This is a genomic window from Enterobacter cloacae complex sp. S2 (assembly GCF_015159675.1).
Taxonomy (GTDB): domain Bacteria; phylum Pseudomonadota; class Gammaproteobacteria; order Enterobacterales; family Enterobacteriaceae; genus Enterobacter; species Enterobacter intestinihominis.
Genome location: NZ_JADDTS010000001.1, coordinates 82,042 through 131,199 on the forward strand (window position 1 = coordinate 82,042; position 49,158 = coordinate 131,199).

The 49,158-nt window shown below is 55.6% G+C and carries 38 protein-coding genes; 13 read left to right on the forward strand and 25 right to left on the reverse strand.

The window, feature by feature from the left end; translation table 11 throughout:
• Nucleotides 1-108: 108 nt before the first annotated feature.
• Nucleotides 109-1,362, reverse strand: a complete 1,254-nt coding sequence (gene amiC / locus IPZ49_RS00390) for an N-acetylmuramoyl-L-alanine amidase AmiC (RefSeq protein WP_022649226.1) — start codon at nt 1,360-1,362, stop codon at nt 109-111.
• A 227-nt stretch (nt 1,363-1,589) separates the two neighbouring features.
• Here amiC and argA point away from each other — a divergent pair, with 227 nt between their 5' ends.
• Complete coding sequence (gene argA / locus IPZ49_RS00395) at nt 1,590-2,921, forward strand: amino-acid N-acetyltransferase (protein WP_022649227.1); 1,332 nt, start codon at nt 1,590-1,592, stop codon at nt 2,919-2,921.
• Between the two features lie 33 nt (nt 2,922-2,954).
• On the opposite strand, the gene recD is transcribed toward argA, so the two are convergent.
• The 12 genes from recD to rppH all read right to left on the reverse strand — a co-directional run bounded on the left by recD (nt 2,955) and on the right by rppH (nt 21,318).
• Nucleotides 2,955-4,775, reverse strand: a complete 1,821-nt coding sequence (gene recD, locus IPZ49_RS00400) for an exodeoxyribonuclease V subunit alpha (protein ID WP_063929120.1) — start codon at nt 4,773-4,775, stop codon at nt 2,955-2,957.
• Complete coding sequence (recB, locus tag IPZ49_RS00405) at nt 4,772-8,314, reverse strand: exodeoxyribonuclease V subunit beta (protein ID WP_063146481.1); 3,543 nt, start codon at nt 8,312-8,314, stop codon at nt 4,772-4,774. The genes recD and recB overlap by 4 nt, the downstream gene beginning before the upstream one ends.
• The gene (gene ptrA, locus IPZ49_RS00410; RefSeq protein WP_063146482.1) at nt 8,311-11,193 is read right to left on the reverse strand and encodes a pitrilysin; all 2,883 of its coding nucleotides are present in this window, start codon (nt 11,191-11,193) and stop codon (nt 8,311-8,313) included. The genes recB and ptrA overlap by 4 nt, the downstream gene beginning before the upstream one ends.
• Nucleotides 11,194-11,332: 139 nt before the next feature.
• Nucleotides 11,333-14,707, reverse strand: a complete 3,375-nt coding sequence (gene recC, locus IPZ49_RS00415) for an exodeoxyribonuclease V subunit gamma (protein WP_063146483.1) — start codon at nt 14,705-14,707, stop codon at nt 11,333-11,335.
• Nucleotides 14,708-14,719: 12 nt separating this feature from the next.
• The gene (locus IPZ49_RS00420) at nt 14,720-15,043 is read right to left on the reverse strand and encodes a prepilin-type N-terminal cleavage/methylation domain-containing protein (protein ID WP_023298509.1); all 324 of its coding nucleotides are present in this window, start codon (nt 15,041-15,043) and stop codon (nt 14,720-14,722) included.
• Nucleotides 15,028-15,426 (reverse strand): DUF2509 family protein, encoded by a 399-nt coding sequence (locus IPZ49_RS00425; protein ID WP_063146484.1) that lies wholly within the window; start codon nt 15,424-15,426, stop codon nt 15,028-15,030. Before IPZ49_RS00425 ends, IPZ49_RS00420 begins: the two co-directional genes overlap by 16 nt.
• Entirely contained in the window at nt 15,423-15,983 is a 561-nt protein-coding gene (locus tag IPZ49_RS00430) for a prepilin peptidase-dependent protein (RefSeq protein ID WP_063146485.1), read from the reverse strand. The genes IPZ49_RS00425 and IPZ49_RS00430 overlap by 4 nt, the downstream gene beginning before the upstream one ends.
• A complete protein-coding gene (locus tag IPZ49_RS00435) occupies nt 15,974-16,438 on the reverse strand; it encodes a prepilin peptidase-dependent protein (protein ID WP_063146486.1) in 465 nt (154 codons plus the stop codon). The genes IPZ49_RS00430 and IPZ49_RS00435 overlap by 10 nt, the downstream gene beginning before the upstream one ends.
• Nucleotides 16,439-16,622: 184 nt before the next feature.
• Entirely contained in the window at nt 16,623-17,417 is a 795-nt protein-coding gene (thyA, locus tag IPZ49_RS00440; RefSeq protein WP_006811817.1) for a thymidylate synthase, read from the reverse strand.
• 6 nt (nt 17,418-17,423) lie between these two features.
• The gene (gene lgt, locus IPZ49_RS00445; RefSeq protein WP_022649236.1) at nt 17,424-18,299 is read right to left on the reverse strand and encodes a prolipoprotein diacylglyceryl transferase; all 876 of its coding nucleotides are present in this window, start codon (nt 18,297-18,299) and stop codon (nt 17,424-17,426) included.
• 229 nt (nt 18,300-18,528) lie between these two features.
• On the reverse strand, nt 18,529-20,775 hold the full coding sequence (gene ptsP / locus IPZ49_RS00450; RefSeq protein WP_023306854.1) for a phosphoenolpyruvate--protein phosphotransferase: 2,247 nt from the start codon (nt 20,773-20,775) through the stop codon (nt 18,529-18,531).
• Between the two features lie 12 nt (nt 20,776-20,787).
• Complete coding sequence (gene rppH / locus IPZ49_RS00455) at nt 20,788-21,318, reverse strand: RNA pyrophosphohydrolase (RefSeq protein WP_032622373.1); 531 nt, start codon at nt 21,316-21,318, stop codon at nt 20,788-20,790.
• Between the two features lie 684 nt (nt 21,319-22,002).
• On the opposite strand from rppH, the gene mutH reads away from it, so the two are divergent.
• The 3 genes from mutH (at nt 22,003) to IPZ49_RS00470 (ending at nt 24,215) form a co-directional block, all read left to right on the forward strand.
• The gene (gene mutH / locus IPZ49_RS00460) at nt 22,003-22,695 is read left to right on the forward strand and encodes a DNA mismatch repair endonuclease MutH (protein ID WP_022649239.1); all 693 of its coding nucleotides are present in this window, start codon (nt 22,003-22,005) and stop codon (nt 22,693-22,695) included.
• A 128-nt stretch (nt 22,696-22,823) separates the two neighbouring features.
• Entirely contained in the window at nt 22,824-23,042 is a 219-nt protein-coding gene (locus IPZ49_RS00465) for a YgdI/YgdR family lipoprotein (protein ID WP_063146487.1), read from the forward strand.
• Between the two features lie 132 nt (nt 23,043-23,174).
• Complete coding sequence (locus tag IPZ49_RS00470; protein WP_063929116.1) at nt 23,175-24,215, forward strand: NADP(H)-dependent aldo-keto reductase; 1,041 nt, start codon at nt 23,175-23,177, stop codon at nt 24,213-24,215.
• Nucleotides 24,216-24,320: 105 nt separating this feature from the next.
• Here IPZ49_RS00470 and lplT read toward each other — a convergent pair whose 3' ends face one another.
• On the reverse strand, nt 24,321-25,514 hold the full coding sequence (gene lplT, locus IPZ49_RS00475) for a lysophospholipid transporter LplT (protein ID WP_063146489.1): 1,194 nt from the start codon (nt 25,512-25,514) through the stop codon (nt 24,321-24,323).
• The gene (gene aas / locus IPZ49_RS00480) at nt 25,507-27,666 is read right to left on the reverse strand and encodes a bifunctional acyl-ACP--phospholipid O-acyltransferase/long-chain-fatty-acid--ACP ligase (protein ID WP_063146490.1); all 2,160 of its coding nucleotides are present in this window, start codon (nt 27,664-27,666) and stop codon (nt 25,507-25,509) included. Before aas ends, lplT begins: the two co-directional genes overlap by 8 nt.
• 617 nt (nt 27,667-28,283) lie before the next feature.
• Here aas and galR point away from each other — a divergent pair.
• Nucleotides 28,284-29,306, forward strand: a complete 1,023-nt coding sequence (galR, locus tag IPZ49_RS00485) for an HTH-type transcriptional regulator GalR (protein WP_003862806.1) — start codon at nt 28,284-28,286, stop codon at nt 29,304-29,306.
• On the opposite strand, the gene IPZ49_RS00490 is transcribed toward galR, so the two are convergent.
• From IPZ49_RS00490 to IPZ49_RS00505, 4 genes are all read right to left on the reverse strand, one after another.
• The gene (locus IPZ49_RS00490) at nt 29,261-29,737 is read right to left on the reverse strand and encodes a GNAT family N-acetyltransferase (protein ID WP_032626051.1); all 477 of its coding nucleotides are present in this window, start codon (nt 29,735-29,737) and stop codon (nt 29,261-29,263) included. The genes galR and IPZ49_RS00490 overlap by 46 nt on opposite strands.
• Entirely contained in the window at nt 29,734-30,507 is a 774-nt protein-coding gene (locus tag IPZ49_RS00495; protein WP_022649243.1) for a GntR family transcriptional regulator, read from the reverse strand. The genes IPZ49_RS00490 and IPZ49_RS00495 overlap by 4 nt, the downstream gene beginning before the upstream one ends.
• A 78-nt stretch (nt 30,508-30,585) precedes the next feature.
• Nucleotides 30,586-32,013: a glycoside hydrolase family 1 protein gene (locus IPZ49_RS00500; RefSeq protein WP_063146491.1), complete on the reverse strand. Its 1,428-nt coding sequence runs from the start codon at nt 32,011-32,013 to the stop codon at nt 30,586-30,588.
• A 7-nt stretch (nt 32,014-32,020) separates the two neighbouring features.
• On the reverse strand, nt 32,021-33,346 hold the full coding sequence (locus tag IPZ49_RS00505; protein ID WP_006811828.1) for a PTS sugar transporter subunit IIC: 1,326 nt from the start codon (nt 33,344-33,346) through the stop codon (nt 32,021-32,023).
• A 299-nt stretch (nt 33,347-33,645) separates the two neighbouring features.
• Between IPZ49_RS00505 and IPZ49_RS00510 the strand changes: the two genes are divergently transcribed.
• Nucleotides 33,646-34,683 (forward strand): LacI family DNA-binding transcriptional regulator, encoded by a 1,038-nt coding sequence (locus tag IPZ49_RS00510; protein WP_023298518.1) that lies wholly within the window; start codon nt 33,646-33,648, stop codon nt 34,681-34,683.
• On the opposite strand, the gene lysA is transcribed toward IPZ49_RS00510, so the two are convergent.
• Nucleotides 34,653-35,915, reverse strand: coding sequence for a diaminopimelate decarboxylase (lysA, locus tag IPZ49_RS00515; protein WP_017692727.1), 1,263 nt, complete (start codon nt 35,913-35,915; stop codon nt 34,653-34,655). The two genes, IPZ49_RS00510 and lysA, sit on opposite strands and share 31 nt — an antisense overlap.
• A gap of 120 nt (nt 35,916-36,035) precedes the next feature.
• Between lysA and IPZ49_RS00520 the strand changes: the two genes are divergently transcribed.
• A complete protein-coding gene (locus IPZ49_RS00520; RefSeq protein WP_022649247.1) occupies nt 36,036-36,962 on the forward strand; it encodes a LysR family transcriptional regulator in 927 nt (308 codons plus the stop codon).
• Here IPZ49_RS00520 and IPZ49_RS00525 read toward each other — a convergent pair.
• Complete coding sequence (locus tag IPZ49_RS00525) at nt 36,957-37,649, reverse strand: aspartate/glutamate racemase (RefSeq protein ID WP_022649248.1); 693 nt, start codon at nt 37,647-37,649, stop codon at nt 36,957-36,959. The two genes, IPZ49_RS00520 and IPZ49_RS00525, sit on opposite strands and share 6 nt — an antisense overlap.
• Nucleotides 37,650-37,784: 135 nt before the next feature.
• Between IPZ49_RS00525 and IPZ49_RS00530 the strand changes: the two genes are divergently transcribed.
• Entirely contained in the window at nt 37,785-38,108 is a 324-nt protein-coding gene (locus tag IPZ49_RS00530; protein WP_022649249.1) for a cupin domain-containing protein, read from the forward strand.
• Between the two features lie 33 nt (nt 38,109-38,141).
• On the opposite strand, the gene wzz(fepE) is transcribed toward IPZ49_RS00530, so the two are convergent.
• Entirely contained in the window at nt 38,142-39,278 is a 1,137-nt protein-coding gene (wzz(fepE), locus tag IPZ49_RS00535; protein ID WP_063146492.1) for an LPS O-antigen length regulator Wzz(fepE), read from the reverse strand.
• 542 nt (nt 39,279-39,820) lie between these two features.
• Between wzz(fepE) and IPZ49_RS00540 the strand changes: the two genes are divergently transcribed.
• Genes IPZ49_RS00540 through IPZ49_RS00555 form a run of 4 tightly spaced genes read left to right on the forward strand, consistent with a single transcriptional unit; the run spans nt 39,821 to nt 44,046 of the window.
• Nucleotides 39,821-40,711 carry a carbohydrate ABC transporter permease gene (locus tag IPZ49_RS00540; protein WP_003862825.1) on the forward strand — a complete coding sequence of 297 codons (891 nt, stop codon included), beginning with the start codon at nt 39,821-39,823 and terminating at the stop codon, nt 40,709-40,711.
• The gene (locus IPZ49_RS00545) at nt 40,704-41,606 is read left to right on the forward strand and encodes a carbohydrate ABC transporter permease (RefSeq protein ID WP_022649251.1); all 903 of its coding nucleotides are present in this window, start codon (nt 40,704-40,706) and stop codon (nt 41,604-41,606) included. Before IPZ49_RS00540 ends, IPZ49_RS00545 begins: the two co-directional genes overlap by 8 nt.
• Before the next feature lie 12 nt (nt 41,607-41,618).
• Nucleotides 41,619-42,746, forward strand: coding sequence for an ABC transporter ATP-binding protein (locus IPZ49_RS00550; RefSeq protein WP_023306863.1), 1,128 nt, complete (start codon nt 41,619-41,621; stop codon nt 42,744-42,746).
• 13 nt (nt 42,747-42,759) lie between these two features.
• A complete protein-coding gene (locus IPZ49_RS00555; protein ID WP_063146493.1) occupies nt 42,760-44,046 on the forward strand; it encodes an ABC transporter substrate-binding protein in 1,287 nt (428 codons plus the stop codon).
• Between the two features lie 70 nt (nt 44,047-44,116).
• Here the strand turns inward: IPZ49_RS00555 and IPZ49_RS00560 are convergent, their stop codons facing one another.
• From IPZ49_RS00560 to kduI, 3 genes are all read right to left on the reverse strand, one after another.
• Entirely contained in the window at nt 44,117-45,532 is a 1,416-nt protein-coding gene (locus IPZ49_RS00560) for a sugar porter family MFS transporter (protein WP_022649253.1), read from the reverse strand.
• 312 nt (nt 45,533-45,844) lie between these two features.
• On the reverse strand, nt 45,845-46,606 hold the full coding sequence (gene kduD / locus IPZ49_RS00565; protein WP_003862835.1) for a 2-dehydro-3-deoxy-D-gluconate 5-dehydrogenase KduD: 762 nt from the start codon (nt 46,604-46,606) through the stop codon (nt 45,845-45,847).
• Nucleotides 46,607-46,669: 63 nt separating this feature from the next.
• Complete coding sequence (gene kduI / locus IPZ49_RS00570; protein WP_017382863.1) at nt 46,670-47,506, reverse strand: 5-dehydro-4-deoxy-D-glucuronate isomerase; 837 nt, start codon at nt 47,504-47,506, stop codon at nt 46,670-46,672.
• A gap of 300 nt (nt 47,507-47,806) precedes the next feature.
• Here kduI and IPZ49_RS00575 point away from each other — a divergent pair, with 300 nt between their 5' ends.
• Nucleotides 47,807-48,982, forward strand: a complete 1,176-nt coding sequence (locus IPZ49_RS00575) for an oligogalacturonate lyase family protein (RefSeq protein ID WP_023298524.1) — start codon at nt 47,807-47,809, stop codon at nt 48,980-48,982.
• The last annotated feature ends 176 nt before the right edge of the window (nt 48,983-49,158 follow it).

Here is a 49,158-nt window from a genome sequence, read left to right on the forward strand (position 1 = left end):
AATCCGGCCCCCGCAACCAACACTTCTTAAAACAATAAACACCCTTAAGGGTGTTTTTTTGTATCTGCCGTTTGTGAAAGTGCCGGGCGAGATACCCGGCGTAATACCCTATCCCCGCCGCGCCAGCGTTTCCCCGTCTGAGAAATAGGCCCGAATACCCGCCAGAATCGACTCCGCCACTTCCTGCTGGAATTTAGCCGTCTTGAGCTTGCGTTCCTCTTGCACGTTACTGATAAACGCGGTTTCGACCAGAATGGACGGAATATCTGGCGCTTTCAGTACCGCAAATCCGGCCTGCTCGACGCTGTTTTTGTGCAGCTTGTTGACCCGGCCCAGTTTGCCCAGCACCGCTTTACCAAACTTCAGACTGTCGGTAATGGTCAGCGACTGCACCATATCAAACAGCGTATGGTCGACATAACGATCCCCGCTTTTGCTCACGCCACCGATTAAATCCGAGGCGTTCTGCGTGTCCGCCAGGTATCTCGCGGCGGTACTGGTCGCCCCTTTCGTTGACAGGGCAAACACCGACGATCCGCTCGGCTGGCGGCTGGTGAAGGCGTCCGCATGAATAGAGACAAACAGATCCGCGCGCTGCTTCTGCGCTTTCGCCACGCGGACCTTCAGCGGGATAAAGACATCTTCGTTGCGCGTCATGTAGGCGCGCATATTGCCCTCTTTGTCGATTAACGCCTTCAGACGACGGGCAATTTGCAGCACCACATCTTTTTCACGGGTGTGATATTTCCCAACGGCGCCGGAATCTTCTCCGCCGTGGCCAGGATCGAGCATAATCACAATCGGACGATCGCGCCCCGCCCTGCCCGGCTTAGGACCACTTTGCGCAGGTGGGACCTGCCGCTGGAGATCGCCTTTGTTGTAATCTTCAAGTAACGCCAGGAGCGGATCCTGAATATCCGTTGCATTCGCCGGATAGAGATCCATTACCAGGCGCTCCTTAAAGGCGGCAACAGGCGCAAGGGCAAAGAGCTGCGGTTTCACGTTCTGCTTCAGCTCAAACACCATGCGCACGGTTTGCGGATCGAACTGCCCGACACGCGCCGATTTGATAAAAGGATCGTCGCCACGGATCTGCGCCGCCATGCCTTTAAGCACGGAGTTGAGATTCACACCTTCGAGATCAACCACCACACGTTCAGGATTGCTGAGGGCAAATTGTTTGTATTTCAGCACGCGGTTGGACTCGACCGTCACGCGCGTATAGGTCGACGACGGCCAGACGCGCACCGCGACTACCTGGCTTGTGGCGGCAAGACCCACCTGGCTGACGCTAAGCAACCACATCGCCCCGGCCCCTTTTAACAGGCGGCGGCGGCTTATTGCTGAATTGGATCCCGACATGCTTCTCCCGAGCAAGAAATCTGATTGATGAACAAAACGCCCAAATTGACCGAAAACTTTAACGAATGACGCATAAACTGTCATCTATAAAAGGGTAAACAATCATACGTTAACGCACGGATTACTTATTATTTTCTGTGTGTCGCAGAAAATTTTGGCTTGCACACGCGGCCACAATCGAATAAAAATACATAAATAACGAATAAACATTCATTAAGGGTTGTGTCATGGTTAAGGAACGCAGAACCGAACTGGTCCAGGGATTCCGCCATTCTGTTCCCTATATCAACACCCATCGGGGGAAAACCTTTGTCATCATGCTTGGCGGCGAAGCCATTGAGCATGAGAACTTTTCCAGTATCGTCAATGATATCGGCCTGCTGCACAGCCTCGGCATCCGTCTGGTGGTGGTGTATGGCGCACGTCCGCAAATCGAAGCCAACCTGGCCGCCCATCACCATGAGCCGATCTACCACAAACATACCCGCGTGACGGATGCGAAAACCCTCGAACTGGTCAAACAGGCGGCGGGTCTGTTGCAGCTCGATATCACCGCCCGCCTGTCGATGAGCCTGAGTAATACGCCGCTGCAGGGCGCGCACATCAACGTGGTGAGCGGCAACTTTATCATCGCTCAGCCGCTCGGCGTGGACGATGGCGTGGATTACTGCCACAGCGGCCGCATCCGGCGCATTGATGAAGAAGCCATTCACCGCCAGTTAGACAATGGCGCGATCGTCCTGATGGGACCCGTTGCCGTTTCCGTAACGGGTGAAAGTTTTAATCTGACCTCAGAAGAGATTGCCACCCAGCTGGCCATCAAGCTGAAAGCGGAAAAAATGATCGGCTTTTGCTCCTCACAGGGTGTCGTGAACGATGAGGGCGTGATTGTGCCAGAACTTTTTCCGAATGAAGCCCAGGCGCGCGTCGAAGCGCTGGAAGCACAAGGCGATTACTATTCCGGTACCGTGCGTTTTCTGCGCGGCGCCGTCAAAGCGTGCCGCAGCGGGGTACGCCGCAGCCACCTGATCAGCTATCAGGAAGACGGCGCGCTGTTGCAGGAACTGTTCTCCCGGGACGGGATCGGTACGCAGATCGTAATGGAGAGCGCCGAGCAGATCCGCCGTGCCACCATCAATGACATCGGCGGCATTCTGGAGCTGATCCGTCCGCTGGAACAACAGGGCATTCTGGTTCGCCGCTCCCGCGAGCAGCTGGAGATGGAGATCGACAAGTTCACCATCATCCAGCGAGATAACCTGACCATTGCCTGTGCGGCGCTTTATCCGTTCCCGGAAGAGCAGATTGGCGAAATGGCGTGCGTTGCCGTGCACCCGGATTACCGTAGCTCCTCGCGGGGGGAACTGCTGCTTGAACGCGTGGCGGCACAGGCACGCCAGATGGGTCTGAGCAAGCTGTTCGTGCTCACCACGCGCAGCATTCACTGGTTCCAGGAGCGCGGCTTCACGCCGGTGGATATTGATTCGCTGCCGGAAAGTAAGAAAGAGATGTACAACTACCAGCGCCGCTCGAAGGTGTTAATGGCGGACCTGGGATAACAATCACCCTCTCCTGTCGGAGAGGGTGATTACTCAGACAGATTCAAAAATCGCGCTTAATCCGCTTCTGCGCTCGGTGCGAGTGGCAATCGCCTGACCCAGCACGCGCTCATCCGCATACAGCGACAGACGCTGGCGCGCACGGGTAACGGCGGTGTAGACCAACTCACGGGTTACGACCGGCGAAAGCTGTGTCGGCAGGATCAGCGCCGCATGGTTGAACTCTGAGCCCTGAGACTTGTGTACCGTCATCGCCCATGCCGTTTCATGCTCTGGCAGACGGCTGGGCTGGACGGACTTCACGCTGCCGTCCGGTAGCTGGAACCAGACGCGCAAACCGTTACCGCGATCGAGCGCAATACCGATATCCCCGTTGAACAGCCCCAGCGTACTGTCGTTGCGGGAGATCATCACTGGCCGGCCTTCATACCATCGCGAATGCTGCTGACGGTTAATTTTGCGTTTCTGCACGAGCAGCTGCTCCAGCCTGTCGTTCAGGCCCGCAACGCCGAACGGCCCTTCCCGCAATGCGCACAGAAGCTGGTATTCGCCAAATGCGGCAATGACCTGCCCGGGCTGACTGCGCTGCTGCACGCAGCTCAGAAAACGCTGGTATCCCTGGAGAGCCTCCTCAAGCATAGCCTGATACTCTTCCCCGCTTTGCAGCGATTTCTTTTCAATGTCAGTGAAAGAGCCGTCAAACACCGTGCGCGTGGCATGCCGATCGCCACGGTTGACCGCCGCAGCCAGCTGGCCGATGCCGGAGTTGCTACCGAAACGGTAGCTTTTTTGCAGCAGACACAGGCTGTCACGCAGTGCGCCTGCGACCGGCGAGTGAACGGGTTCAAGCGAGCAGCCGGTCAGGCGGGCAAGCTCCTGCGCCCGCGCGGCGGTATAACCGTAGCTGGCGTAGGTACAGATATCCCCCAGTACCGCCCCGGCTTCCACGGAGGCGAGCTGGTCGCGATCGCCCAGGAAAACCACGCGCGCATGCGGCGGCAGAGCATCGATCAGGCGCGACATCATGGTCAGGTCAATCATGGAGGCTTCATCCACCACCAGCACGTCCAGATGCAGCGGATTACCCGCATGGTAGCGCAGCCGCTGGCTACCCGGCTGCGCGCCGAGCAGACGGTGCAGGGTACTCGCTTCACCCGGGAAAAGCGCAAGCTGCTCCTGAGTGAGCGGCAGCTGTTGCATCGCACCGCCCAGTGATTCGGTCAGTCGCGCCGCTGCTTTACCGGTGGGCGCCGCCAGACGAATACGACATCGCTGCTCGCCTGATAGCTGGATCAGGGCTGCCAGCAGCTTTGCGACGGTCGTGGTTTTCCCGGTCCCCGGGCCACCTGAAATCACCGAAATCCGCCGCGTCAGGGCGACGGCCGCCGCCACTTTCTGCCAGTCTGTAGGCTCACCGGAGTCAAACAGCCTGTCCAGTGTCTGGCGAAGCTGCGCTTCGTCGCAGGGAAGCGGCGCGTTGGTCTCACTAAAGAAACGCGCTACCGTCAGTTCGTTTCGCCACAGACGGTTCAGATATAAGCGCTCCCCCGTCAGGATCAGCGGCGCCTGGTTTTCTCCCGGCCCGACGGCCAACGATTCGCGCAAAATTTTCTGCCAGTCCACCCTCTCCCCCAGCAGCGCAAAGCAGGACTGGAGGACAGGCGGCATTTTCTCGTCAACAACCAGACGCGAGAGCGGCAGACACACATGCCCCTCTCCGGCGTCTTTACTCAATAGGGCAGCGGCAAGCATCACGGCGGGCTGGTCAGCGGCAATCATCATGGCAAACTGCACATCCAGCTGACGCAGCACGCGTTGCTCTACCGCTTCCAGCAATAAGTCCTGCATCGTCATGCCATCTCCTCCGTGTTTGCTGCAAACAGGTTATCCATTTTATTAATCAATTCCGCATCCGGACGGGTGCTGAAGATCCCGGAGCGCGGATCGGCAGCGTCGACCCCGCGCAAGAAGAGGTAGATGACGCCACCAAAATGATCGTCGTAGCGGTAATCCGCAATACGGTGGCGTAAATAGCGGTGCAGCGCTAGCGTGTAGAGCTGATATTGCAGATCGTAGCGATGCATTTGCATGGCTGCCGCCATCGCCTGCTGGGTATAGGCTTCGCTGTTCTCGCCCAGCCAGTTCGATTTGTAATCCAGCAGGTAGTACCGTCCTTCGTGACGGAAGACCAGGTCGATAAAGCCTTTCAGCATGCCCTGCACTTGACGGAAGTTCAGCGGCGGGCAACCGGCTGAGAGCGGATCGTACTGACGGATAAGCGCATCGAGCGCGTCGGCCTTAAGCGGGCCTGCGACAGGCAGATAAAACTCCATCTCAACCTGTTTATTTCTGGCCGTTAGCTGACGAAGAGCGAAGCCCTGCTCAGTCAGCGGCGCCTGCAAAATGGCGTTGATCCAGTCAGTGAGAACGGGCTGCCAGTGCGCGTCATAGCCCCCGCTCTGTAACATCTTCAGCACCCACTCCTCACTGACAGGCTGAGTAAAATCAAGCTCTTCAAAGAGGCTGTGCAAAAAGGTGCCCGGCGACGCGCCGCGTGGGAACTGATGCGGAGTTAACGTCGGTTCAACCGGAATATCACCCACCCCTGCGGCATCCACGTCCAGCTTCGGCATGAGATCCAGCGCAATACTTTGCCCGTGCTGTTGCAGGCCAGAATAGCTGGTGACGCGCCAGTCGTCGGTAAGCACCCGCGTGATCTGGCGCGCATTAAGGTCGGTCGCGGGCTCTTGCGCCATTTGCCAGCGGCTATTGTCTGGCATAGACGGGATATGCAGCGCGATATCGTCACCGGAGAGCGACTCAATGCAGAGGCGCAACCCCGCCGCATCTTTCGGCTCGCCACGCTGAATAAGCCGCCCTAACGCGCTTAAATGGAAATCGCTTTCCCCTGTTTTCTCCCCGCGACGGCGGAAAACCGGGGCGACGCCCAGGCTGCAATGCCAGACAGAACGGGTCAGCGCCACGTAAAGCAGGCGCAAATCCTCCGCCAGACGCTCCGCTTCTGCCAGTTCAACGCTGGTCTCCGCCTTGCTGAGATCGAGCACCGCATCGAAAGTCTCGCGGTCATGGTAAAAGGCCTGATCCTGAACCCGGTAGTTCGCGATGAAAGGCAGCCAGACCAGCGGATATTCGAGACCTTTGGATTTGTGAATGGTGACGATTTGCACCAGATGCTTATCGCTCTCAAGACGCATCTGCTGGCTTGAAGAGTTACTGTTTGGATCCGCGATTTGCTGCGCCAGCCAACGCACAAGGGCATGTTCACTTTCAAGCTGGGTACCCGCTTCCTGTAACAGTTCGCTGATGTGTAAAATATCGGTCAGACGCCTTTCACCGCCGGATGTCGCCAGCATATTTTCGGCAATCTGACGCCGTGTCATCAGCTCGCGCAGCATCGCCATGACGCCGCGCTTTTGCCAGCGTTCACGGTAATGGACAAACTCTTCTACCACCGCATCCCATGCGTTTTCGTCATGGTTGAGTTCATCAATATCCCGTGCGTTCAACCCCAGCATAGAACTGGCCAGCGCGCTTCGAAGCGTATTTTCGCGCTCCGGCGCCAGCACCGCCTGAAGCAACCAGAGCATTTCCTGGGCTTCCAGCGTGTCGAACACGCTGTCGCGGTTAGAGAGATACACTGACGGAATATCCAGCAACGTTAGCGCATCGCGGATTAACGCCGCTTCCTGACGACTGCGCACCAGCACGGTAATATCAGAGGCCTTTACAGGATATGCCTGTTCCCCCTTCCACAGTAGTGCCTCGCCGCGCGCGCCTGCGCTTAGCCAGTCACGGATTTGCGCGGCGCAGTGCTGGGCCATCGCCGCCTGATAATCGGCAACGCCATAGCCTTCCCCCTCAAGCAGCCAGAAGGTCATGGCGGGTTGTACCGCACCGCTGACTTCGAAGCGCAGGGATGCGTTTTTTGGGGCGGATTTCACCGGCAGGAAAGGGATTTCATTGAACATAAACGCCGTCTCCATACGGCTGAACAGCGCATTGACGCTCTCAACCATCCCCGGAGCGGAGCGCCAGTTGGTATCTAACGTGTAATGCGCGACCACCTCACTACGGGCTTTCATATAGGTGAAGATATCTGCCCCACGGAAGGCGTAAATGGCCTGTTTAGGGTCGCCTATCAGCAGCAGGGCAGTGTCGGGCTGCTGTCGCCAGATGCGGCGAAAAATGCGGTACTGCTGGGGGTCGGTGTCCTGAAATTCGTCAATCATCGCCACCGGAAAACGGGTACGGATCGCGCTGGCGAGCGCTTCACCATTCTCGCTGGACAGGGCTTCGTCCAGGCGGCTCAGCATGTCATCAAACCCCAGCTCGCCCCGGCGACGTTTTTCGCGCGCGACTGCCTGGCGGATCTCCGTCATGGCGCGGGTGATCATCAGGTCATTGAGCGTTAATGGCTCCGCAAGCAACGCTTCAATCGCCACAAACAGGGGATGCTCAGGCACAATACCGTCGGCTTTGGTTCGCTCGGTCAAAAAGCGCTGCGAAAATTTTTCCAGTGCGTCCGGAAGCTGGTAACCCCGCGTCTCCTCATGGGCCCAGGCGCTGATCTTTTCGATCCACTTCCCCTGGTTCCCACGGTTGAACTTGCGTCTGTCGATGCCTGAGTTTTCGATGATTGCATCAATTTCACCAACCGACTCATTCCACTTCTGCTTAAGCGCGGTAATTTTGGCGACGATCTTTTCATGGCGCGAGGCCAGCGTTTCATCGGCAGGCGGAGGAGATTTAATGACCGGCGCTTCGCCTTGCAGGTAACGGTCGATGGCGCGAAGAAGCTCTTCCGGACCTTTCCACAGGGCGTGAACCGCTTCAGCAATGTCGCGCTGCAACGGATAACAGTGACGACGCCAGAAATCCGCACAGGCCTGATAGCGAAGCTCGGATTCATCTTCAATAAGCTGCTGCTCAAAGAGCATGCCGGATTCAAACGCATTCAGGCTCAGCATGCGCTGACAAAAACCGTGAATGGTGAAGACGGACGCTTCATCCATTTGCCGTTCGGCCAGCAGCAGCCATTGCGCAGCCTGTTGCTTATCCGCAATCTCGTCCAGCAGGCTCGCGTAGAGGGGGTTATCCGTCGTCTGACGCAGACAGGCGATGCGCAGCTCATGAATGTTGCTGCGAATACGGCCACGCAGCTCGGCAGTGGCCGCTTCGGTGAAAGTTACCACCAGCAGCTCTTCCACGCTTAACGGGCGCGAAAAAGCGGCGTTGCCGCCGAGCCCCAACAGCAGACGCAGATAGAGCGCGGCGATGGTATAGGTTTTTCCCGTTCCCGCTGAGGCTTCAATCAGTCGCTCACCCTGTAGAGGTAAACTTAGGGGATCAAGCGGCTCAGCGGTATGGGTCATTCTTTCTTACTCCAGGGCATAGTTTGTTGCAGCGCGCTGACGCTCTTCCAGACGGTCCACTCTTTTGATTTTACGTAGTCCGTTTTCCCGTTCTGGCTGCCAGAAACCTGAGACAGGATGGCCATACCCTGCGGTTTTACTACCGCCTGATGGAAGAAATCGGCAACTTTTTGTGGCGTCAGCTGTTTTATTTCGGCCACTATTTTATCACGCGAATCAAATTTCATATTACCGCGATCAAAATCTTTGCTCAGCTGCGAGGCCTCTTCACCCAGCGTCTGCGGCGGTTGCATCACCTGGGCGATAACCGCCTGCTGGATCTGGGCAAACTCTTCCGGCTTCATGGCGCGCAGTTTTGCTTCCGCCTGCGGGAAGAATGCCTGATAACGTTGCCACAGGTAAGCGGGTTGCTTGTCGCTGCTTTGCAGAAGGAAGCCCAACCCCCACTGACGGCCCACATTCATCGAGAAAGCGAATACCGCATAACCCAGCTGCTCTTCGGTGCGCAGCTGGTTGTAAAACCACGGCTGAATAATTTGACCGAGCACCGCACTCTGGGCAGAGCTGGTAAATTCGTCATATCCGACAGGGACAAACACCGCGGCCAGCGCGGAATCCGTGCTGCTTCCCGCTTTTTCGAAGATCGCATTCTGCTTTTTCTCTACCAGCACATCCTGGTTACGGCACCACTCATCGCCTTTTGAACCCAGTTGCGCACGCACGTTTTGTGCCAGCTTTTTAGCCTGATCTTCGCTCATGTTCCCTACAACCAGGAACTCCGGACGGGTATTGGTTTTCAGCGAATCACGGTAAGCCAGCACCTCTTTTAAGGTGACTGAGGGCAATAACGCGCGGCGATCTTCGCGCTGGAAATAAGGAATTTGGGACAACATCTGTGCTGGCATAATCGCCTGATCGTAGGCTTTACCCTTCTCGGCAGAATCCATCATCTGGGCATACCAGGACTTAGCCTGCTCGAGCTGTTCTTCCGTAGGCGTATAGCTGAAATAACCGTCCAGCAGCGCCTGGAACAGCTGCGGCAAACGCTGGGTATAGCCGTTGGCATTCACCATCAGGCCGTTATTGGCATTGGTGGAGAAACTGATACCGCCAACGGCAGCCTGGTTGCTGAGCTGATCGAGGGCAATACCGGCCAGATAATCGTTAAGCGCAAACAGCACCTGGTTTCTGGCGCTGTCCATTGCTTTAGGATTACGCAGCACTACGCTGACATCCGCTTTTGGCTCGTCGCCGAAATAGCGGCTTGGGGTGTAGACCACGCGCAGCGTCGGCTCATCAACAATCAGCTCCGGATGCGGATAGGCCTTTGCGGGTTTGATCAGCGAGAAATCGTCCGGGATGTAGGGGTTAAGCTCCGGTAACTTCAGCGCAATTTCCCCCGCCTTTTTCTGCCAGCCCGCGAAGGTCTGTTCGCTGATTTTTTCAACCTGATACGGGGCATCAACGAAGTAGGCCATTTTGTTATGCGGTTCGTTCGGGCTGATATACCAGACGCGGGCATTCTGCGGAGTCATCATCGCCAGACGCGCTTTGAGCGCCCCGGCGTCATACTGATCGGCAATATTTACCGCATCCAGCGTATGTTCCACCGGCACGCGGATCATGGTATCTGCCAGCCACTCGACGTAGTCCATATCACGCGTAATAGAGGGATAGCGGAAATCGAGATCCAGCACGTGCGCCAGCTCGTCGAAGTAGCGTTTATCGACGCCTTTGTCGCGCAGCAGAGAGAGGTAACTGAAAATGGCCGCAACGACGTCGTCACGGTGAGCCAGCCCTTTATCGGTCAGCGTCGCGGAGATGGCCAGCACGCCGCTATTCCCGTTTACGACGGGATCGGAGTCAGCGCGAATACCTTCCACCAGCCCCTGCTTTTGCAGCCAGTCGGAGAGCGTACCCGGGCTGCGGTTACCGATAAGATAAGTCACCAGCTCGTCGGTTTTGCTGCGGAACTGCGCCGTGTTGTTATCAATACGGAATTCAACGCGTAACACCTTGCGCGGCAAGGCCGGCACATAGTGAATAACAATGCCTTTTTGCGCGTCCGTGACAACCGGCACGTTAATCTGCGGCAGATCGATATTTTTATTTGGCACCCTGCCATAGGTCTGCGCAGCCATGTTTGCCAGCGTCGGCAACGGTTTATTGCTGTAAATAACCGCTTTCATCAGATTGGCGGAATAGTATTTTTCACGAAACGCATGCAGCGCATCGAGCACCGGGCTACCCGGCTTGTCGCTCAGCGTTTCAAGGTTGCCGCCTGAGAAGCGCGAACCCGGATGCGCCGGATTGATGGTTTCAGCGCTAACCTGCGCCATGCGCATACCGTCTCGCGTGCGCGCCATCGTCAGTTCGGCGTTTACGGCGTTGCGTTCCCGGTCAGCATATTTTTTATCCAGCAGCGGTGCGGCGATGGCATCCGCCAGACGGTCCACCGCCCCGTCAAGCGCATCATTTTCCACTTCCAGGTAAAACGCGGTACGATACGGCGCAGTGCTGGCGTTGTGGCTGCCGCCATGCATTTTCAGAAATTCGGACAGGCTGTCAGGCTGTGGGTATTTTTTAGACCCCATCAGCGTCATGTGCTCAAGGTAGTGCGCCAGTCCCGGATGGGCGTCAGGATCTTCCAGCGACCCCACCGGCACAACCAGTGCGGAGAGCGATTTAACCGCCTGAGGATCGGAAACCAGCAACACGGTCATCCCGTTATCAAGACGAATCGCCTGATACTGACGGGTGTCCTTATCGCTCTTACGGATTGTTTCCTGGACAGGTTGCCAACCGGAATCGGCCTGAGTGACGGGAGCCCAAAGGGCGATAAACAAAACAAATGCTTTGAACAAGGTGCTGCCTGGCATTACGACCTCTTTATCACGGCTACATCATTAACAACGTGCGTGCTGGACACGCCAGCATCTCTTTCTTTGGGTACATCAGTCCGTGATAAGAGGTGCATCATAAATGAACACCCCGTGCTGTGCAATTTTTATACAACACTCAGGACTGCTTAAATTTGAACAACGGTAACAGGTAGCGTTGCGCCTCTTCCGTGATAATGTCGAAATATTCTGGCTCCAGCGTTCGCCATAAACGTTGATACCAGACATCGTCGCCCTCGCCACGTACCATCATGTTCCCTTCGTAGGCCTGCAAAAACTTGCTGCGCGCTTTCTGGAGCGAAGCCTCATCCGTTAACATGGCATCATTCTGCGCGTCGTAACAGGCTTTTATCCATGCCCCCCCACTTTCAGGCAGCAAAAGCAGAGGCTTGTTCATGCCCTGACGATAACCTTCTATATAAAGCGACAGAAACGTCAACGCCTGCTCAGGCTCCATCGGCGGGAAGCGCCACTCGCCGTCCTTACGTACAAACAACCGGCTTTCGCCTTCGTGACCACTCGCACTGTAGACAAGATGTTCGAGCCAGAGTTGCAGGCCATGTGAAACGCTGAGCATAGATGGGCGCCAGCGTAGCAGTCCGTCAGACTGCACGTGCGTGAGCCAGCCGCTGAGGTGCATACCGTTACAATCGAGATCAATTTCAATGCTGCTCGCCGGTTGCCGACACGCGATAACCCGGTCAGCAAGCGCTTGCATCTCCTCACACTGGGCATCCCAGACGATTTCGCCGAACGCACCATACGGCAGTAATCCCGACGCCCTGTAACGTCGGAACAGTTTACTGGCGTCTTCTTCGTCAACCAGCGCATTCAAAAGCTGGGAATTAAGCTTAAAACGCTCCAGTCCATCAAGAATAAACGGTTCCGCATCAGGGATTTCGCTCTCTTCCGAGCGGAAGTTCACCTGCAAGCGTTGCTGGAAAAAAGCCCGAACCGGATGGGCCCAAAAGCGCTGCAGCTGCTCAAACGTAAGGGTGTCTATGGCGCGCGGTTCGAGCGCCTGAATGAAATCGGTTTGCGGTGTGCCCGCGTTCTTCGCAGCGGGAAGCCACTCGCGGGCGTAGCTTTGCAGTTCATCAGGAACGTAATTGACAGGATCAAACGGCATACGGCTATGGTGACAGGTAATATGCGCTTTCACCCGACGTTCGCTTTCGTCGCAGTTACAGGCCTCATCGCCCGGCAGATAGTGACTCTGCCCGATGTAGTCCACCAGCTCCTGCACCAGCACGGACGGGAAACGCTCGCTGTTGTCCTGAATTGAACGGCCGATATAGCTGATATAAAGCCTGCTTTGCGCAGACATCAGCGCCTCAAGGAAGAGATAACGGTCATCATCGCGGCGGCTGCGGTCGCCCCGCTTCGGCTGTGCGCTCATGAGATCAAAGCCCAGGGGTGGCAGCGCACGTGGATAAATACCGTCGTTCATGCCAAGCAGACAGACTACTTTGAACGGGATTGAACGCATCGGCATCAGGGTGCAGATATTCACCGGCCCAGCAAGGAAGCGCTGGCTGATGCGCTCCTGATCGAGACGTTGCGTCAGCTCATCACGCAGAAGCGAAAGGGGTACCGCCTCGTGATAGTGCGAATTAACCCCCTCATCAACGATGGCCTGCCACTGCTTCTCGATAAGCGCCATGGCGGCTTCCGTTTCGCTGTCCGGCAGGAAGAAGTCATTTAGCATTTCGCGGCAAATCGGCAGCCACTCTTCGAGTGGACGGGGCTGCATCAATGCACGGCGCCAGCGGTTGAGCTGCATCAGCAGCGAGGCTAAGTGACCAACCAGTTCCGCAATTAACCCACTGGACTCATCGTACGGCAGCACGTCATTCCATTCGCCGTGGATGCTCTCCATCGCATACCCCAGCAGCATACGCGTCAGGCCAAACTGCCAGGTATGCTGGCCAGTCGCGGGCAGCTCAAACTCCTGGACGTTATCATCGTCGATTCCCCAGCGGACGCCGGATTCGTTGACCCACTGGCGCAGGTAGCGCAAGCCCTCTTCGTTAATGCTGAAGCGTGCGGCCAGAACAGGCACATCCAGTAATGCCAGCACATCCTCAGAGATAAACCGGCTATCAGGCAGCGAAAGCAGGCTGATAAAGGCCTGTAGCGCCGGGTGTGACTGACGAGCACGGCGGTCAGAGATCGCGTAGGGAAGATAGCGGTCGCCCGTTGCGCTGCCAAATACAGCCTGAATAAACGGGCTGTAGCTGTCGATATCCGCCACCATCACCACGATATCGCGGGGTGTCAGGGTTGGGTCGTCCTGCAACATGGCCAACAGGCGGTCATGAAGAATTTCAACTTCACGCTGTGGGCTGTGGCAAACGTGGATCGCGATACTGCGATCGTCAGGATCCAGTTTTCGCTTCTTATCGCTTCGCGCAAACTCCTCGGCAGTGATCCCGGCCACGGCACGGTTTTCTAAATCCAGAATATCAAGCTGAATATTGTGCAGCAGGCTGTCCGGCGTAATATCCGCAAACGCGTCCACGTCCCCCTCTCCCGAGGAGGTGATATCTGAAAGTAGATAAATATAGTCGCGCCCCAGCTTGCCCCACGAGGCAAGTAGCGGGTTCGGCAGGTTCTGAATCCCCTCTTCATCGAAAAGCTGCGCAGCGTTTTCAGTGTCTTTAAACAGCGGCACGGCGCGTTCCTCAAAGAGGCGTTTACGCTGGCGGGTGACCAGCCGTGAAAGCCAGCGCGGATCCTGAATATCTCCCCAATAGTGCCGACATGGGTTGGTAAAGAGGATATGGATATCAATGTGCTTACCGAGCGCTTTTAGCGCGTTCAGGTAGACAGGCGGCAGCGCGGAGATACCGCAAATGAACACGCGTGACGGCAAACGGGCTGGCCGTTCTGCGGTGTTCTCAAGTGTTGAGATAAAGCGATCGTACAAGTTAGCACGGTGCCATTTAGGCTGACCGAGCTGCCCGGTATGCTCGACCAGCGCTTTCCAGAGCGGCGCCTGCCAGATTTGCGCTTCCGGTAACCCATCGACTAATTCTCCCGCTTCCCAGCGAATCAGCCATTCTGCGCGGTAAACCAGATACTGGTCATAGAGGTCAGCAGTGCGTGAGGCCAGCTGAAAAAGTTTGCGCTTGTCGGTGTCGTCATTCAGATAGTGGCGCAGTATGGCGAACTCATCATGCGCCAGCATGTCCGGCAGCAGCGTCATCAGTTTCCAGGCCATGCTTTGTTTGTTGAAGGCACTCTGCTCAGGAATATCCGGCAGGACGCGTACAAACATCTCCCAGATAAAGCTCGCGGGCAGCGGAAAATCGATATTCGCCGCAATGCCAAACTTCTGCGAAAGGGACATTTGTAGCCACTGCGCCATACCGGTGCTCTGCACCAGCACCATTTCTGGCTCAAACGGATCGTCAAGACGCTCTTGCTCAACGATATACTCCATCAGTGCTTCCAGCACATCCAGACGATTTGAGTGGTAAACCCTTAGCATAAACGCTCCCGACTAGCGGCTAACCGGGCAATGCAGACGCGTCAACGCGCCCTGCCGCCCCAGAGGAGAAATAAGTGTGACCGTGATGCTGACACATCCGGACTGTGTTGTCTGCCCCCGACTGACCTGCCAGCCCGGCGGGAGCGTTAATGTTGAGATCTGCGACTGATTCCACGCATGATGCCATAGCTGACGATACTGGCTAAGCGCCGCATACCGGGCTGCCAGCGCGCGATGATATCCGGATAACGCCGTCACAACTACAACCAGCAACATCATTGCCAGCAAAACCTCAACCATGCTAAATCCTTTTTGTCTGCTCAGGGTAACTGACATAGCGCACTTTCCTTAAGGGGGCAGAAGTCGCTCCAGCCGTGGGCAGAAAAGCGTATTTGTCCTTCCGCGATATCCCCGCCTCGCCATAGCAACAGATCGTCATTTCCGGCAATAAGCAAAACACGCTCCCCAAACAGCCTTACACAGACCCTCAGACCTTGTGTCAGTTTGCACTGAACCTCTGGCCGTAAAGCCCAGTCCTGAACGCGTCCCCACTCCAGTGCAGATTGCAAGGCAGCCTGCTGGCGAACAGACAAACTCTCGCCATTCACCAACGTACTAAAGGTTTGCAACTGCTGGTTTAATCCGGTGAGGATCAGCGTGCCGAGCACCAGCAATAGCAGGACCAGCGCCAGCGATGACATGCCCCGCTGACGATTCACAGATTAAACCCCGTTACGGTGTGGCGAGCCGAAAAGGGTGCAGTCAGTTCACCTTTGCGGCGGGCACGCAGCTCGATACTGATGACCGGCGCAAAGCCAGCACGATCGGTTTTAGTGACCATAAACTGCTCTATCAGGACCCGATCCGGGTCAGTGAGCTTATCCCTTCCCTTACCTTCACAGGATGTCGCGCCCCGCAGCGTTTCGAGCGTTCCGGACTCAAGCCGGAATCCCGTGCTGTCATTTTCTGACGCGGTGCTATCCCACTGGCCGTTGCTGTTTGCATCCCATTGCACAATTGCACATCGCCCTTGCCTGCCGATAATTAACCCTTGCCCCTGACAATGCCCTGCACAGTATCCTGCTCGCTGGAGCTGTTTACCCATCGCAAGCAGGCGTTGCCACACCTCATCTTCCAGCTCCCGTTGCCCGGATTGCAGTAAAACACCCCGCTGTAGCCCCGGTAAAAAACGTGACGTGCTGAGTAACAGAATACTGCTTATCGTCATCGCAATCAGGACCTCCAGCAGGGAAAACCCTTTTTGTTTTACTGGCATAGACTTTCTCCTGCGGCATTACACAGCCTGATACGTCCGCCATTTGAGACAATAACCCACCACGCACCGGCGCGGCTCTGCACGCGAATATGTCCGGCCCATGCGTTATCCCTTAAGCCGTAAAATCCCAGCGCAGGCGTTACGTCGCTCAGCGTGACCTCCGGCCATAACGGTTTCATCACGAACGGGTCGCCGCTGTCGCAGCCCGGGACCACAGCGCTGACAAGGCAGGCCTGATTCCCGTCAGCGTGAAGCGCGATCCTGTGCTCGCTGTTGTGACGATTTGCGTCGTTTCGTAAGAACGCCAGGTAATCCCGCACCTGACAGGCTGTCTGCCAGAGCCGCTGCCGCTGTTGCCAGCTGTCCCAGCCATAAAGACCCGTCGCGCTGAGGATCACAACCAGCGAGATGGCGAAAAGGGTTTCGATAAGCGTAAAGCCATGTTCGTTTTTCATGGCGGAAGTGTGGCGGAATGGCAGAAAAGGCGCGAGCGTTAAACCAGAACATTACGAGCCGCTTTCCGGAGATTTTCACCCGTTGCAACGCGTTACATCGTCTCTGGAAACAGGCTCGAAGAACAAAACGAGCGCGAAAAAAAACCGGCGCTAAAGAGCACCGGTTGTGTCAGGATTCGCCGTATCAGATGGCGACAGGGGCTTTGATGCCAGGATGCGGGTCGTAGCCTTCAATCTCGAAGTCATCAAAACGGTAATCGAAGATCGAGTCCGGTTTGCGTTTGATCACAAGCTTCGGCAATGCACGCGGTTCGCGCGTCAGCTGGAGATGCGTCTGTTCCATATGATTGCTGTAGAGGTGGGTATCACCGCCCGTCCAGACAAAATCGCCCACTTCAAGATCGCACTGCTGCGCCATCATGTGCACTAACAGCGCGTAGCTGGCGATGTTAAACGGCAGGCCGAGGAACACGTCGCAGGAGCGTTGATACAGCTGGCAGGAGAGTTTGCCGTCCGCCACGTAGAACTGGAAAAACGCGTGGCAAGGCGCCAGCGCCATTTTATCCAGTTCACCCACGTTCCAGGCAGAAACAATGATACGGCGCGAGTCCGGGTCATTTTTCAGCTGGTTCATGACGGTCGTGATCTGGTCGATATGGCGGCCGTCCGGGGTAGGCCACGCGCGCCATTGCTTGCCGTAAACCGGCCCCAGGTCGCCGTTCTCATCTGCCCACTCGTCCCAGATGGAGACATTGTTTTCATGCAGATAAGCAACGTTGGTATCGCCTTGCAGGAACCAGAGCAGTTCATGAATGATCGAGCGCAGATGGCAGCGCTTCGTCGTCACCAGAGGGAAGCCTTCTTGCAGATTGAAGCGCATCTGGTGGCCAAAAATGGAGAGCGTACCGGTGCCGGTGCGGTCGTTTTTCGGCGTGCCCTCGTCGAGCACTTTTTTCATCAATTCAAGATACTGTTTCATGATTCCTCAGGAAAGTTGTTGCTGTGGACGACGACGATACGCCCAAATCATCATAATGGCACCCGCGACAATCATCGGAATGGAGAGGATCTGCCCCATGCTGATGTACTGTACCCACTCGCCGGTAAACTGTGCATCCGGCTGGCGGAAGAACTCGACGATGATACGAAACGCGCCGTAGCCAATCAGGAACAGACCAGAGACTGCCCCCATTGGGCGCGGTTTGCGGATATAGAGATTCAGGATGATAAACAGCACCACACCTTCCAGCGCCAGCTCATAAAGCTGAGACATATGACGCGGCAGAACGCCGTAGGTATCGAAAATGGACTGCCACTCAGGATGCGAAGGCAGCAGCGCGATATCCTCTGCGCGGGAGCCCGGGAACAGCATGGTAAACGGCACGCTCGGATCGACACGCCCCCAGAGTTCACCGTTGATGAAGTTGCCCAGACGCCCTGCACCCAGCCCAAACGGGATTAATGGCGCAATAAAATCAGCCACCTGGAAGAAGTTACGTTTGGTGCGTTTGGCGAAGATCACCATCACGAGGATCACACCAATCAGTCCGCCGTGGAAGGACATGCCGCCGTCCCAGACGCGGAACAGATAGAGCGGGTCGTTCAGGAATACCGGGAAGTTGTAGAACAGGACATAGCCGATGCGCCCGCCCAGGAATACGCCAAGAAAGCCAGCATAAAGCAGGTTTTCCACTTCGTTCTTCGTCCAGCCGCTGCCCGGACGACTGGCGCGACGACCAGCAAGCCACATGGCAAAGACGAAGCCCACCAGGTACATCAGTCCGTACCAGTGAAGCGCTACAGGTCCTATTGAGAAAATAACCGGATCGAATTCCGGAAAATGCAGATAACCACTGTTCATCTGTCACCACAAGATGTTGTTATTCCGCTGAAAGTGGACAGCGGCTGAATTGCATTCCCGCCGTTGGCAGGTGCTCCAAAGTTGCGAATCATAGCATAAGGCAGGCGCGGAGGATGCGCCTGAGATGTAAAAGATGTGTATAGGGTTTTATGCGCGCTGTTCCCCCTCACCCCATTCCTCTTACTCAAGGGAGAGGGGGTCGTCCGAGCAGTCATTATTTTGTGGGGGATCAGCGGCCGCCGCGGATCAAACCGCCCATGCCGCGTCGCTCCATAAACGCCGCCACCTGATGGCGCACTTCGGCTGCCAGCTGTGCTTCCAGGCTACGCGCGGCCAGCTCATGCGCCTCATCTTGTTCGATGTGACGTAACAGGTATTTCACACGCGCAACGGAACGTCCGTTCATTGACAGGTGACGGAAACCGAGGCCAATCAGGATCGCCACGCACATCGGATCGCCGGCCATTTCACCGCACAGGCGCAGGTCGATATTATGCTGCTCGGCTTCGCGGGCGATCATCGCCAGGGCACGAAGCATCGCCGGATGCAGGCTGTCGTAGATACTGGCCACGCGGGTATTGTTGCGATCGACCGCCAGAATGTATTGCGTTAAGTCGTTGGTGCCAACGGAGATAAAATCAACGCGGGTCGCCAGCTGCGGCAACATAAAGACCATCGAAGGCACTTCCAGCATCACGCCAATACGGGGTTTAGGGATCGCGTAGCCGATCATCTCTTCCACTTCGCGCCCTGCACGTTCAATCAACCGCCGCGCTTCGTCGATCTCGTCAATACTGGTGACCATCGGCAGCAAAATGCTGAGATTCCCCGTGGCCGCGTTGGCACGCAGCATCGCACGAACCTGGATAAGGAAAATTTCCGGCTGATCGAGGGTAATGCGGATCCCACGCCAGCCGAGGCAGGGATTCTCTTCACTGATGGGCATATAGGGCAGTTGCTTATCCGCGCCGACGTCGAGGGTGCGCAACGTGACGGGTTTGTCGTTAAACATCTGCAACATGCCCTGATACTGCGCAACCTGCTCCTCTTCTGACGGGAAGCCGCTTTGCAGCATGAACGGTATTTCGGTGCGGTAGAGACCAATGCCATCGATGCGGCTGCCGAGCTTCTCTTCATGCTCGGGGCTTAATCCCGCGTTGAGCATCACCTTTACCCGCTCACCGCTCTTGAGCTGCGCGGGCAGGTTGACATCATCTTCCGCCAGCTTGCTTAATTCATTCTCTTCGCTGATAAGACGCTGGTACTCCTGAAGGAGAACAGGCTCAGGATCCACCAGCAACTCACCGCGATATCCGTCCACCACCAGCGTGCGGCGATGCAGTACGGAGGGCTGAATATCCGCCCCCATCACGGTCGGAATACCGAGCGCACGCACCATAATGGCGGCATGAGAGTTAGCTGCGCCATCGCGCACCACCACGCCCGCCAGCCTGTCCTGCGGTAATTCCGCCAACGTCGTCGCCGAGAGTTCATCGGCCACCAGCACAAACCGGTTCGGCCAGGCATTCGCCCCCTGAATAGTATCATCGAGGTGGAACAGCAGACGTTGCCCAAGCGCGCGTAAATCGCCGGCGCGCTCTTTCAGATAGCCGTCAGTCAGTACCGCAAACTGCTCGGCAAATTTTTCAATGACCTTTTTAACCGCCCACTCTGCCACCGACCCCTTATCGACCTCGGCAAATAACTCACGACGCAAACGCGCATCGGAAAGCAGGTGTGAGTAGAGATCGAAAATGGCCGCCGTCTCTTTTTGCGCGCCAGCGGCAAAGCGTTTGCTGTAGCGACGAAACTCATTCGCCGCCTCTTCCAGCGCAGCGGTGAGCCGTTCGCGCTCAAGCGCCTCATCCAGCGTAGAGGCTTCGTAGACCTGCTCCATCAGCGGGAGCGTGGCATCCATCCAGCCTTCGGCAATAGCGACCCCCGGCGAGGCCGGAAGCGCGCGAATACGCGTATGACGATACTGACCAAAAAGAGCTGTCAGTTGGGACTGAGAGAGGATCGCCGCCATCTGCGTTGCCAGCGTGACGAGGAAGGACTCCTCGCTTTCATCGTACTGGCGCAGCTCGCGCTGCTGAACAACAAGCACGCCAAGCAGCTGGCGGCGCTGAATAATCGGTACGCCAAGAAACGCGCGGAAACGCTCTTCTTTGACGGAAGGGATATATTTGAAGCTGGGGTGTTTTTGCGCATCGGCAAGGTTGATTGGCTCCGCCAGTCGCCCGACCAGGCCAACAATACCTTCATCAAACGCGAGCGTGACGGTACGTCCCCGTGGTTTTTTTAATCCGCGGGTTGCCATAAGGTAGTAGCAACGTCGGTCATGGTCGGCCAGGTAGACCGAACAGACCTCGGTTTCCATCGCAAGACAGATGTCCGTCACCAGAATATTCAGCGCCTCGTTGAGGCGAGGCGCACTGGCGACCTTTTCAACTATTTCTCGCAAGCGGGTGAGCATGATTTGCGTAGCTTAACCTCTTTTACGTCGCCAGGCAGGTGCGCTCTGTGGCTTCGGAGTCGTCTCCTGAAGCTGCATCACGACACTTGCGAACTCTTTCATCACCCTACGGTATACATCGCGCTTGAATGACACGACCTGACGAACCGGATACCAGTAGCTTACCCAGCGCCAGCCATCAAACTCTGGCGTGCTGCTGGTTTGCATATTGATATCTGAATCGTTGCCCACCAACTGCAAAAGAAACCACTTCTGTTTCTGGCCGATACAAACCGGCTTTGTGTCCCAACGCACCAAACGTTTCGGTAACTTGTAACGCAACCAGTTGCGGGTCGAAGCCAGGATGCGAACATCTTTTCGGCTTAAACCAACCTCTTCAAACAGCTCCCGGTACATCGCTTGTTCTGGGGACTCTCCAGGATTGATCCCGCCTTGCGGGAACTGCCAGGAGTGCTGACCATATCGCCGGGCCCACATCACCTGGCCCTGACGATTACAAATTACTATTCCTACGTTTGGGCGGTAGCCATCGTCATCAATCACCGGACTACCCCAAACTAAATCTGATATATGAATGATTGTTTCACACTACAGGGAGGCGGTAAACCACTCTCTTACAGGCCTGCAACCTAATAACATTTGAATAACTCACAATTTTGTGAGGAGTTATAAACAGATGAGGGCGACTGAGACCATTTTTATTCACCTTTTCTGTGGATATAGTTGTGAAGAAGTATGGAATTACCGATGAACAACCTTGTGGCCCGGCGAATCGGCAATTTTCATCACTTAAAATAAATTATTTAAATTCATCTAGTTAAACGTAAATTTAGGGTATCAAAGGCGATTAACGTGACGATCGTCACATCAAAGATCTTCCTGGTGATGAAAGATCGAACAGCGTCGGTTTTATCCACAGATTGTGCCAATAAGTTAGGCACAATTTGTGTGAAAATTCGATTTTCATCGCACGTCAAGGCTGTAAATTGAAACAGTAGTGGCGGTTATTCGCAGTTATCCCATTTTTCTGTGGATAACATGGTGTAAGATCCTGTTTATTGTCAGTGACCAGAATTGCACAACCTGTTTTTTAGCCATGGCGCGACGGGATACATTCCTAAAAAACATAATATAAATCATCCACATGGAATATATACTCAGAAAAAAGTAAACTCTATCCACAAGGGATAAAATATCAGTTCATTTTTTAACCAAAAGGTTGTCAGCATGCATTCTCTCGCCCCACTGCTCTCTCCTCCCGTCAGTGAAGCCCAGTTACTCCAGCAGGCACAACGTTTGGCAGGCTATGCACTGGGCGAGCTGGCCGTGATGGCGGGGTTGACGATACCCAACGATCTGAAGCGCGATAAAGGCTGGATCGGCGTGTTGCTTGAACGTTGGCTGGGCGCAAGCGCGGGCAGTAAACCCGAGCAAGATTTTGCGGCGCTGGGGGTGGAACTGAAGACGATCCCCATTGATAGCCTGGGGCGGCCACTGGAAACTACCTTTGTCTGCGTTGCGCCGCTAACGGGTAATAGCGGAGTGACATGGGAAACCAGCCACGTCAGGCATAAGCTGAAGCGGGTGTTGTGGGTACCCGTTGAGGGTGACAGGCAGATCCCGCTGGCAGAGCGTCGCGTTGGCGCCCCGCTGCTCTGGAGCCCGGATGAAGAAGAAGAAAGACAGCTTTCCCAGGACTGGGAAGAGCTGATGGACATGATTGTGCTGGGACAGGTTGAGCAGATCACCGCCCGGCATGGCGAAGTGCTGCAACTCCGTCCCAAAGCCGCCAACAGCAAAGCGCTCACTGAAGCGGTAGGTGCACAGGGCGAACCGATCCTGACGCTGCCGCGCGGCTTCTATCTTAAAAAGAATTTCACCGGTGCACTGCTGGCACGACACTTCCTGTTGAAAACATAGTTTTTTAACAATTTTGCGCTCCGGCTAACATAATCTCCTCCTTTTTAAGATTTCCCCCCTTTCACCTGTCGTAATATCAGGTTATTACTACACTATGATTTGATACGAGCCAGGTGAGGATGAGAACGATGAAAAAATGGGCAGTAATTATCTCAGCAGTCGGTTTAGCGTTTGCGGTATCGGGTTGTAGCAGCGACTATGTCATGTCAACGAAAGATGGTCGTATGATCCTGACCGATGGCAAACCCGAAGTCGACGACGATACCGGTCTGGTGAGTTACCGCGATCGCGAAGGCAATCAAATGCAAATTAATCGCGACGAAATCTCCCAGATCATCGAGCGTTAAACAGATAAAGGTCAGTAGCTTGCTGGCCTTTTTGATTTTTTCCTTCCCCTTTTGCCTTCCCTCTGCCATGTTTATATTCCTTTGTCGGGAGGTTCCTGACGCGGTCTGTATGTCTAAAAAAGGAAACCGGCTATGCATTATCACCGTATCCCCCATAGCGCTCTGGAGATCAGCCAGCTGGGGTTAGGCACCATGACATTTGGTGAACAAAACAGCGAAGCCGATGCCCATGCACAACTCGATTACGCCGTCAGCCAGGGCATTAACCTGATTGACGTGGCGGAGATGTACCCAGTTCCTCCCCGCCCGGAAACTCAAGGTCTTACCGAAACGTATGTCGGCAACTGGCTGGCGAAACGCGGCAATCGCGAAAAGCTGGTCATCGCTTCTAAGGTTAGCGGCCCTTCCCGTAATAACGATGCCGGGATCCGCCCTAACCAGATCCTCGATCGCAAGAATATCCGTGCTGCGCTGGATGCCAGCCTCAAGCGCCTGCAAACCGACTATCTCGATCTTTATCAGGTGCACTGGCCGCAGCGTCCGACGAACTGCTTCGGTAAGCTTGGCTACACCTGGAACGAGAGTGCTCCGGCCGTCACCCTGCTGGAAACACTGGAGGCGCTTACGGAATGCCAGCGCGCGGGTAAGATCCGCTACATCGGCGTTTCCAACGAGACGGCGTTTGGCGTAATGCGCTATCTGCATCTGGCCGATAAACACGACCTGCCGCGGATCGTGACCATCCAGAACCCGTACAGCCTGCTGAACCGCAGTTATGAAGTGGGTCTCGCGGAAGTGATGCAGTACGAAGAGGTGGAGCTGCTCGCCTACTCTTGCCTGGGCTTCGGAACCCTGACGGGCAAATACCTGAACGGCGCGAAACCGGCTGGTGCGCGTAACACGCTTTTCAGCCGCTTCACCCGCTATAGCGGCGAGCAGACACAAAAAGCCGTGGCGGCCTATGTGGATATCGCGAAGCGTCACGGACTCGATCCGGCGCAGATGGCGCTGGCCTTCGTGCGTCGTCAGCCGTTTGTGGCGAGTACCCTGCTCGGCGCAACGACAATGGATCAGTTAAAAACCAATATTGAGAGTTTCCACCTGAACCTGAGTGAAGAGGTCTTAGCGGAGATTGAAGCGGTGCATCAGGTTTATACCTACCCGGCACCTTAAGTTGACGATTTGCCCGGTGGCGGCGTTGCCTTACCGGGCCTACAAAATCCGCCAACATCACGAAACGTAGGCCGGGTCAGGCGGAGCCGCCACCCGGCAAAGATATCACCGCCGACGCTGCCAGACCCACAGCCCGGTAATCGCCAGCGCAAACAGTGCGCCAAACCCCACCCCGATTGCCACAACCGGCGCACCTGCTTTTACCGCCAGCGAGTAAATCCCCAGCATCAGCAGCATCGCCATGTTTTCGCCAAGGTTTTGCACCGCAATGGCGTTGCCAGCCCCGACGGTCTGCTTGCCGCGCTCCTGCAAAAGCGCGTTGAGCGGTACCACAAAGAAACCGCCTAATACGCCGATCAGTAACAACAGGGCATAGGCTGGCAATATGGCATGTTGCAGGGAAAAGAACAGAACGCCGACGCCGATCAGGATCCCTGCAGGCATGCAGCGCGCAACGGTTTCAAGCGTTACCAGTTTGGCCGCAGCCCCGGCCCCGACCACAATCCCGACGGCGACCATGGCATTCAGGTAGGTCGGCGTGGCGTTGTCTGTTATACCCAGCGCCACCGGCACCCACAGCACCAGCAGGAAACGCAGCGTAACGCCGGCCCCCCAGAACATGCTGGTGCCCATCAGCGAGAAGCGTGTTTCACCGTTACTCCACAGTACGCGGCAGGCGTTAAAGAAGCTGCCGGTCATTGGCCCAAAGCGCCAGGATTGTCCCGGACGCGCCACGGCCAGTTTGGGGATAAACAGGTTGGCGATCACCGCGCCACCGTACATCAGGGCACAGATGCCAAGCGCGGCGAGCACGTGCCAGTCTGCCAGCACGCCGCCCGCCACCGAACCCAGGAGAATAGCCGCAATGGTGGAGGACTCCATCAGGCCGTTGGCCTTCACCAGCTTATCGCCGGTGGTGAGCTCACCCAGAATGCCGTACTTCGCTGGGGAGTAAGCTGCCGCGCCAATGCCTACCAGCGTGTAGCCAACAAACGGGTTGATACCAAAGCAGATGCTTGCCGCGCCCAGAAGCTTAAGACTGTTGGCAAACATCATGACCCGACCTTTGGGGAAGCTGTCCGCCACCTGGCCAACAAACGGCGCAAATACAATGTAAGCACCCACAAACACCATCTGTAGGATCGGCTGGCTCCAGTCGGGATAAAACTCAGCTTTCAGCAACGCCAGCGTAGCAAACAGCAACGCGTTATCGCCGAACGCGGAAAGAAACTGGGCGGCGATAACCGCCATCATGCCTTTCGACCAGATTGAAGTGTTAGTGTGTACTGACTCACGCATTATGCTGTTCCGCCTCTTCAACCATGCCCTTCAGGGTCACAAAATCGGGTTTACCGCTGCCCAGCACCGGTAACTGTTTGAGGTAACGAATATCGCGGGGGACCGCCAGCTCGGGGATACCATGTTCGCGCGCATACCTGAGAAGCGCATCACGCTTCAGTTCACCGTCAGTAGTAAAGAGCACCAGCGCCTCGCCTTTACTGGCATCACTTTTCACCACGGTCGCATGCATTTTCTCCGCCGAGACTGCGGTCGCCAGCGTCTCGACCATTTCAAGAGAGACCATTTCCCCGGCGATCTTGGCGAAGCGTTTTGCACGTCCCTGGATCTGCACGAAGCCCTGATTGTCGAAGCGCACGATATCGCCCGTGTCGTACCAGCCCGTTTCAACCTCGCCATTGACGTTCTCGGCCGTCGGCGCCTCAAGCACGCCCGGGTTTTCCACACGCAGATAGCCGTTCATGACGTTCGGCCCTTTCAGCTGAAGACGTCCGCCGTCTTCAATACCCGGTACCGCCAGCAGACGCGCGTCCAGCCCCGGCAGAATGCGGCCAACCGTTCCCGGTTTCGCCGCCATCGGAACGTTGATGGAGACCACCGGCGCGCACTCCGTCACGCCATAGCCTTCCAGAATCCGCAGGCCAAACTTGTCCTGCCAGATCTGGCGCGTACTGTCCTGGAGTTTTTCCGCCCCCGCCACCACGTAGCGCACGCGGAAGAAATCATACGGGTTGGCGAAGCGCGCGTAGTTTCCGAGGAAGGTGGACGTCCCAAACAGCACCGTGCAGTTACGGTCATAAACCAGCTCCGGCACAATGCGGTAGTGCAGCGGGCTTGGGTAGAGGAACACCTCGGCACCGGTCAGCAGCGGCGTAAAGAGACCCACGGTCAAACCAAATGAGTGGAACAGCGGCAGCGCCGACATAAAGCGATCGTTGGCGGTAAAGTCAGCGATGGTTTTAATCTGTTCGACGTTTGCCAGAATGCTTTTGTGGCTATGAACCACACCTTTCGGGTTGCCTTCAGAGCCGGAGGTAAAGAGGATAATGGCATCATCCTCCGGCTGCTGCTTAACCTGCGCCAGACGCGGCATCAGCAGGTGCGCGAAAATCCACAGCTTGTCGGCGGTCGTGACGTCTGCTTTCAGATCTTCCAGGAACACCCAGCGCACCTGCGTCAGCTGTTCCGGCAGGTGCCACAGCTTGCCTTTGTCCAGGAACTGGCGGGAGGTAAAGATGGTGTTGATTTGTGCTGCGGTAATCGCGCTGGAGAGCCCTTTCACGCCCGCCGTGTAGTTCATCATCGCCGGAATGCGGCCCCGGGAGACGGCACCAAAGATCACCGCCGCGCTGATACCCGCGTTTGGCAGCATCAGGCCGATCTTTTCGCCCTGTTTGCTGTACTTTTCCAGGATACGCCCGACAAACAGCGTTTTGGTCAACAGCTTACGGTAGGTATCCGGCGTAAAGTTGATGTCTTCGATGCAGTTTTTCTTCGCACCGTAGCGATACTGCGCCGACAGCAACGATTCATACAGCGTTTCGCGCGGGCGAACGGCCATGCGCGCTTCCATCATAATCTGGTGCAGCATTTCCCCGGCGATTTTACGGCGGTCGCGCGCGCGCGGCGCCTCGGGCATCGGCAGTGACGTCGGCGGTAATATATGCAGCGTAATTTTCGGGAACAGACGCTGCTTCACCAGCCCTTTCAGACGGCTGAAAAAGGTCAGCTCAGCCCCGTCGATGCGTAGCGGCACGACGGTGGCCTGAGACTTCGCCGCGACAAAACCGGCGCCGTCGTAAATTTTCATCAGGGAGCCCGTCACTGAAATCCGCCCTTCCGGGAAGATAACCACCGGACGCCCCTGCCCAATCAGACGCACCAGATGTTTAATCATCATCGGTTTGGTAGGGTCGAGCGGGACAAAATCAATCAGCGGCCTGAGCCAGCGCATGTACCATTTTTCACTGATGGAGCTGTACACTGCGAAGACGGGCCGCACGGGCAAAAAAAGCGCCAGCAATACGCCATCAAGAAAAGAGACGTGATTCGGTGTGATAAGAACACGCTCGCCATAGAGTGCCTGCGTATCGCCAGTCACGCGAATGCGAAACATGACACGAAACAGTGTGCGGAAGAACCCAAAAAGCATTTCAACTCCCTTTGCCAGCCAGTGTGAAAGGTATAAATGGTGGCAGATTACACGAGAAGTAGTGAGGGAGCGATAGCAAAAACAGAGGCGAAAAAAAACCTGCGCATCCGCGCAGGTTGGTGCAAGTGAAGAGTACGAAAACGTACCAGGAATTCTCACCAATCAATACCTCTGGGATCTTGATTGTGGCCTCCGGCGACAGGCTTCGCCAGCAGGAAAACGCAAGGGAATGAGCCGAAGTGCAACCAGGTGTGAATAATCTCTTTTGCTGTTACAGGTTGAACTTACAGGCAAAAAAAAACCTGCGTAAAACGCAGGTTGGTGTAAATCGTGTTAATCAACCGAAGTTGATTCCACCTATCAATACCTCTGGGATCTCGACTCTAGCAATTCACAACGCATCGTTGCCAACGGACAATCGCAACAGCCTGAGGCAAAGTGTAACTAAAGGTTCAGATTGACATTATTCAGACATGACTGGCCGTGTAACGATTACACCGCGAGGGATGTTCTGCTTCACGTTTGCAGAGGACGCTCACCCGCTCCCCTTGAATGCGCGCCGCTTTTCCGCAACACTAGTTAGTGTGTAAACGCTTACCCCTATAAGAAGGTATTGAATGGCGACAATTAAGGATGTGGCTCGTCTGGCCGGTGTTTCCGTCGCGACCGTCTCCCGCGTGATCAACAACTCCCCTAAAGCGAGTGATGCATCACGCCAGGCCGTGCAGGACGCCATGGAAAACCTGAATTATCACCCTAACGCCAACGCACGCGCCCTTGCCCAACAGTCGACAGAAACCATCGGGCTGGTGGTCGGGGATGTATCCGATCCGTTTTTCGGTGCGATGGTCAAAGCCGTAGAACAAGTTTCTTATCACACCGGTAATTTCCTGCTGATTGGTAATGGCTACCACAATGAACAGAAAGAACGCCAGGCCATTGAGCAGCTGATCCGTCATCGCTGTGCGGCGCTGGTGGTCCATGCCAAAATGATCCCCGACGCCGAGCTGATCCATCTGATGAAACAGATGCCGGGGATGGTGATTATCAACCGTATTATTCCCGGATTTGAAACCCGCTGCGTGGCGCTCGACGACCGTTACGGCGCATGGCTCGCAACCCGTCACCTGATCCAGCAGGGCCATACCCGAATTGGTTATCTGTGCTCCAACCACCCAATTTCCGATGCGGAAGATCGCCTTCAGGGCTATTATGACGCGCTGCGCGAAGCCGGTCTGCCGTGCAACGATCGTCTTGTGGCGTACGGAGAACCGGATGAGAGTGGCGGCGAGCAGGCGATGACCGAGCTGCTGGGCCGCGGGCGGAATTTCACCGCCGTGGCCAGCTATAACGACTCCATGGCCGCCGGCGCGATGGGCGTGCTGAATGATAACGGAATCGACGTCCCGGCAGAAATTTCGCTGATTGGCTTTGATGATGTGCTGGTGTCGCGCTACGTGCGCCCTCGCCTGACCACCGTGCGCTACCCGATCGTGACCATGGCAACGCAGGCGGCAGAACTGGCGTTAGCGCTGGCCGAGCATCGCCCGCCACCGGAAATTACCCACCTGTTCAGCCCAACCTTAGTGCGCCGTCACTCGGTGGTATCGCCCGCGGAAGCCGTGAGCGAACAGCGATAGAGATGGACGGTTTTATCCGGGTATTCCAGCGCATCACCGATGTAGTGCCAGCCGTAACGTTCGTAGAAGTCGCGGCAGGCAGACCAGAGATGAAGCTCGTGATACCCGGCGCGTCGCGCGTAGCCGATAACATGCTGCTGAAGTTTTCCCGCCAGCCCGTTTCCCCGCGCGGCTTCATCGACATACAGCGCAGCCAGCCAGGGATGGAGATCCTGCCGGGAAATTAAATCGCAACGCCACAACCCAACGGTGCCCAGCAGCCGGTCTTCCTCAACAGCAATAAAGGTGAGCGGTAACTCGCCCGGCGTCAGGCTGTGCTCGACAATGCTCTGGAAAAAGGCACGCGGCATACCTTCACCAAACGCGTTCCAGATCCAGTCGATCACCTGCTGTGTAAACTGCGGCGCAGCGTGAAGCGGCAGTATATTCACACCAGCTTCCCCTGGAAAAGAGGGACCGATTCGAAGAGATAGCCGTCAAAATCGGGCGCGTCTTCGTCTGACAGCTCGAGCAGGCTCTTTTTGACGTTTTCAAGATGCTGGAACATCGCCTGCCACGCCCCCATCACGTCGCGGCGGCGGAGCGCAGCGAGAATGGTTTGCCTGTCTCCGAGCCACTTCAGGCGCCAGGCGCGGCTGGCGATATGGCCATTGAACTGCTGCCACAGCGGACTGCTGTCCATGTGATGCCAGACGCTCTCAACCGTCGCCAGCAGCATCTGGTTTTGTGTGGCCCCAGCCAGCACCAGGTGGAACATTTTGTTGTTGTCCTGGCTGCGATCGTCGACGGCAATCGCCCGTTGCTCTTGCTCGATAATGCGGCGCAGGTTGTCGATGTCCGCCCGTGTCGCCATTTTTGCGGCAAAGGCAGCGATGTTGCTTTCAAGCAGTTGACGCGCCTGGAGAATTTCAAACGGCCCAACGTCACTGTTCAGAAAACGCTCTTCCTCGTTTTCATGCTCTTCCGGAATGCGCATCACGTACACGCCTGACCCCTGGCGAATATCCACCGTTCCCTGAAGCTCAAGCATCAGCAGCGCCTCGCGCACGATAGTGCGGCTGACGCCATACGTCTCGGCGATGTTGCGCTCCGGCGGCAGACGCGATCCCACGGGATAATGCCCCTGGATAATCTGCGCCCGTAAATCCTCGCCAATCTCCTGGTACTGTTTTTTTTCCGGCAGGATGACAGCCTTATCCACGTTTTCACCTGTGTTTTTCAATTAATGCGCGGGCCGGACGTCCTCCCGGCCAGTTTGTGCGCTATTTTACCAGAAGGCTTACTTCCATTCATCGTCTACCCTGAGCGTCAGCACACGCTCATCGCGCAGCTGGCGGAACCAGGACGCTGATTTCTTTGCCCGCCGTGCGCGTTGATTTTCAAGGTCGATCTCAATCAGCCCGTAGCGGTTTTTAAACGCGTTCATCGGGGAGACATTGTCGGTGAAGGCCCACAGCATATAACCGTGACAGTTCGCCCCCGTCTCCCGCGCCAGCAGCGTGTAGTAGAGATGTTCGCTGATAAACGCGATGCGGTACGTGTCGTCAATGACGCCGTCACGATTGCGATACTGCGCTTCGTTCTCCACGCCCATCCCGCTTTCCGCCACAAACCAGTCAATGTTGCGATAGTCGTTTTTAATCCGCATCGCCATGTCGTAAATAATGCGCGGAAAGATCTCCCAGCCGCGGGAGGTGTTCATTCGCCGTCCGGGCAGCTCAAACGGCTCGTAGTAGTACGCCGGATGGAACGGCGTCTCCGGGTGCCAGGCGCGGGACGGGGCTTTGACGCGATGCGGGTAATAGAGGTTAATGCCCAGCTCATCGACGGTGTTGTCGGCAATCAGCGCCAGCTCGTCAGCCGTGTAGTCCCACTGCACCTGATGCTGCGCCAGCAGGGTAAAGAGCGCCTGCGGATAGCGCCCGTGCACCAGCGGGTCGAGAAAGACGCGGTTGTAGAACAGATCGTACATCTCTGCCGCTCGCACGTCATGCGGCGAGCGGGAGCGCGGATAGGTCACTTCCGGGTTAAGAATACAGCCCACCGTGCCGTCATACCCTTTCTCGCGAAACAGCTTCACCACTTTCGCCGTCGCCAGCACCTTATGGTGGTTCCACTGCATCCAGGTGCTGGTGCTCTGCTCATAGGGCCAGCGCAGCGCGTCAAGGTAGACGCGCGTCTGGACCACAATCGGTTCGTTGAAGGTAAACCAGCGGGTGACTTTGCCGTGAAAGCGCTCAAATACCTTTTCCGCATAGCGAACGAACAGCTCGACGACGTGCTTTGACGCCCAACCGCCGTAGGTCTCCAGCAGCACGCCCGGCAATTCGTAGTGTTCCAGGCAGATCATCGGCTCAATGCCCTGACGGTGCATTTCATCGAACAGCGCGTCGTAATACGCGGCGTACTCTTCATCTACCGTCGCATTTTCATAGTCGGTTAAAAAGCGCGACCAGTTGATCGAAGTGCGATAGTGCGTCAGTCCCGCCTGCTTCATCAGCGCTACATCTTCGCGGAAGCGATTGATAAAGTCGGTTGCCACCGCCGGACCATAGCCGTTGTGCCAGACGTGACGATCGTTCATGTACCAGAGATCGATCCACGAATCCTGCCCCGACTTTTTGCCGCTCCAGCCCTCGGTCTGCCAGGCCGATGCCGCCGCGCCCAGAATAAAATCTTGCGGTATGGCTATCTGTTTTGTGCTCATCGTATCCTCATGCGTTATCGGTGGCTTGTTGCAGTGCGGCCTGCTCTGCGCGGCGTGAAGCAATTTTCACAAACGGCAGATAGATAATCACCGCGGTCACGATGCAGATAAACTGGGTGATGACCGCCCCCATGGAGCCCGCCGTTGACAGCCAGGCGTTGATCAGCGGCGGCGTGGTCCAGGGCACCATTACCACGGCTTTCCCGGCAAATCCGGTCACGGTGGCAAAGTAGCCAATCGAGCCCGTCACCAGCGGCGTGATGATGAAGGGGATAGCCAGGATCGGGTTGAGCATGATTGGCATACCGAAGATCACCGGCTCATTGATATTAAAAATACCCGGCCCGATGGAGAGCTTGGCTATCTCCTTCATCTCTTTACGTTTGGTGGCAATCATGACGGCTATCAGCAGGCCGATGGTCAGGCCGGAGCCGCCGATGCTCATATAGACGTCCCAGAACGGCATGGTGATGATGTTTGGCACCTCTTTGCCCTGCTCGAACGCGCTCATGTTAACGGTGATTGCCCCCAGCAGCAGCGGCTCGCGGATCGGCTTGATCATCTGGTTGCCGTGAATACCAATCACCCAGAACAGCTGGGCGACAAACATCAGCAGCAGGATCCCCGGCAGGCTTTGCACCACGCGCTCCAGCGGCTGTTGCACCACCTGATAAACCGCGTCGTAGAGATACATGCCGGTAACCTGATGAAACACGAAGCCAAAGGTGGCGATGGCGGTGGTGGTGATAATGGCCGGGATCAGCGCAGAGAACGACGCGGCAACGTTCGGCGGCACCGTGTCCGGCATCCTGATTTTCAGCCCCTTGCGGTTTTCCAGCCAGCAGTAGATCTCCACCGACAGGATGGCGATAAACATACCGAGGAACAGGCTGCGGGTATCTGAGAACTGGCGCAGCAGCACATCTTTCACCACGTGCATCTCACCGTCCACCAGCATTTCCACCGTAGTCGGCGTCACGCAGATAAAGCAGATCACCGCCAGCAGGCCGGGGAACAGGGACTTAATGCCGTTAATACGCCCCAGCTCAATGCCGATTAAAAACACCGCGCCGATGTTGAGAAAGTTCAGCGTGGCGTAGTTGAGCGCGCTGGTGATCGGCTTTAAGGCCGCGAGAAACGACAGCGACTGAAAGCTCGCCAGACCGTTTTTCGGATCCAGCACCATATTGGAGATCAATACCGAGAACGCCCCCACTATGATGACTGGCATTAAGGTAATAAACGCAGACTTGATCGCCTGGATATAGCGATAGCTGTTGAAGGTAGTGGCAAAACTGCCCAGAGCGTCGATCAGTTTTTCCTGAAATGCCATAGGGTAATACCTCAGTAAAAGGGCTTTTATTGAATAAGGTGTACAGCCGGATACTATTGGTATGCCAAAAATAGCGTCCACAGGCGATTTGTTCTGTGATTAAGCTCCCAACGCCGTTAGAGGTATTCCAGATTATGATTTATCACCATTTTGGTATACCAATGGCAGGCATTTATTCCGCGGGCGATGATCGTTACTGAAAAGCGTGATCGTTATGGGGTTTTGTCCTTCCCACGTCGCTTATGCGCCGGATGGTCTGTGTTAAACTGCAAACCATTACGTGGAAACAGGAATTTCGAATGGCAACAATGCTGGATGTCTCACTGCGTGCGGGCGTGTCGAAGGCCACCGTTTCGCGCGTGCTGAACGGCACAGGTCAGGTTAAAGAGAGCACGCGCCAGCAGGTATTTCGCGCGATGGAGGAGCTGGGCTATCGTCCGAACTTTCTCGCGCGCTCGCTGGCTAACCAGACCAGCAACAGCATCGGTCTGGTCGTCTCGACGTTCGACGGTTTTTACTTTGGTCGTTTGCTACAGCAGGCGTCACGGCAGACCGAAACGCACGGTAAACAGCTGATTGTTACCGACGGTCACGATGCCCCTGAACAGGAAGAACTGGCGGTGCAGATGCTCGCCGACCGCAAGTGCGACGCCATCGTGCTGTACACGCGTTACATGAGCGAAAAGACGATCCTGAAGCTGATCAACAGCGTGCAGACGCCGCTGGTGATCATTAACCGCGAAGTGAGCCAGGCGGCGGATCGCTGCGTCTTCTTTGAACAGCAGGACGCAGCCTTCAAAGCGGTGGATTACCTGATAAGCCAGGGCCATCGGGAGATCGCCTGTATCACCGTCCCGATCCACACCCCAACGGGTAAAGCGCGGCTGATGGGCTACCGTAAGGCGCTGGAGAAGCACGGTATTCGTCTTGACGAGCGGCGGATTAAATACGGCGATGCAGGCATGACGCGGGGTTACGAGCTGTGCAAGGAGCTGATTGCGGAAAAGACATCGTTCAGCGCCCTGTTTGCCTGTAACGATGACATGGCCCTGGGCGCCTCCAAAGCATTACACCAGGCCGGGCTGAAGATCCCGCAGGATATTTCGCTGTTTGGTTTTGACGATGCCCCCAGCGCAAAGTGGCTGGAGCCTGCCCTGTCGTCGGTGTATTTGCCGATCGACAACATGATCGTCACGGCGATCGACCAGGCGATCCGGCTGGCAAAAAACCAGCCGGTTGAAGCGATCCCACCGTTCACCGGCACGCTGGTATTACGCGATTCCGTGACAACAGGCCCCTGGTTTAATCAGACCAGCTCTAACGCCAGCAGCTCCTGAATGGTCTGGCGACGGCGAATCAGCCGCGCCACGCCGTTATCAAACAGCACTTCCGGCAGCAGCGGACGGCTATTGTAGTTCGAAGACATAGACGCCCCGTACGCACCGGTATCATGCAGCACCAGATAATCTCCCGGTTTTACCTCTGGCAGCGAACGGGTTTCGACTTTCCCGCCTTCCTGCTGAGTAAAGACGTCACCGGATTCACACAGCGGGCCGGCAACAACGGTCTCGATGCGCGGGGCGTTGACCAGATCGCGGCCATCGGCGGCAAGCGCGGTGATGTGATGATAGCTGCCGTACATGGACGGGCGCATCAGGTCGTTGAAGCCAGCATCAATCAGCACAAAGTGACGGCTTCCCATCTCCTTCACGCTCCGCACCTGCGCCACCAGCACGCCAGCTTCGGCGACCAGGAAACGACCCGGCTCAATCTCCAGCTTCACCGCATGGCCCAGATGAGCGGCGATGCTGTCACGCGCGGCGCTCCACAGGCCGTAATAGTGATCCGTGTCGATCGCCTCTTCCCCTTCGCGGTAAGGGATCGAAAGCCCTCCCCCGGCGGAGATCGCCTCCAGATCCTGACCAAAATCGATAACCTGACGCACCATCGCGCCACAGACCTGCTCAAGATGGCCATAATCCACGCCGGATCCGATATGCATGTGAATACCCACCAGCTTAAGGTTGTAACGTTGTAAAACCTCCAGCGCCGCAGGCATATCGGCATACCAAATCCCGTGCTTGCTGTTTTCGCCCCCGGTGTTGGTTTTCTGACTGTGACCGTGACCAAAGCCTGGATTGATGCGCAGCCAGACGCGATGGCCCGGGGAAACCTGCCCAAGCTGTTCCAGCATATCCACCGAACCGGCATTCACCGGGATTTGCAGCTCGTGCACGCGCGCCAGCGTGGCGTCGTCTATCAGGTCAGCGGTGAAGACGATCGCGTCGCTATCGGCCTTTGGATCAAACCCGGCCGCCAGCGCACGTTCGATTTCACCCAGCGATACGGAGTCAACCTTCACGCCCTGCTCGCGCATCAGGCGCAGAATATGAATATTGGAGCAGGCCTTCTGCGCAAAACGCACCACGTCAAACTGATGCAGCGCGGCGATTTTCTCGCGAACAATCTGCGCATCGTAGACCCACACCGGACAGCCGAATTCGGCAGGCAGGCGCAGCAGGTTATCGGCGTTTAAATCGGTTTCGGTCTGGTTGAGCGGGCGTGGCATGGTCGTCTCCGGTATTCTGTTTTTTATCATTACGCCACAGCCTGAAGAGAATAAAAAATATCGTTTTATCGTGAGTCTATGCAAAAATGATATGGACCACGCTCAGCCATCAGGTGCCCTATGCCCGCCGTTAACCTACGCCATATCGAGATTTTTCATGCGGTGATGACCACCGGCAATCTCACTGAAGCCGCGCAGATGCTGCACACCTCGCAGCCGACGGTCAGCCGCGAGCTGGCGCGTTTTGAGAAAGTGCTGGGGCTGAAGTTGTTTGAACGCACCCGCGGCAGGCTGCATCCAACGGTGCAGGGTTTACGCCTGTTTGAGGAGGTTCAGCGCTCCTGGTACGGGCTGGACAGGATCGTGAGCGCGGCAGAGAGCCTGAGGGAGTTCCGCCAGGGTGAGTTGTCCATCGTCTGCCTGCCGGTCTTTTCCCAGTCATTCCTGCCGGTACTGTTACAGCCGTTTCTGGCCCGCTATCCGGAGGTCAGCCTGACCATCGTGCCGCAGGAGTCGCCGCTGCTGGAGGAGTGGCTTTCGGCCCAGCGCCACGATCTGGGTCTGACCGAAACCCTCGTCACGCCAGCGGGAACGGAACGCACGGAGCTGCTCTCGCTGGATGAGGTCTGCGTGCTGCCTGCCAGCCACCCGCTTGCTTTCAAAGCAGTTCTGACCCCGGCAGATTTTCACGGTGAGAACTATATCAGCCTGTCGCAGACCGACAGCTACCGGCAGCTTCTGGATGGCCTGTTTGCCGAACATCAGGTGAAGCGGCGGATGGTGATGGAAACGCACAGTGCGGCATCAATTTGCGCGATGGTGCGCGCGGGCGTGGGTATTTCGGTGGTGAACCCGCTCACGGCTATGGACTACGCCAGCAGCGGCGTGGTTCTGCGCCGTTTTAGCGTTTCCGTTCCCTTTACCGTAAGCCTGATCCGCCCGCTGCACCGGCCCGCCTCAGCGCTGGTTGATGCCTTTAGTGAACACCTGATTGCGCACGCGCGTCAGGTGGCGCTTCGCTTACCTGACCTGCAAAAACCTTTATGACAGCATAAACTCCACCGCATCCGCGGCATGGATGGCGGCGGTATCAAAGACCGGTATCGGGCTTTGGTCTGCCGGCACCAGCAGGCCAATTTCGGTACAGCCGAAGATGACTCCTTCCGCCCCCTGCTGCGCCAGTTTCTCAATCACGCTGACGTACCAGGCGCGCGAAGCTTCGCTGAAGGTGCCGAGGCACAGTTCATCAAAAATAATCTGGTTAATGCGCGCCCGGTCTGCCTCCTCCGGGATCAGGCTTTCAATCCCGAACTGGCTACTCAGCCGCCCGCGGTAAAAATCCTGCTCCATGGTGTAGCGCGTCCCCAGCAGCGCCACGCGCGTCATGCCGGCGGCACGTATGGCACGCCCGGTGGCATCCGCGATATGTAAGAACGGCAGCGAACAGCGGTCTTCAATATGCGACGCCACCTTATGCATGGTGTTGGTACACAGCAGAATACCCTGCGCGCCCGCACGCTCCAGGCCAAGTGAGGCGTCTGCCAGCATTTGCCCGGCTTTGTCCCACTCCCCGCTCGACTGGCAGGCTTCTATTTCATGGAAATCCACGCTGTGCAGCAGCAGGCTGGCCGAATGCAGACCGCCCAGACGCTGTTTGACGCCTTCATTAATCAGGCGGTAGTACGGGATCGTTGATTCCCAGCTCATGCCCCCTAACAGACCGATCGTTTTCATCTTTCCTCCTGTACGTTTCACCCAGTGAAGCAAACTTGTGATCGCCTTTCCAGTTATTTGGCTAAACGTTTTCTTTTCGCTGCGGCTGAGATAAGTTAAATGAAACAATGTTTCATTACATAACAGGGCGAAAATATGTTTATTTTCCATAAAGAGACCACGCTTGAGGATTTGGGCAACGGCGTGACGCGTCGTATTCTGGCGCACGACGGCAGGATGATGGCAGTGGAAGTGAATTTCGAGCAAGGTGCGATTGGCCCGCTGCATAACCACCCGCATGAGCAGCTCACCTACGTTCTCTCGGGGGAATTTGAGTTCACCATTGGCGAGGAAAAGCATGTGGTAACGGCGGGCGACACTCTCTATAAAAAGCCGCACGTGATGCACGGCTGCGTTTGCCTCAAACCCGGCACCTTGCTGGATACCTTTACGCCGGTACGCGAGGATTTCCTGAAATAAAAAAAGGCGCTCATCAGAGCGCCTTTTTTCATGTTATTCCGTAACCGGCTCAGGAAGTTGTTCCGGCAGCGGGTTGCGGGAGCGCATTGCTTCGCGCAGCAGCACGCTGCCACAGGCGAACAGCCCACCCAGAATACCCGCCAGCAGCACGATCAGTGCTTTGCCCGGGCCATCTTTTTTCACCGGCATAGAAGGAGAGAGCTGGTATTTGAACGGCTCCAGGCTCACGTCTTCGAAGGAGAGTTTTTGCAGCTGCGCCAGATAGTATTCGCGGTTCTGGAAATCGGCGTTCAGCTCAGAAACATCCTTCAGATTTTTTTCAATCTGCAATTTCTGCGCAATCCCGTCCGCGCCGAGCGCGACGGAGTAATCCGGATCGTCTTTCACCGCCTGTCCGTTACTGTAAACCGGCTTTTTGATCCCTGCCGCGTTCGCCACTTCCAGCGAGTAGTTAAGGCGTTGCAGGTTGGTATTGTGGATATTGGTCAGTCGAACCCGATCCATATCCAGCTGCTGCTGAACCGTTTTGGTTCTCAGGATCAGCTGATCGCGGATGTTTTGCATGGTCTCCTGCTCGACGATGCGGGAAATGTACTGAATGTAACCATTCAACACTTTCTGCGCGTCCTCTGCCGTTGGGGCAGTGAAGCTTAACGTCCAGGAGAGATACGGTGCTTTATCAGCATTTTTTTCCTGGGTGTTATCAATAGCCTTCATCTTTTCGGCGATATTGACCACCGCGCGGTGCAGCTCCAGCGGGTCAACCTCGGCGCCATCGAGCTGAGCCATCACGTAAGGAGAGCTCTTCATGTACTCTTCAAGCAGGGACTGAGACTGAAACTTTTTGATAAACAGATTAAATACATCCGCACGGGTAACTTTAACGTCCACATCAAGCACCTGCAGCGTCACCATCATCTGGCGCAGCGAACTCCACTGCGTCTGTTCCGCTGGCGTAATGACCGCTTTACTGGTCCATTTTTGCGGTATCAGGAAGGCGATTGCCAGGCCGACCAGTGCAAATGCAAACACAATGGTAATGATGCGTTTTTTTGCTGCCAGCAGGACGTCCAGCAGACCCAGGAGATCTATTTCTTTAGCGCTCACCGCCGGGGGAGCATAGTGAGGAAAGTTGAGATCCGTATGTTGTTTGAAATCCATTGCTGACATAACTGTTCTTCTTTTAAGGATGCAGTGAAATTCTGCCTGACTGGTTCCGGTTTGAGAAATCATACAAGAATGTAAGAATTATCTGAATGCCGAATTGGTACATCTGTAGACCTGCTATCAGATCTGGTAGTTAGCCACGCTGCGTGACTATTGTTTTTCCCGTTTCCACTTGTGCTTCGTCTCGCCTCCTCGCAGTCCCGACGAACGTCCGTGAAAGTCAAAAATGCCACCTCCCTCACTATATTGAAACAGCGTTTCGACGCTGATCACATTTCCATCATTAAGCGAATGACGCAGAAATAAATCGCAATAATATAAAATAAAACGATGTTTTAGTATCCAAGAACGGCGGTTCAGCTCTTTTGAAACCCAACGCATTTAGCGCAAAGAGGAAGGCAAAAAAGCGTTAATAAACAATTTTATATTTAGCCGACGCCAGATATTGCACCCTAAAATTCAGCTCTCATGCCGCGCGATGCTGGCCTGGGAAGATGTAACAAAGCAGATTCCGTTTTAAACCATTGATCGCCAGGTAGGTATGTATGAATGAAAACAAGCTGCTGGGGCTCGCATGGATATCACCCTACATCATCGGGTTGATACTCTTTACGGCATTCCCCTTCGTCTCATCATTTTTCCTCAGCTTTACGGATTACGATTTGATGAGTCCGCCGGTGTTTAACGGCATCGAAAACTATCGCTACATGTTTACCGAAGACACGCTCTTCTGGAAATCCATGGGCGTGACCTTTGCATACGTATTTTTAACCATTCCGTTAAAGCTCGCCTTCGCATTAGGGATTGCCTTTGTCCTGAACTTTAAATTACGCGGCATCGGATTTTTCCGTACTGCCTACTATATTCCGTCGATCCTCGGCAGTTCCGTCGCCATTGCCGTATTGTGGCGCGCCTTATTTGCCATCGATGGCCTGCTGAACAGCTTTATCGGCGTATTTGGTTTTGACCCGGTGAACTGGCTGGGTGAACCGTCACTGGCGCTAATGTCCGTTACCCTGCTGCGCGTCTGGCAGTTCGGTTCCGCGATGGTCATCTTCCTGGCCGCGCTGCAAAACGTACCGCAGTCCCAGTATGAAGCGGCGATGATCGATGGCGCATCGAAATGGCAGATGTTCATGAAGGTGACCGTGCCGCTGATTACGCCGGTGATCTTCTTCAACTTCATCATGCAGACCACGCAGGCGTTCCAGGAATTTACCGGGCCGTACGTGATCACCGGCGGCGGGCCGACCTATTCGACCTACCTGTTCTCGCTCTACATCTACGACACCGCGTTTAAGTATTTCGATATGGGTTATGGCGCGGCGCTGGCGTGGATCCTGTTCCTGGTGGTGGCCGTCTTCGCCGGTATCGCCTTTAAGTCGTCGAAATACTGGGTGTTCTACTCCGCCGATAAAGGAGGCAAAAATGGCTGATATTCAACAACTCTCCACGGCAAGAAGCATCGCCGAACGCGAAGTAGCCCGCACGCTGCGCAGAGAGAAAATCAATGCCACCGTTCGCTATGCGATCCTGCTGTTTGTCGGCCTGCTGATGCTTTACCCGCTGGTGTGGATGTTCTCCGCGTCGTTCAAACCGAACCACGAGATCTTCACCACCCTGAGCCTGTGGCCTGCACATGCCACCTGGGACGGCTTCATCAACGGCTGGAAAACCGGCACCGAGTACAACTTCGGCCACTACATGCTGAACACCTTTAAGTATGTGATCCCGAAAGTGATCCTGACCATTATCTCCTCCACCATCGTGGCGTATGGCTTTGCCCGCTTCGAGATCCCGTGGAAGAAGTTCTGGTTCGCCACGCTCATTACCACCATGCTGCTACCCAGCACCGTGCTGCTGATCCCGCAGTACCTGATGTTCCGTGAGATGGGCATGCTGAACAGCTATATGCCGCTGTACCTGCCGCTGGCCTTCGCCACCCAGGGGTTCTTCGTCTTCATGCTGATCCAGTTCCTGCGCGGCGTCCCGCGTGACATGGAAGAGGCGGCGCAGATTGACGGCTGTAACTCCCTTCAGGTGCTGTGGTACGTGGTTGTGCCGATCCTTAAACCGGCCATTATCTCCGTCGCCCTGTTCCAGTTCATGTGGTCCATGAACGACTTTATCGGGCCGCTGATTTATGTCTACAGCGTGGATAAATACCCGATTGCACTGGCGCTGAAAATGTCCATCGACGTCACCGAAGGGGCGCCGTGGAACGAAATTCTGGCAATGGCGAGCATCTCCATTCTGCCATCCATCATTGTCTTCTTCCTGGCACAGCGCTACTTCGTACAGGGCGTCACCAGCAGCGGAATTAAAGGTTAAGAGGGAAATACCATGGCTGAAGTTATTTTCAACAAGCTGGAAAAGGTCTACTCCAACGGTTTTAAAGCGGTACACGCTATCGATCTTAAAATCGCCGAAGGGGAATTTATGGTGATCGTCGGACCATCCGGCTGCGCCAAATCCACTACTCTGCGCATGCTGGCGGGACTGGAAACCATCAGCGGCGGCGAGGTGCGTATCGGCGACAAGATCGTGAACAACCTCGCGCCGAAAGAGCGCGGGATTGCGATGGTGTTCCAGAACTACGCCCTATATCCACACATGACGGTGCGCGAGAATCTGGCCTTTGGCCTCAAGTTGAGCAAGCTGCCGAAAGATCAGATTGAGTCCCAGGTGAATGAAGCCGCCAAAATTCTTGAGCTTGAAGAGCTGCTCGACCGCCTGCCGCGCCAGCTTTCCGGCGGCCAGGCGCAGCGCGTGGCGGTAGGCCGTGCGATTGTGAAAAAACCGGATGTGTTCCTGTTCGATGAGCCGCTTTCAAACCTCGACGCCAAACTGCGCGCCTCGATGCGTATCCGTATTTCCGACCTGCATAAGCAGCTGAAGAAATCCGGAAAACCGGCCACCACCGTTTACGTGACCCACGACCAGACCGAAGCGATGACCATGGGCGACCGCATCTGCGTGATGAAGCTCGGCCATATCATGCAGGTGGATACGCCGGACAATCTCTACCACAAGCCGAAGAACATGTTCGTGGCGGGCTTTATCGGCGCGCCGGAGATGAATATACGCAAAAGCGTGCTGGTCGAAAAAGCGGGACAGCTGCACATCGCCATTGGTGATGAAAGCATGCCGCTGAACGCGGAGAAGCAGGAGAAAGTCGCCGCTTACGCGGGTCAGGAGATCTTCTTCGGCGTGCGTCCGGAATTTGTGTCGCTCTCTGATGAGCCCTTCCCGAACGGCGGCTGTAGCGGGGAGATGGTGCGCGTTGAGAACATGGGCCACGAATTCTTTGTGTACCTGAAGGTCGCGGACTACGAACTGACCGCCAGAATCCCGTCCGATGAAGCTAAACCAATGATTGATAAGGGACTTCATCGTAAGGTGTATTTCACGTTTGATATGAATAAGTGTCATATTTTTGACGCAAAAACTGAACAGAACCTCTCTCTCTGATGGAGTGATAAAAATGAAAAAAGTGCTTTTAAGCGCAGCTATCTCCGCGACCCTGGGCCTTACCGCTTTGCCATCGATGGCGCAGAATGTGGATTTACGGATGTCCTGGTGGGGCGGCAACGGCCGTCACCAGGTCACCCTGAAAGCGCTGGAGGAGTTCCATAAGCAGAACCCGGACATCAACGTGAAAGCGGAATACACCGGCTGGGACGGTCACCTCTCCCGTCTGACCACCCAGATTGCGGGTGGAACCGAGCCAGACGTAATGCAGACGAACTGGAACTGGCTGCCGATCTTCTCCAAAACCGGTGACGGCTTCTACGATCTGAACAAGTTGAAGGAGGTGATCGACCTGTCGCAGTTCGATCCCAAAGAGCTGCAAACCACCACCGTGGATGGCAAGCTGAACGGCATTCCGATCTCGGTGACGGCGCGGGTGTTCTACTTCAATGACGAAACCTGGAAAAAAGCGGGTATTGCGTACCCGAAAACCTGGGACGAGCTGATGGCGGCCGGTAAAACCTTCGAGAGCAAGCTCGGTAAGCAATACTACCCGGTGATCCTGGAGCACCAGGATACGCTGGCGCTGCTGAATTCGTACATGATCCAGAAGTACAACACTCCTGCGGTGGATGAGAAAACCAAAAAGTTCAGCTACACAAAGGAACAGTGGGTGGAGTTCTTCCAGACCTACAAAAAGCTGATCGACAGCCACGTCATGCCGGACACCAAATACTATGCCTCGTTTGGTAAGAGCAACATGTATGAGATGAAGCCGTGGATCCAGGGAGAATGGGGCGGCACCTATATGTGGAACTCCACCATCAACAAATATTCCGACAACCTGAAGCCACCGGCGAAACTGGAGCTGGGCAGCTACCCAATGCTGCCGGGCGCCACCGACGCGGGCCTGTTCTTCAAACCGGCGCAAATGCTGTCGATTGGTAAGTCGACCAAAAACCCGGAAGCGGCGGCGAAGCTGATTAATTTCCTGCTCAACAGCAAAGAAGGGGTCGATACGCTGGGCCTTGAGCGTGGCGTACCGCTGAGCAAAGTAGCGGTGCAGTATCTGACTGAAGACGGCACCATTAAAGAGGACGATCCTTCCGTGGCAGGCCTGCGTCTGGCGCAGTCGCTGCCGGCGAAACTCACCGTCTCGCCATACTTTGACGACCCACAGATTGTGGCGCAGTTCGGTACTTCTTTGCAGTATATCGACTACGGCCAGAAAACCGTGGAAGAGACGGCCGCTGACTTCCAGCGTCAGGCGGAGCGTATTTTGAGACGTGCGATGCGGTAAACACTAAGCCGTTTACCGGGCCTACACGGTATCGTAGGCCCGGTAAGCGAAGCGCCACCGGGCAATTACATTACACGCCGATATTACGTAGTTTCTCCCCTCTCATCAGCTTGCGTTCAATATGCTCCAGGGTCACGCCCTTGGTTTCGGGGATCAGCCAGAAGGTCACACCGATAAACGCCACGTTCAGCACCGTATAGAGCCAGAAGGTGCCTGCCGCGCCAATCGCATCCAGCAGCGTCAGGAAGGTCGCGCCAATGATCATGTTCGACACCCAGTTGGTGGTGGTGGAACAGGTGATACCAAAGTCGCGGCATTTCAGCGGCTGTATTTCAGAGCACAGGATCCACACCACCGGCGCGGCGCTCATCGCGTAACCGGCGATACACATCATGGTCATGCCCACGGAGAGCCAGGAGAGGCCGCTTGACGCCGTGCCGTTATCGAACTGCATCAGGCAGTAGCCAAGGATTAAGGTGCCGAGCGCCATCACGCTAAAGCCAATTTTCAGGGCGGGTTTACGTCCGGCCTTATCAACGGTGAACACCGCGATAAAGGTGGCGAACATAAAGGTCAGCCCCACCACCAGCGTAGCGATCATCTGCTGTTCGGTGGTGGTAAAACCGGCCATTTTAAAAATGCGCGGGGCGTAATACATAATGATGTTCATCCCCGTAAACTGCTGCATCGCCTGTAACAGCATGCCGAGGAACACCGCGCGGCGCACGTTGCGGTTCGCCTTAAACAGGGACCAGCCGCCCTGCTTCAGCTTCAGGCTTTCGCGGATTTCGTTCAGCTCTTCACGCGCTTTTTCAGACGTGTCGCGCAACATGCGCAGCACCTCTTCCGCCTCCACGTGACGCCCTTTTTGCGCCAGCCAGCGCGGGCTGTTCGGCAGGAAAATGACTAACACAATCAGCACCAGCGCAGGCAGCGCCAGCACGCCAAGCATTGCCCGCCAGTTGCCGCTGTAGCTGAAGTACGTATCCGACAGAAACGCCAGCACGATACCGAGCGTCACCATCAGCTGATACATACTGATCATCTTCCCTCGCACGTTCTCACTTGCCATTTCAGAGAGATAAAGCGGCGCGGTGTAGGACGCGATACCCACCGCTACGCCAAGCAGCACGCGTGAAAGCAGCAGCACTTCTATGTTTGTCGCAAACGCGGAGCCGATGGAGCCTGCGACGAACAGGATCGCCCCAACCATCAGGCTGTATTTGCGCCCGAGACGGAACGACAGCCAGCCGTTAAACAACGCGCCGATGGCCGCGCCCAGCATCATGCTGCTTACCACCCACTCTTGCAGGCGGTTGCTTAACGTAAAGTGGTCGGTAATAAAGGGCAGTGCGCCAGCGATAACGCCGATATCCAGACCAAACAGTAGACCGGCTACGGCGGCCGCAACAGAAACAAACTGGTTCATGCGTCGGGTATCGCGCAGCGCAGCGGGCATAAGGGTAGAGTCATTTATAGATGTCATAGTTTCCTGCCTCAACAGCGAAATTCGTTAAGTGAAATTACGAGATACCGGAAGAAAGTGTCAGGTCGGAACTGGTGAAGATATGGATTATTTCGCTACGACATACCGTTCTGTGATGGACATTACAATTTCAAATCAGGGTGGTTTAACCTTATTTTTTATTAATTAGTTAATATTTAAGCAATAAATGTGTGATACCCGTCATTTATTCCTTTTTAGTATGGATTTTTCATCTTTAAGGATATGGATAAAGCCAATTTTGGCGCAAAAAAAACCTCCACCCGAGGGCAGAGGTTCTTTATTAAGGCTGAATTAACGTGCCAGCCAGCCGCCGTCAACGGCGACGGTATAGCCGTTAATGTAATCCGAAGCCGGAGAAGCCAGGAACACAACCGGGCCCATCAGATCGCTCGGCAGACCCCAGCGACCCGCTGGAATACGTTCCAGAATTGCCGCGCTGCGCTCTTCATCAGCACGCAGCTGCTGGGTATTGTTGGTAGCCATGTAGCCCGGCGCAATCGCGTTGACGTTGATATTGTGCTGCGCCCACTCGTTCGCCAGCAGACGGGTCACGCCCATCACGGCGCTCTTCGATGCGGTGTAAGACGGTACGCGGATGCCGCCCTGGAAAGAGAGCATGGAGGCAATATTGATGATCTTGCCGCCTTTCCCCTGCGCGATGAAGTGCTTCGCAGCCGCCTGGGACATAAAGAACACGCTCTTGATGTTCAGGTTCATCACGTCGTCCCAGTCCGTTTCGCTGAAGTTAATCGCATCTTCACGGCGAATCAGGCCCGCATTGTTGACCAGAATATCGATATGCCCGAACTCCGCCACCGCGCGATCCAGCAGTTCAGGGATCGCATCGATTTTGCGCAGGTCCGCGGTCAGGCTCAGGAAACGACGGCCCAGCGCGGTGACGCGCTCGATGGTTTCCGTTGGCTCTACGATGTTAATCCCGACGATATCACAGCCCGCTTCCGCCAGACCTAACGCCATACCCTGCCCCAGCCCGGTGTCACACCCGGAAACCACAGCCACTTTACCCTGCAGAGAAAATGCATCCAGAATCATGTTTGTTCCTTAATCGTTCAGCGCCTGTCACCAACAGGCAGATGTGTGCTTAACTGCCTGCGACTAGCGCAGATCCTTAACAGCGACGTGGTCCATGTCATCGAAGACCTGGTTTTCACCGACCATACCCCAGATAAAGGTATAAGCTTTCGTTCCCACGCCAGAGTGGATGGACCAGCTTGGCGAAATGACCGCCTGCTCGTTGTGCATCACGATATGGCGAGTTTCCTGCGGCTGTCCCATCATGTGGAACACGCAGGCATCTTCATCCATGTTGAAGTAGAAATAGACTTCCATGCGGCGCTCGTGGGTATGGCACGGCATGGTGTTCCACAGGTTGCCCGGCGCAAGCTCGGTCAGCCCCATGCTGAGCTGGCAAGTTTCCAGCACATCCGGTACGAAGTATTTATTGATGGTGCGGCGGTTGCTGGTGAGGTTGTCACCAAGGGTCACCGGGGCAACGTCCGCTGGCGTGACTTTTTTGGTTGGGTAAGTCGTATGAGCCGGGGCGCAGTTGTAGTAGAACTTCGCCGGTTTGCTGCCATCGATGCTGGCGAACACCACTTCTTTCGCGCCTTTGCCGACGTACAGCGCGTCACGGTGACCAATTTCGTAGCACTGGCCATCGACGGTTATGGTGCCCGGCCCGCCAATGTTAATCACGCCCAGTTCACGGCGTTCGAGGAAGTAGCTCACGCCCAGCTGTTTGCCCACTTCACCGCCCACGGAGACGGTTTTCGCCACCGGCATAATCCCGCCCACAATAATGCGGTCAATATGGCTGTAGACCATGGTGTACTTGTCGGCTTCGAACACTTGCTCAACTAAAAACTCACTGCGCAGCCCCTGAGTATCCAGCGTTTTTGCGTGCGCACTGTGGATGCTTTGTCTGACGTCCACGTAAACCTCCAGAATTGATCGTGCCCGAAGGCAAAGATGAATAACGAAACAATGTTCCGTTTTCGTGATGAACACATATTATCGCCTGTACATGGGGTTTTCAATTACATTTAAAACAACGTTTCATTTTTTCTGTATGTTTATGCCAGAAATGGGGTTTCGATCACGATAAATCTTTAAGCCCCTCAATCTGGCTAAAGAAACTGAGAATTTGCGCTGTCAGTCACACACAATGAAACGATGTTTTGATAATTTAACACCTAGTTTTCAACCTATATTACGCGTTCAAAGGAGTGCATTATGGCTAAAGGTATGCGGGTCAAGCTGAACTACGAGGTCAGCCGCGATCCGGATACAGGCGTGGAAGTTACCCGCCTGACCCCACCGGAAGTAACCTGTCATCGCAACTACTTTTACCAGAAGTGCTTCTTTAACGATGGCAGCCACCTGCTGTTCGCCGGGGAGTTCGACGGTCACTGGAACTATTACCTGCTGGATCTGAAAAACGCCGAAGCGGTGCAGCTGACCGAAGGCGCGGGCGATAACACCTTTGGCGGGTTCCTCTCTCCGGACGATCAATCCCTCTACTATGTGAAAAACGATCGCACCCTGCTTGAGGTGGATTTACAGACGCTGGCAGAGCGCGAAGTGTACCGTGTCCCGGAAGAGTGGGTTGGCTACGGCACCTGGGTCGCGAACAGCGACTGCACCAAACTGGTAGGTATTGAGATTGCCAGACGTGACTGGACGCCACTCAACGACTGGAAAATTTTCCACGACTTCTTCCACAAAGGGCCGCACTGCCGCCTGCTGCGCGTTGATCTAAAAACGGGTGAAAGCACCACCATCCATGACGAGAAGATCTGGCTGGGACATCCGATTTATCGCCCGTTCGATGACAATACCGTGGCCTTCTGTCATGAAGGGCCACACGACCTGGTTGACGCCCGCATGTGGCTGGTCAACGAAGATGGCAGCAACGTGCGGAAAGTGAAAACGCACGCGGAAGGGGAAAGCTGCACGCATGAATTTTGGGTGCCGGACGGGTCCGCGCTGATCTACGTCTCTTACCTGAAAGGTCAGCAAGGGCGCACCATCTCCCGCTTCAATCCGGACACCGGTGTGAATGAAGCGGTAATGAACATGCCCGCCTGTTCGCACCTGATGAGCAACGTCGACGGCACCATGCTGGTTGGCGACGGTTCCGGCACGCCTGTTGATGTGAAAGACACCGGCGGCTACACCATTGATAACGATCCTTATCTGTATGCCTTTGACGTGGCGAAGAAAGCCTATTACCGCATTGCCCGTCATGACACTTCCTGGGCTACGGTGGCGAACAGCCGCCAGGTAACCCACCCGCATCCGTCCTTCACGCCGGACGAAAAAGCGGTGCTGTACAGTTCCGATAAAGACGGCAAACCAGCCCTCTATATCGCGAAACTCCCCGAGCAACCTGAAATGTTGCATGCCTGAATGAGTTAGTGTTTCTGTAACTGGCCTTGCCCTCCGATTCGGAGGGCTTTTTTTTTGGGTGATTGCGGCGCTTTTTGCCGGGTGGCGCTAACGCTTACCCGGCCTACGAAACGACTGATTGGAGAGAAAGTGTAGGCCGGGTAAGCGCAGGGCCACCCGGCATACGAAACGACGGA

Bases quoted from the DNA above. Each gene is read 5' to 3' on its own strand.
- IPZ49_RS00555 (WP_063146493.1), top strand. From the start codon at position 42,760: ATGAAAAAAGTGCTTTTAAGCGCAGCTATCTCCGCGACCCTGGGCCTT.
- IPZ49_RS00435 (WP_063146486.1), bottom strand. From the start codon at position 16,438: ATGAAAAACGAACATGGCTTTACGCTTATCGAAACCCTTTTCGCCATC.
- recC (WP_063146483.1), bottom strand. From the start codon at position 14,707: ATGCTAAGGGTTTACCACTCAAATCGTCTGGATGTGCTGGAAGCACTG.
- lgt (WP_022649236.1), bottom strand. From the start codon at position 18,299: ATGAACAGTGGTTATCTGCATTTTCCGGAATTCGATCCGGTTATTTTC.
- recB (WP_063146481.1), bottom strand. From the start codon at position 8,314: ATGACCCATACCGCTGAGCCGCTTGATCCCCTAAGTTTACCTCTACAG.
- IPZ49_RS00540 (WP_003862825.1), top strand. From the start codon at position 39,821: ATGAATGAAAACAAGCTGCTGGGGCTCGCATGGATATCACCCTACATC.
- IPZ49_RS00550 (WP_023306863.1), top strand. From the start codon at position 41,619: ATGGCTGAAGTTATTTTCAACAAGCTGGAAAAGGTCTACTCCAACGGT.
- galR (WP_003862806.1), top strand. From the start codon at position 28,284: ATGGCGACAATTAAGGATGTGGCTCGTCTGGCCGGTGTTTCCGTCGCG.
- IPZ49_RS00470 (WP_063929116.1), top strand. From the start codon at position 23,175: ATGCATTATCACCGTATCCCCCATAGCGCTCTGGAGATCAGCCAGCTG.
- argA (WP_022649227.1), top strand. From the start codon at position 1,590: ATGGTTAAGGAACGCAGAACCGAACTGGTCCAGGGATTCCGCCATTCT.
- ptrA (WP_063146482.1), bottom strand. From the start codon at position 11,193: ATGCCAGGCAGCACCTTGTTCAAAGCATTTGTTTTGTTTATCGCCCTT.
- IPZ49_RS00420 (WP_023298509.1), bottom strand. From the start codon at position 15,043: ATGTCAGTTACCCTGAGCAGACAAAAAGGATTTAGCATGGTTGAGGTT.
- IPZ49_RS00465 (WP_063146487.1), top strand. From the start codon at position 22,824: ATGAAAAAATGGGCAGTAATTATCTCAGCAGTCGGTTTAGCGTTTGCG.
- IPZ49_RS00575 (WP_023298524.1), top strand. From the start codon at position 47,807: ATGGCTAAAGGTATGCGGGTCAAGCTGAACTACGAGGTCAGCCGCGAT.
- amiC (WP_022649226.1), bottom strand. From the start codon at position 1,362: ATGTCGGGATCCAATTCAGCAATAAGCCGCCGCCGCCTGTTAAAAGGG.
- kduD (WP_003862835.1), bottom strand. From the start codon at position 46,606: ATGATTCTGGATGCATTTTCTCTGCAGGGTAAAGTGGCTGTGGTTTCC.
- thyA (WP_006811817.1), bottom strand. From the start codon at position 17,417: ATGAAACAGTATCTTGAATTGATGAAAAAAGTGCTCGACGAGGGCACG.
- IPZ49_RS00510 (WP_023298518.1), top strand. From the start codon at position 33,646: ATGGCAACAATGCTGGATGTCTCACTGCGTGCGGGCGTGTCGAAGGCC.
- recD (WP_063929120.1), bottom strand. From the start codon at position 4,775: ATGACGATGCAGGACTTATTGCTGGAAGCGGTAGAGCAACGCGTGCTG.
- IPZ49_RS00525 (WP_022649248.1), bottom strand. From the start codon at position 37,649: ATGAAAACGATCGGTCTGTTAGGGGGCATGAGCTGGGAATCAACGATC.
- IPZ49_RS00500 (WP_063146491.1), bottom strand. From the start codon at position 32,013: ATGAGCACAAAACAGATAGCCATACCGCAAGATTTTATTCTGGGCGCG.
- IPZ49_RS00430 (WP_063146485.1), bottom strand. From the start codon at position 15,983: ATGCCAGTAAAACAAAAAGGGTTTTCCCTGCTGGAGGTCCTGATTGCG.
- mutH (WP_022649239.1), top strand. From the start codon at position 22,003: ATGCATTCTCTCGCCCCACTGCTCTCTCCTCCCGTCAGTGAAGCCCAG.
- IPZ49_RS00520 (WP_022649247.1), top strand. From the start codon at position 36,036: ATGCCCGCCGTTAACCTACGCCATATCGAGATTTTTCATGCGGTGATG.
- IPZ49_RS00545 (WP_022649251.1), top strand. From the start codon at position 40,704: ATGGCTGATATTCAACAACTCTCCACGGCAAGAAGCATCGCCGAACGC.
- aas (WP_063146490.1), bottom strand. From the start codon at position 27,666: ATGCTTTTTGGGTTCTTCCGCACACTGTTTCGTGTCATGTTTCGCATT.
- ptsP (WP_023306854.1), bottom strand. From the start codon at position 20,775: ATGCTCACCCGCTTGCGAGAAATAGTTGAAAAGGTCGCCAGTGCGCCT.
- IPZ49_RS00505 (WP_006811828.1), bottom strand. From the start codon at position 33,346: ATGGCATTTCAGGAAAAACTGATCGACGCTCTGGGCAGTTTTGCCACT.
- IPZ49_RS00530 (WP_022649249.1), top strand. From the start codon at position 37,785: ATGTTTATTTTCCATAAAGAGACCACGCTTGAGGATTTGGGCAACGGC.
- lysA (WP_017692727.1), bottom strand. From the start codon at position 35,915: ATGCCACGCCCGCTCAACCAGACCGAAACCGATTTAAACGCCGATAAC.
- lplT (WP_063146489.1), bottom strand. From the start codon at position 25,514: ATGCGTGAGTCAGTACACACTAACACTTCAATCTGGTCGAAAGGCATG.
- IPZ49_RS00560 (WP_022649253.1), bottom strand. From the start codon at position 45,532: ATGACATCTATAAATGACTCTACCCTTATGCCCGCTGCGCTGCGCGAT.